47 protein-coding genes and 1 pseudogene (1 of these 48 running past the window's edge) are annotated in these 57671 nt (G+C 36.7%); 20 read left to right on the top strand and 28 right to left on the bottom strand.

The genetic code is table 11. The annotated features are described in order from the left end of the window. Positions 1-504, bottom strand: the 5' portion of a protein-coding gene (locus H1X92_RS09325; RefSeq protein ID WP_180560074.1) for an NAD(P)H-dependent oxidoreductase. It extends 87 nt beyond the left edge of the window; 504 of the gene's 591 nt are visible here — the first part of the coding sequence; it begins with the start codon at positions 502-504; its stop codon lies beyond the left edge, outside the window. Between the two features lie 229 nt (positions 505-733). Here H1X92_RS09325 and yafC point away from each other — a divergent pair, with 229 nt between their 5' ends. Then, positions 734-1645, top strand: coding sequence for a DNA-binding transcriptional regulator YafC (gene yafC, locus H1X92_RS09320; protein WP_180559881.1), 912 nt, complete (start codon positions 734-736; stop codon positions 1643-1645). A gap of 12 nt (positions 1646-1657) precedes the next feature. Here yafC and dkgB read toward each other — a convergent pair whose 3' ends face one another. Beyond that, the gene (gene dkgB, locus H1X92_RS09315; RefSeq protein ID WP_180559880.1) at positions 1658-2464 is read right to left on the bottom strand and encodes a 2,5-didehydrogluconate reductase DkgB; all 807 of its coding nucleotides are present in this window, start codon (positions 2462-2464) and stop codon (positions 1658-1660) included. Between the two features lie 286 nt (positions 2465-2750). Here dkgB and H1X92_RS09310 point away from each other — a divergent pair, with 286 nt between their 5' ends. Then, positions 2751-3080, top strand: coding sequence for a helix-turn-helix transcriptional regulator (locus tag H1X92_RS09310; RefSeq protein WP_202881807.1), 330 nt, complete (start codon positions 2751-2753; stop codon positions 3078-3080). After that, the gene (locus H1X92_RS09305; RefSeq protein ID WP_180559879.1) at positions 3074-4390 is read left to right on the top strand and encodes a type II toxin-antitoxin system HipA family toxin; all 1317 of its coding nucleotides are present in this window, start codon (positions 3074-3076) and stop codon (positions 4388-4390) included. Before H1X92_RS09310 ends, H1X92_RS09305 begins: the two co-directional genes overlap by 7 nt. A gap of 188 nt (positions 4391-4578) precedes the next feature. On the opposite strand, the gene H1X92_RS09300 is transcribed toward H1X92_RS09305, so the two are convergent. Continuing rightward, positions 4579-5256: an ankyrin repeat domain-containing protein gene (locus H1X92_RS09300; RefSeq protein WP_180559878.1), complete on the bottom strand. Its 678-nt coding sequence runs from the start codon at positions 5254-5256 to the stop codon at positions 4579-4581. 615 nt (positions 5257-5871) lie between these two features. Here H1X92_RS09300 and H1X92_RS09295 point away from each other — a divergent pair. The 3 genes from H1X92_RS09295 (at position 5872) to H1X92_RS09285 (ending at position 12436) form a co-directional block, all read left to right on the top strand. Then, complete coding sequence (locus H1X92_RS09295) at positions 5872-6042, top strand: hypothetical protein (RefSeq protein ID WP_180559877.1); 171 nt, start codon at positions 5872-5874, stop codon at positions 6040-6042. A gap of 257 nt (positions 6043-6299) precedes the next feature. Beyond that, complete coding sequence (locus tag H1X92_RS09290) at positions 6300-8978, top strand: hypothetical protein (protein WP_180559876.1); 2679 nt, start codon at positions 6300-6302, stop codon at positions 8976-8978. Next, complete coding sequence (locus H1X92_RS09285) at positions 8954-12436, top strand: pentapeptide repeat-containing protein (protein ID WP_180559875.1); 3483 nt, start codon at positions 8954-8956, stop codon at positions 12434-12436. Before H1X92_RS09290 ends, H1X92_RS09285 begins: the two co-directional genes overlap by 25 nt. 102 nt (positions 12437-12538) lie before the next feature. On the opposite strand, the gene ahpF is transcribed toward H1X92_RS09285, so the two are convergent. From ahpF to H1X92_RS09260, 5 genes are all read right to left on the bottom strand, one after another. Then, positions 12539-14101 (bottom strand): alkyl hydroperoxide reductase subunit F, encoded by a 1563-nt coding sequence (gene ahpF, locus H1X92_RS09280; RefSeq protein WP_180559874.1) that lies wholly within the window; start codon positions 14099-14101, stop codon positions 12539-12541. Positions 14102-14170: 69 nt separating this feature from the next. Continuing rightward, a complete protein-coding gene (gene ahpC, locus H1X92_RS09275) occupies positions 14171-14758 on the bottom strand; it encodes an alkyl hydroperoxide reductase subunit C (protein ID WP_180559873.1) in 588 nt (195 codons plus the stop codon). A 217-nt stretch (positions 14759-14975) separates the two neighbouring features. Next, positions 14976-15620: a hypothetical protein gene (locus H1X92_RS09270; RefSeq protein ID WP_180559872.1), complete on the bottom strand. Its 645-nt coding sequence runs from the start codon at positions 15618-15620 to the stop codon at positions 14976-14978. 42 nt (positions 15621-15662) lie between these two features. Beyond that, on the bottom strand, positions 15663-16679 hold the full coding sequence (locus tag H1X92_RS09265) for an NAD(P)H-quinone oxidoreductase (protein WP_180559871.1): 1017 nt from the start codon (positions 16677-16679) through the stop codon (positions 15663-15665). Between the two features lie 524 nt (positions 16680-17203). Continuing rightward, positions 17204-17428 carry a hypothetical protein gene (locus tag H1X92_RS09260; protein WP_180559870.1) on the bottom strand — a complete coding sequence of 75 codons (225 nt, stop codon included), beginning with the start codon at positions 17426-17428 and terminating at the stop codon, positions 17204-17206. Positions 17429-17900: 472 nt separating this feature from the next. Between H1X92_RS09260 and H1X92_RS09255 the strand changes: the two genes are divergently transcribed. Further along, positions 17901-18647 (top strand): FNR family transcription factor, encoded by a 747-nt coding sequence (locus H1X92_RS09255; RefSeq protein ID WP_180559869.1) that lies wholly within the window; start codon positions 17901-17903, stop codon positions 18645-18647. A gap of 138 nt (positions 18648-18785) precedes the next feature. Beyond that, a complete protein-coding gene (gene uspE, locus H1X92_RS09250) occupies positions 18786-19739 on the top strand; it encodes a universal stress protein UspE (protein WP_180559868.1) in 954 nt (317 codons plus the stop codon). Between the two features lie 22 nt (positions 19740-19761). On the opposite strand, the pseudogene pntB reads toward uspE, so the two are convergent. Next, positions 19762-21149: pseudogene (gene pntB / locus H1X92_RS09245) on the bottom strand (Re/Si-specific NAD(P)(+) transhydrogenase subunit beta). A gap of 12 nt (positions 21150-21161) precedes the next feature. Next, positions 21162-22694 (bottom strand): Re/Si-specific NAD(P)(+) transhydrogenase subunit alpha, encoded by a 1533-nt coding sequence (gene pntA, locus H1X92_RS09240; protein WP_180559867.1) that lies wholly within the window; start codon positions 22692-22694, stop codon positions 21162-21164. A 379-nt stretch (positions 22695-23073) separates the two neighbouring features. Here pntA and ydgH point away from each other — a divergent pair, with 379 nt between their 5' ends. The 7 genes from ydgH (at position 23074) to H1X92_RS09205 (ending at position 32323) form a co-directional block, all read left to right on the top strand. Next, a complete protein-coding gene (gene ydgH / locus H1X92_RS09235; RefSeq protein ID WP_180559866.1) occupies positions 23074-24024 on the top strand; it encodes a DUF1471 family protein YdgH in 951 nt (316 codons plus the stop codon). Positions 24025-24377: 353 nt separating this feature from the next. After that, the gene (locus H1X92_RS09230; protein WP_233458154.1) at positions 24378-25718 is read left to right on the top strand and encodes a basic amino acid/polyamine antiporter; all 1341 of its coding nucleotides are present in this window, start codon (positions 24378-24380) and stop codon (positions 25716-25718) included. A 929-nt stretch (positions 25719-26647) separates the two neighbouring features. After that, positions 26648-27169: a fimbrial protein gene (locus tag H1X92_RS09225; RefSeq protein WP_180559864.1), complete on the top strand. Its 522-nt coding sequence runs from the start codon at positions 26648-26650 to the stop codon at positions 27167-27169. 437 nt (positions 27170-27606) lie between these two features. After that, positions 27607-28119, top strand: a complete 513-nt coding sequence (locus tag H1X92_RS09220; RefSeq protein WP_180559863.1) for a fimbrial protein — start codon at positions 27607-27609, stop codon at positions 28117-28119. Positions 28120-28151: 32 nt separating this feature from the next. After that, a complete protein-coding gene (locus H1X92_RS09215) occupies positions 28152-28868 on the top strand; it encodes a fimbrial biogenesis chaperone (protein WP_180559862.1) in 717 nt (238 codons plus the stop codon). A gap of 123 nt (positions 28869-28991) precedes the next feature. Continuing rightward, positions 28992-31352, top strand: a complete 2361-nt coding sequence (locus H1X92_RS09210) for a fimbria/pilus outer membrane usher protein (RefSeq protein WP_255498991.1) — start codon at positions 28992-28994, stop codon at positions 31350-31352. Between the two features lie 2 nt (positions 31353-31354). Next, complete coding sequence (locus tag H1X92_RS09205) at positions 31355-32323, top strand: fimbrial protein (protein ID WP_180559860.1); 969 nt, start codon at positions 31355-31357, stop codon at positions 32321-32323. Between the two features lie 31 nt (positions 32324-32354). On the opposite strand, the gene hrpA is transcribed toward H1X92_RS09205, so the two are convergent. The 4 genes from hrpA to H1X92_RS09185 form a co-directional block, all read right to left on the bottom strand. Continuing rightward, entirely contained in the window at positions 32355-36254 is a 3900-nt protein-coding gene (gene hrpA, locus H1X92_RS09200; protein ID WP_180559859.1) for an ATP-dependent RNA helicase HrpA, read from the bottom strand. Between the two features lie 107 nt (positions 36255-36361). Continuing rightward, positions 36362-36697 (bottom strand): YdbL family protein, encoded by a 336-nt coding sequence (locus tag H1X92_RS09195; protein WP_310740091.1) that lies wholly within the window; start codon positions 36695-36697, stop codon positions 36362-36364. An 8-nt stretch (positions 36698-36705) separates the two neighbouring features. Beyond that, a complete protein-coding gene (locus H1X92_RS09190) occupies positions 36706-36900 on the bottom strand; it encodes a YnbE family lipoprotein (RefSeq protein WP_180559858.1) in 195 nt (64 codons plus the stop codon). After that, a complete protein-coding gene (locus H1X92_RS09185; RefSeq protein WP_180559857.1) occupies positions 36900-39521 on the bottom strand; it encodes a YdbH family protein in 2622 nt (873 codons plus the stop codon). The genes H1X92_RS09190 and H1X92_RS09185 overlap by 1 nt, the downstream gene beginning before the upstream one ends. Before the next feature lie 219 nt (positions 39522-39740). Here H1X92_RS09185 and H1X92_RS09180 point away from each other — a divergent pair, with 219 nt between their 5' ends. Beyond that, positions 39741-40739: a 2-hydroxyacid dehydrogenase gene (locus H1X92_RS09180; protein ID WP_180559856.1), complete on the top strand. Its 999-nt coding sequence runs from the start codon at positions 39741-39743 to the stop codon at positions 40737-40739. Between the two features lie 299 nt (positions 40740-41038). Here the strand turns inward: H1X92_RS09180 and H1X92_RS09175 are convergent, their stop codons facing one another. The 5 genes from H1X92_RS09175 to H1X92_RS09155 are packed head-to-tail and all read right to left on the bottom strand — an operon-like array spanning position 41039 to position 44077. Then, on the bottom strand, positions 41039-41491 hold the full coding sequence (locus H1X92_RS09175; protein WP_180559855.1) for a GNAT family N-acetyltransferase: 453 nt from the start codon (positions 41489-41491) through the stop codon (positions 41039-41041). A gap of 13 nt (positions 41492-41504) precedes the next feature. Beyond that, positions 41505-41936 (bottom strand): YcgN family cysteine cluster protein, encoded by a 432-nt coding sequence (locus H1X92_RS09170; RefSeq protein WP_180559854.1) that lies wholly within the window; start codon positions 41934-41936, stop codon positions 41505-41507. A gap of 20 nt (positions 41937-41956) precedes the next feature. Continuing rightward, positions 41957-42616, bottom strand: a complete 660-nt coding sequence (locus H1X92_RS09165; RefSeq protein WP_180559853.1) for a fumarylacetoacetate hydrolase family protein — start codon at positions 42614-42616, stop codon at positions 41957-41959. Between the two features lie 38 nt (positions 42617-42654). Then, entirely contained in the window at positions 42655-43737 is a 1083-nt protein-coding gene (locus H1X92_RS09160) for a lytic murein transglycosylase (RefSeq protein WP_180559852.1), read from the bottom strand. 37 nt (positions 43738-43774) lie between these two features. Further along, a complete protein-coding gene (locus tag H1X92_RS09155) occupies positions 43775-44077 on the bottom strand; it encodes a YcgL domain-containing protein (RefSeq protein WP_180559851.1) in 303 nt (100 codons plus the stop codon). A gap of 134 nt (positions 44078-44211) precedes the next feature. On the opposite strand from H1X92_RS09155, the gene minC reads away from it, so the two are divergent. The 3 genes from minC to minE are packed head-to-tail and all read left to right on the top strand — an operon-like array spanning position 44212 to position 46006. Beyond that, positions 44212-44898 (top strand): septum site-determining protein MinC, encoded by a 687-nt coding sequence (gene minC / locus H1X92_RS09150; RefSeq protein ID WP_180560071.1) that lies wholly within the window; start codon positions 44212-44214, stop codon positions 44896-44898. 22 nt (positions 44899-44920) lie between these two features. Beyond that, positions 44921-45733: a septum site-determining protein MinD gene (gene minD, locus H1X92_RS09145; RefSeq protein ID WP_180559850.1), complete on the top strand. Its 813-nt coding sequence runs from the start codon at positions 44921-44923 to the stop codon at positions 45731-45733. A 3-nt stretch (positions 45734-45736) separates the two neighbouring features. Then, positions 45737-46006, top strand: a complete 270-nt coding sequence (minE, locus tag H1X92_RS09140) for a cell division topological specificity factor MinE (RefSeq protein ID WP_180559849.1) — start codon at positions 45737-45739, stop codon at positions 46004-46006. Between the two features lie 278 nt (positions 46007-46284). On the opposite strand, the gene H1X92_RS09135 is transcribed toward minE, so the two are convergent. The 7 genes from H1X92_RS09135 to H1X92_RS09105 all read right to left on the bottom strand — a co-directional run bounded on the left by H1X92_RS09135 (position 46285) and on the right by H1X92_RS09105 (position 54197). After that, on the bottom strand, positions 46285-46641 hold the full coding sequence (locus H1X92_RS09135; RefSeq protein WP_180559848.1) for a hypothetical protein: 357 nt from the start codon (positions 46639-46641) through the stop codon (positions 46285-46287). Positions 46642-46651: 10 nt separating this feature from the next. Continuing rightward, entirely contained in the window at positions 46652-47356 is a 705-nt protein-coding gene (locus H1X92_RS09130; RefSeq protein ID WP_180559847.1) for a two-partner secretion domain-containing protein, read from the bottom strand. Between the two features lie 160 nt (positions 47357-47516). Continuing rightward, positions 47517-48641: a ribonuclease D gene (rnd, locus tag H1X92_RS09125; protein WP_180559846.1), complete on the bottom strand. Its 1125-nt coding sequence runs from the start codon at positions 48639-48641 to the stop codon at positions 47517-47519. Positions 48642-48721: 80 nt separating this feature from the next. Beyond that, positions 48722-50443 carry a long-chain-fatty-acid--CoA ligase FadD gene (fadD, locus tag H1X92_RS09120; RefSeq protein ID WP_180559845.1) on the bottom strand — a complete coding sequence of 574 codons (1722 nt, stop codon included), beginning with the start codon at positions 50441-50443 and terminating at the stop codon, positions 48722-48724. A gap of 391 nt (positions 50444-50834) precedes the next feature. Then, a complete protein-coding gene (locus tag H1X92_RS09115; RefSeq protein ID WP_180559844.1) occupies positions 50835-51437 on the bottom strand; it encodes a Slp family lipoprotein in 603 nt (200 codons plus the stop codon). 40 nt (positions 51438-51477) lie between these two features. Then, complete coding sequence (gene tsaB, locus H1X92_RS09110; RefSeq protein ID WP_180559843.1) at positions 51478-52173, bottom strand: tRNA (adenosine(37)-N6)-threonylcarbamoyltransferase complex dimerization subunit type 1 TsaB; 696 nt, start codon at positions 52171-52173, stop codon at positions 51478-51480. Positions 52174-52283: 110 nt separating this feature from the next. Then, positions 52284-54197, bottom strand: coding sequence for an ATP-dependent DNA helicase (locus tag H1X92_RS09105; protein ID WP_180559842.1), 1914 nt, complete (start codon positions 54195-54197; stop codon positions 52284-52286). A 173-nt stretch (positions 54198-54370) separates the two neighbouring features. Between H1X92_RS09105 and H1X92_RS09100 the strand changes: the two genes are divergently transcribed. Continuing rightward, a complete protein-coding gene (locus tag H1X92_RS09100) occupies positions 54371-54721 on the top strand; it encodes a RidA family protein (RefSeq protein ID WP_180560070.1) in 351 nt (116 codons plus the stop codon). 168 nt (positions 54722-54889) lie between these two features. Here H1X92_RS09100 and H1X92_RS09095 read toward each other — a convergent pair whose 3' ends face one another. Next, a complete protein-coding gene (locus H1X92_RS09095) occupies positions 54890-56173 on the bottom strand; it encodes a M10 family metallopeptidase C-terminal domain-containing protein (protein ID WP_180559841.1) in 1284 nt (427 codons plus the stop codon). 459 nt (positions 56174-56632) lie between these two features. Beyond that, positions 56633-56782, bottom strand: coding sequence for a hypothetical protein (locus H1X92_RS09090; RefSeq protein WP_180559840.1), 150 nt, complete (start codon positions 56780-56782; stop codon positions 56633-56635). Positions 56783-57671 lie beyond the last annotated feature (889 nt).

The raw sequence follows: 57671 nt of genomic DNA, 5'->3' as shown, positions 1-57671 counted from the left end.
AACAATAAATGTTGATAAAGGTTCCATACCCAGAAATTGATTAGCCTTATGAAAAGCTAAATAAACACCATCTACACCGGCCGCATTAAAAAATTGGCTTTCATCGGTAAAAGCTTCTAAAGGTGCATTCCAGGTTAGTGATAACATATATTTCTTGCCCTGAATTAACCCNCCCGAGCCATATTTCTTACTAGCATCTGAGCGGGTGCGTCCATCGCTGGCATACAATAAGCCGTGACCTTGGGTAAAAACTTCATCCATATATCTTTTCACCGTCCATGGCGCGCCCATCCACCATCCCGGCATCTGCCAAATAATCACATCAGCCTGTAAAATTTTTTGTACTTCAGCGTTAACATCATATTGGCTGTCAGCATGTACCACTTCAACAGCATGACCTATTTCAGCTAAATAATTTTCTGCTACTCTAGTTAGCGTATCATTTAATTGACCCCCAGAATGGCCAAATTTTTTGCCGCCATTAATAATTAAGATACTACTCATCATAACCTCTAATTAACTTCGTTATAATTATAATAGGCGGTAAAAAACCACGCTTAAATGACGAGAATGTATAAAATTATTTGCTTATATAACAATAATCTGATCAATGACTAAAATCACTACTAAACAAATGGTATTATTTTTATTGGTGGTCAAAAAATTAATTTTAAAGTTATCTAATTTGTTTAGCTTGCCTAAGCATTAGTAACTGGCTGTAGGAATAATATTAATGAAAGCAAATTCTGAAGAGTTGATGATTTTTGTATCAGTAGTAGAAAATGGCAGCTTTAGCCAAGCAGCAGAACAACTGCAATTAGCCAATTCTTCTGTTAGTCGAGCAGTAAAAAAACTGGAAAAAAAACTTGGTGTCAGCTTGCTTAATCGTACTACTAGGCAACTTAGTTTAACTGATGAAGGCAAACACTATTTCAACCGTATTCAACATGCATTGCAAGAAATGACGGCGGCTGAAAATGAGTTGATGGAATCTAAAGATAGGCCAAGTGGTTTATTACGTATTGATGCAGCAACTCCTGTGGTGTTGCACTTACTGATGCCAATGATCAAAACGTTCCGTATGCGTTATCCTGAAATAACAATATCGCTGATCTCTTCCGAAAGTTATATCAATCTTATTGAACGCAAAGTTGATATCGCTATTCGTGCAGGTAAGCTAGCTGACTCTAGTTTACGAGCTAGATTACTTTTTTCCAGCAGACGAAAAATCGTTGCTTCACCAGAATATTTACAACAATTTGGTGTTCCCCAAACGATTGATGAGTTACAAAATCACCTTTGTTTAGGTTTTACTGAACCCGGTTCTCTGAATAGTTGGCCAATATCCGAGCACTCCGGCCAACAACATACAATAGCTGTTGGCCTTTCTTCCAATAGTGGCGAAACCCTTAAGCAGCTCTGTTTAACCGGTAACGGTATTGCATGCCTGTCCGATTTTATGATCGATAAAGAGATCGCCGCTGGTCAACTTGTTGAGTTGTTTGTTGAGCAACGTTTACCACTGACAATCCCCTTCCATGCAGTATATTACAGTGATCAGCCAGTCAGTGTAAGGATCCGAATATTTATTGATTATCTAATTGAATTTCTAAATAGCTCCCGCAGGAGCCTAATTCATGATTAAAAACAACAAAATTTAATTATCCCATTTAGGAGCCAATCCTTCAGGGCTAACCAGACGTTCATCACGATCAAGCGTTGCTATTACAGCCATATCTTCGCTATCTAGTTTCAATTCAACCGCTTTTAAATTACTGGCTAAATTTTCCCGTTTTGTTGAAGATGGGATCACACTATAACCTAGCGCCATCGCCCAGGATAATATTACCTGTGCCGGCGTAGCCTGATGTTTTTTAGCTATCTGATGGATAACTTCATCTTGCAACGCTTTACCATAAGCCAATGTCATATAAGAAGTAATATGTATTCCGTGCTCTTTTGCCCAGGCGGTAACACGGCGATTTTGCAAATATGGCGACAGTTCAATCTGATTGGTCGCAATGTGTTCTATGCCAACGGCGGCTACAGCTTGTTGCATTAAATCAATAGTAAAGTTCGACACACCAATTTCACGTGTTAGTCCCATTTCTTTGGCTGTTAATAAAGCCTCCATATTTTCCTTAACACTAACCACGTTATTGGGAGACGGCCAATGAATTAAGGTTAAGTCGACATAATCTGTGCCTAGTTTGTGCAAACTCTGTTGAAGACTAGCGATTAATTTTTCTTTACTCAGATTTTCTGTCCATATTTTTGTCGTAATATAGATATCTTGACGTGGTACTGCACTCTCTTTTATTGCTTGCCCTACATCAGCTTCATTATCATAAATTTGCGCCGTATCAATAGCACGATAGCCCAATTCAAGCGCATTTTTTATCGATGAGATCACAACATCACTTTTAAGACGAAAAGTTCCTAATCCAAAAGCAGGAACTGACATAAAAACCTCTTAGCATTAAATGTATGAATGATTATTGTTAGAAAATTAAGCTTAATAATAAAGTATCAGATTGGCACAAATTTTTTGCTGATTGAGCAATAATTGTTTTTTAACTGCTTTTTTATAACCTATATAATGTCCTTATATATGAACTTTAAGCGCTATTATTGTAAATAAAGTCCCCGCTTAAGCACATTATACAATAACATGATAAAGCCATCATAATGTGCTAATATATACTCATAAATGCCACTTTAGTGCTTTAATGTGCTTAAATGAGGATACTATGAGCATAGTTGAAAAATCAGCTTCAGCGATTGCAGCAGAATTAGGCGGACGTTTAAAACAAGCTCGATTAAATCATGATTTAACTCAAGCTGAAGTAGCTGAAATGGCCGGTATCAGCCGAAAAACAGTTCTCAATGCGGAAAAAGGTAATGTCCAATTAGAAATCTTAATCGCTATTATGGCAGCATTAAATTTGCTTGAACAATTGGATCTGTTTTTGCCTAAACAAGATATCTCGCCTATTCAACTTGCTAAGTTACAGGGTAAAAAAAGACAACGCGCATCTGGACATAGAAAAAATAATACAGAGGATTTAACAGAATGGTAATGGAAGTTATTAATGTCACCTATAAAGAATATGAGGTGGGAGCAGTAAGTTTTGATACCAGCCAAGGTTTAGGTTTTTTTGAATACAATGCCAGCTTTATTAAACAAGGGATCGAGTTATCGCCATTAAAAATGCCATTAGCAACGCGTATTTACAGTTTTCCCGAATTGAATTTTAATACCTTTAAAGGATTACCTGGTTTAATCGCTGATTCGTTACCCGATGACTTTGGGAATGCGGTACTTAATGCCTGGGTTGCAACGATGGGTAAATCACCTGATACCATTACACCATTACAGCGACTACAATATACCGGTAAAAGAGGAATGGGCGCGTTGGAATATGTGCCTGCAACCAGGATCAAAAGTCTCAATGCTTCACAACACGTTGAGATCAGTTCTCTGGTTGCTATCACTCAAGAAATTCTTGATTCAAGGCAAAAATTTACCGTTGAGCTGCATAAAAATGGTCAGGAAAATCGCGAAGCGATGATGGCACTACTTTCCGTTGGTATGAGTGCTGGTGGCGCGCGACCAAAAGCCGTTCTTGCTTTTAATCAAGATTTTACCCAGGTTCGTTCTGGACAAACCCATATTCCAGACGGTTTTACCCATTATTTAATAAAGTTCGATGGTGTTAGTGAACATAATAAAAATCAACAAACCTTTGGTGATCCAGTCGGGTTTGGTGCAATGGAATATGTTTATTATTTGTTGGCAACCCGCTGTGGCATAGAGATGATGCCTTGTCAGCTACTCCCTGAAGGTAATAGACGCCATTTTATTACTGAGCGCTTTGATCGTTTTGGTAATAAAAAACGCCATGTACAAACCTTAAATGGCCTTGCTCATGTTGATTACAAAAAACCAGGCTCTTTCTCCTACGCCGAATTATTCGCTGTTGCGAGACAATTAAAACTTTCAGCCAAAGAAGCAGAACAACTACTAAAAAGAATGACGTTTAATATTGTAGCTCGTAACCATGATGATCACGCTAAAAATTTTTCTTTTATGTTAAAAGGCGATAAGTGGATGTTAGCCCCTGCCTACGATTTAGCTTATAGCTACAAGCCCGGCAGTAAATGGGTAAACAGCCATTGGATGAGCTTAAACGGGAAACTTGACAATTTTTCTCGCCAGGATTTTTACTCATTAGAAAAACTAAGCCCCCTGTTTACTCGAGATATGATCAACGGAATTATTGATGAAACGATAGAGAAAGTTTCACAGTGGCAAAAACTGGCGGTAGAGTATGAAGTACCTACTTTGTTAGCTCAGGAAATTAACGCAAATTTATGTTTAAATATCTAGTATAGTGTCTATTTACTAATCAACGGTAACTTAGCTGTCCGGCAATCATCCGGACAGTTTTAGCTAACATTTTAATGCGTAATTGGCTGTTGCTATTACCATAACTGATAAAGTTCAACTTGCGGCGTTAATTTTAACTGAAAAAACGCAAAATCTTGCTGTTGCTTTTTCCAGAAACTGTTGATCACTCATTCTTTGGCTCCTGCATTTTGTAAAATATGCACAAGTTGTTGATAACCTTTTTGTTTAGCTAACTTTAATGGTGTATTACCTAAATTATCAGTTAAGTTAACATCAGCACCACCATTAATTAATTGTTGCACTATCTGAACGTATTTATTACTACCATCACCAAGAATAATCGCTTCAATTAATGCCGTCCAACCCAGACGATTGACATGATTAACATCTACACCAGCGTCAATCAATATTTGTACTACTTGTACATGGCCCCGTTCTGCTGCCGGGATCAAAGCCGTTCCACCATAACGATTAATACTTTTTAAATCAGCGCCATGAGTCAATGTCATGATTAAAATTTCTTTCAATCCCTTAGCTCCAGCATAGAGATAAGGTGAATCCAAGCTGGCATCTTTCGCATTAACATCTGCCCCATGTTCAATCAAAAATCGTGCAACTTGAATTTGATTAGTATGAGTAGCCGCCATTAAAGGTGTACGTAAACGCCAATCGCGTTGTTCTAGATCAGCGCCATTTTTAAATGCATGTTCAATTGCCAATAAATCGCCAGTTTCTGCATATTTAATTAAATTTATCTTGGCTGATTGTGCCATCGCACAGGCTATCAATAATAGTGACAATACGATTCCTCCTAAGATCCATATTGGAACATGATATTTTTTCATATACGGCTCCAGCAAACCTTACTAATTTGTTAAAATCATTATTAATGAATAACGCTAATTTTAGTTTAAATAGCTAAATTCAAATGACTATTTAATTAAAAAAATCAAGAAAATATTTGCAGTATAAGTATAAAAAATAAGCCAAAATTTTTAATACAATTAATTGCAAAAAAATTTATTTTTTGCTATTAAATTTACATTAATAAATAAAATTGAAATTAATTTTCAGTTTAGCCAATAAATGGTGTAAAAGCTTTTTATTTTTAATATGTTATTTTATGTAAAAGGTTAATTTTAACTTAATAAAAAACCAACATTCTGAATTCTTAATAAATTTTTATATCACATTAATATATCAGGCATAAAGTCCTAACCCGTCTACCATTTACTTCATTGCCATATCCATTTATAAAAAATTTGATGCTATGCAATCTAATAAAAATAATTTTATTTTAAAAAACTAACAATATTCGTTATAGAATAAAAAAAGAAATAATTAAAATATTTTATTATTTAGCTATTGCTATTTCTTTATCATCATAACCACATTGGTTTAATAAATAGAGCTTAGATACTGAATCGGCAAAAGCCATCCTTTACCGAGTTGAAGAGTTTATGAAAGCCGCTGAGCTAACCAAAAAATTATCTGCCCCAATACCTGCAACAGCAATGACAACGCCGATCCCAGCAATAAGTTGTCCTCATGTTTCTTTAGAAGAACTACGCAATCAATTATTACGCACTAGAAACTTAAATCATAATTTAGATTTTATCGATTATTTCTAATTATAAAAAAAGCCATCCATTGCCGGATGGCTTCTGCTCTTAACGTAAACACCCTATTAGTTCAATATAATTGTGTTTAAAACCATTTATACCAGCCTCTTAATGATCCTAAACTGCAACATGATTAAAATAAGTAATGTATTGGTCAATATTCAATCATTAATACTTTTGTTACAATAATAAATTGTTAATAAATATTTACTATTGTTAATATTTGGTTTATTAATTGTTTTTTTATTAAAAATAAAGGACTGTTAATGCCAACTATAGATTCAACCCAACCATCTCCATGGTTACCCTCTGCATCAGAACCTTTACCTCATAATAAAAGCAACACTGAGCGCACAACGATTGATAACGTCGATTTGGATAAGCCAATCCAGCAAGGTAAAAAAATATCATCAAATACACCGCAGACTGAAGAACCAGGCGCTGCAACTGAAAGTAGCTCCAATATAAGTTCTGACCAAGCAGATAACAGTGTTGATACTTTGTTAATGAGACCAACCCAGCCGGTTAATATCACTTTACCCGCTTCAGAAACCGCCTTTTTTTATCATTTAGCCTATCGTGAACAGAATAGACTTTTACAACTCTTTCTGGCTAAAGAAAGTGATAACGTCAATCAATATAATAAAGCCCTGCCACCCCCTAATCTGGTTAATGAAGTCATTGATTATCTGGCAAAACATAAAAACGACGCAACAAAAATAGCAATCCTTGTTAAGCAATTATTAATTCCATTAAATGAATATGGGGCTGGTGAGAGAGAGAAAATTCCGCCAGAACATCAACAAAAAACTCTAGCAGATTGGCTACAATTGGCGGTATTCGGGATGCCTTGCGATCACTGGCTATCGAAGCAACTCGCTGACAATAAAGCAAACCCTATTTCATTACTGAATTACGCAAATCTAAAAAAATACTATTTGGAGCAGTTAAATAGTAAAACAGAATTTGGCTACCTCTCTGCCGAAGCCAAAAATTATTATCAACAACATGTTCTAAAGCGAGTAATGCCAACATTAATGTTGCAATTTAACACCCCACTTGAACATGAAAGACTACAAAAAATGACAGTAGATCAAGCGCAATGGGGCTATTTGCATGCCGGGGCGATGCTGCTGGTAGAAAATGGCGCTGAAATTGATAAAATGTCGCTGGATGACATTATTACAACTGGCATGTTACTAGACACGCTTTTACTGGCAGGAAAAACGACAGCTGAATATTCTCGTTATTTTAATTTACCCGCTACAATTCATAACCAATTAGATCCTGAAAACAAACATGATATTGCACAACTAACTGAACAAAATAGACAAACTATTTATCAGCAATATGTTAATTACTTACACCACTTCAGTCAGAATAATCCCTTTATCCAACTCAGTCAGTTATTACAAGATTGGCAAAGCCGGCCCGCGCTTGCCCGTCAACAACTAAAACTACATGCTATTGCTGAAGATTGGTTAAATACTTACTTATATAAAAATAACGAGGTTGAGTATCACAATAATCAAGGCGAAATAGCGTTATTACCCAATATCGATGAGATTTTTAAACAACAAAATCAACATATCGCTGATGTTTTTAAACAAACAGACTATGTTCTTTTACCTCAAATATTTAATGCACTTAGTGAAGAAGAACAACAATTTCTGCAACAGGCAGAAATAAATCAAGTTAAAGTTGAATATAACGCCCGAGATAGTAGCATTCATCCTCTGCCACCTGACGTAGCGGGACGAGTCGCTAACGATGGACTCATTATTCCTGTGCCTGAGGCAATTGATATGCTCAGCTGTTCGTTTAACGGAGAAGAGCGTATATATGCCTTGCAGAAAGATCAAAAAATGGCTAACTATAAATTATCACGCGTTGACCGCAAGCGAGATTTAATCTTTGATTTAATAAAAGATCATAAAAATACCCGCCATAACAAAAATTTCACCTTGAAAATCCACTCCCCTACCTTACTAAAAAAAGCGGTTGAACAGCCGAAAATAGCATTAGAAAAACTGGCCGTATTGCATGCTAACCAGCTGTTTAAAAAACTCCATGATGCAGGCGAGCAGAAAGACATCCCCCCAAAAATCGATGCTTTTTTCTTAAGTCATATTCCTTTTTATGCCTGTATTACTGAGGCGCAAAAAAGCAATGATAAAAAAACTATCGATACTGGTATATTTGATATATTAAGTTTTTTACCCTTTTTGCAAAAAGGGCTGCAAATCGGCGGACAATTTAGTAGTGCAATGGGTGAAACTACCACTGAAAAGCTTTTAATCGCAGCAAAACAAGCAACACTTGCTCAGGCGGTAAAGCAAGATGGTAAGCACTACGTTAATACCGGCATTTCCCATAAGGAAAAAATTGTACCATCATCCGCTTACCTTGAATTGGGAGCTCCCTCTATTCACAGCGCAAATCCGGGATTTGAATTGCTGGCATCAGGAGGCCTAAAGGGGATTAATAATTTAAAAGATGCAGCCAACAAATTAAACCAAAACAATCATGGCTTAACTCCTCTCGTCGAAGCGCTGGAAAAACAAGTAAAAAATTTACCGCTCACATCGCTTAAACCCGATAAAATTGAAACCGCCTACCGGCCTGAGTTAAAAAAAACCGTTCTAGTCATTAATATCGGGAAACAACAGGGTGAAGATATCTTTGTGCAGCTAAATCCAACAACCGGCACACCCTATGGCCGAAAATATCACCGTGATGTTGCAGGTAATCTAGTATTAGCGCCTGTCCGGCTACAAGAACGTCTTTATCATCTAAAAACCCAAGGCTTAGGCGGCAAAGGCTCAAAAATGGCGGCGCAAAAGTGGCGAGAGGAAGAAAATATTTCAGCTGACCAAATACAAATGGAAAAGCGCAAAGGAATTTTGGCATTAAAAAAATATTGGCAAATCCCAACTCCATTATAGATTTAGAGGGAAAAAATTTAACTAATATAGATATGGTGGCTACTTTAAAAGGTCGCAGAAATTTCTACCGTGCCAAACTAAATAATGCTAATTTTAGCAAAGCTAATTTTACTGCTCTTAACCTGATTGAAGCTCAGATGATCGGGACTAACTTGTCTCATGCTAAGTTAACCTCAACCAGAATGAAGGCCGTTGAGTTAACCAACGCTAAGATGATAGGCGCTAACTTGTCTCATGCTAGCCTATTTTTAGCACAAATGAATGGCGTTGAGCTGACAGAAGCGATCATGAGAGGGACTTATCTGTTTCATGCTAATTTAACTTCAGCCAAAATGAACGCTGTTATCCTTACTGAAGCTGATCTGACTGACGCCAATATAACCGAGGCTAACTTAACGCAGGCTAACTTATCTTTAGCCAAAATGGTAAAGGCCAACTTAACACGCGCTAATCTAACCGATGCTAAGATGGTAGGGGCTAATTTATCTAATGCTAATTTATTTTCAGCTACAATGCATGCCGTTGATTTGACTGAAGCTAAGATGATAGGAACTAATTTGTCTTATGCTAACCTATCTTCAGCCAAAATGGGTGCGCTTGAACTAACTACAGCTAAGATGACAGGCGTTAACTTGTCTAACGCTAACCTGTTTTCAGCCAATATGAATGGCGTTATTCTCACTCAAGCTAGGATGATAGGAACTGACTTATCTAACGCTAACCTAGCTTCAGCTATCATGGATAAGGTTGATCTGATTGAAGCTAAGATGATCGGCGCTAACTTGTCTAACGCTAGCCTAATTTTAGCCAAAATGCAGGGCGCTAATCTGACGGAAGCTAATCTAACTCATGCTTGGATGACAGAGGCTAACTTAACTCACGCTAACTTATTTTTAGCCAAAATAACATATGCAAACTTAACACGCGCTAATCTTGTCTACGCTAAAATGGTAGGAGCTGACTTATCTAACGCTATCCTAACTTCAGCCATCATGAATGGCGTTGATCTCACTCAAGCTAATCTGGCTGATACCGAGATGACAAAGGGTAACTTAATTAGCGCTAATTTTTCTTTCGCTAACATGGAGCAAACAAATTTAACTGAAGCTAACTTATCCAAGGCTAAGATGACCGGAGTTGACTTATCTCACGCTAACCTATCTTCCACTAGAATGATTACTGTTGATCTTACTGAAGCCAAGATGGTAGCGGTTAACTTGTCTAGAGCTAAGCTATCTGGTGCCCAAATGCATGCAACTGATCTCACTAACGCTCATCTAACGGACGCTAGTATGTCAGATGTTGACTTAACTGACGCTAACTTATATTTAGCCAAAATGACACATGCAATCTTAACGCGCGCTAATCTTAGCAACGCTAAAATGACAGGAGCTAACATGTCTAACGTTAACCTAACTTCAGCTCAAATGAATGGCGTTGATCTGACTGAAGCTAACCTGATTCATGCTTGGATAACGAATGCAAACATGGCTGACGCTAATCTTTCTTTTGCCAATCTGGAGGGCTCATTTTTAATTAACTCTGAACTAACCAACACTAACATGATAGAAGTTAATTTGTATAAAGCCACCTTATCTTCAGCCAACATGAATGGCGTTGATCTTACTGGAGCTAATATGATAGAGGCCAACATGTCGAAGGTAAGACTGGCTAATACTAATCTTAGCAAAGCGAATTTAACTGGAGCAAATTTAACTAAAGCTAACATGGCTGACGTTAATTTTTCTTTTGCCGATATGGAGGGCTCATCTTTAGTTAACTCTGAACTAACCAACACTAACATGATAAAAGTTAATTTGTATAAAGCCACCTTATCTTCAGCCAGCATGAATGGCGTTGATCTTACTGAAGCTAATATGATAGAGGCTAACATGTCGAAGGTAAACCTGGCTAATACTAATCTTAGCAAAGCTAATTTGGCTGGAGCGGATTTGACTGAAGCTGATTTAGTTGGCGTTAACCTAACTGGCGCTAACTTAACCGGCACTAAACTAAATAAGGTTAACTTGTGCAATATTGATCTGCATAATGTTATTTTACGCGAACTCGATATTAATCAGACTAACTTTGCCGGAGCGACGCTAAACGATAGCTTAACCCTAGCGCTTCCTAACCATTGGAATGCAACTAACCTTGATATTAAGCTTAATCATTTCAATAACCAAGGTAGTCTGTTAACCAGTATTGAAAGTATCGATGATCGTTATAGTGAATTAAAAACTAAACTGGCTCTGCAATTAATTCATTCTGTTGACCAGCCAAACGTTAATCTTTCCCCTGTCAGATTGCCGCTATTAGATACCCTCAGTAAGGCTCCTTTTAATAAAAATCAACAGATTAATCAGTTTGTCAATATATTGATAGCCAGTTATCTAGAAGATCACGCTTTGCAATTACTCAGTAAGTTGGATGCCAATCCGACTATTATCACTAGCTTTCTTCACTATTTCGACCAACACCCCCATCTGATGGCTTTAAACGAATTGAATAGTGCTTTTATTCAAACCATACTGGCTGCCAGAACACAGGATATTAATACCACCAGTGCCGTTATTGCCTATCCTTTATATGAAAAATACCTAGCGTTACCTAAAATACAGCAACAATTACAGCATGAAGAAATTAAAGCTATTTTTGGTGATTATGCCGGTAATGCCGATTGGTCAGATAATGATGCACAAAATTATCTGCTATTATCACCGAAAATAGAGAAAAGAGTTTTAATCGTGGCGGAAAATGTTCTCTCGCAAATGTTGCATCCTAGCCCTAACACGAAATGGAATAACATTTTTCTTTTCCAGGATGGACGCTGTTTAAGTCCAACTGAATACAATCTGAGCCAATGTTATCATCAAGAATTCCCTTTATTTTCCGACCCATTTGCTAATAGTTTACATCAAAAAACTAAACAGTTAATTGAGACGCTAAATTTAGATAACCAACTAAAACCGCTATTTCTTGAGGCCCTATGTACTAAAAGATATGCCACAAAGCTAACAAGTAATGCCCATCAACAGAAATTAAGTGAAATTTTTTCTCAGCTGCTTGATTTTCAACAAGGTTATAGCTTGAGACAACAAAATTACCTGCAAATTATCAATTTATATGATTTGGCATTGAGTACCAATAGAACTAAAGCAGAACATTTATTCGCTTTATCAGCGGTTTTTACCCACTATTCATCCAGTAACACTTTTGGTACTGAGGGGAATTCTCCATTAATGCTGCGATATTATGCTTATGCCTTAATGGAGAAAGCTCACCAACTTGATGCAACACTACTTGGTCCGCATATATTCACTGATTGGAAAAATCGATTACTTGGAACAGGCGATGCCTTTACTTGTACATCTATGTTATACGATCAAATGGTTGATTATGCAAAAGAGCATTGTAGCGACACGTTAAAAAAAATTATCCCTGCAGCCTGGCGATAAGCTCATTGCCAGTAATATATTTAATAAGAAACAACCCCTTGGCCGTGGGGTTGTTGATGCTTAAAAATAGCCGCTATAGGGCGATTGATAGCAAGAAATTTTTTATTGCATGCTGTTCATCAGATACTGACTGGCACTCAGTGATGCTTTCGCCCCTTCTCCCGCCGCAATAATGATCTGTTTATAAGGAACAGTTGTACAATCGCCGGCAGCAAAGATACCTTTTATATTGGTTTCACCTCTGTCATCAATCTGAATTTCACCCATTGTATTAAGCGTTATTACGCTATCTAACCAATCAGTATTAGGCAATAAACCAATTTGGACAAAAGTTCCAGCAACCGCTAAATCGTGTATTGAACCATCCAGCCGATTTTTATACTGTAAGCCAGTCATTTTTACACCATCCCCTTTCACTGCTAGGGTTTCAGCCTGCAAAATGATATCTACATTGTTTAAACTTGCTAGTTTCTGCTGCAAGACTGCGTCTGCTCTCATTTCTGCGGCAAATTCTAATAAAGTTACATGTTCAACAACACCGGCAAGATCAATTGCCGCTTCAACGCCGGAATTACCACCACCAATCACAGCAACTCGTTTGCCCTTAAATAATGGCCCATCACAATGGGGGCAATAAGTTACTCCTTTGGTACGATATTCTTTTTCGCCTGGCACATTCATATCACGCCACTTAGCCCCGGTCGCAATAATAATACTGCGAGAAATTAAAGTAGCACCCGATACTGTTTCAATCTTATGCAACTGACCCGCGCTGTCGGCAGGAATGAGTTTTGCCACCATTTGTGAATCGATAATATCAATATCATAATCATTGACATGGCTACGTAGTGCAGCGGCTAATTTAGGTCCTTCGGTTTTCGATACAGAAATATAATTTTCAATATCAATAGTATCTAAAACTTGCCCACCAAAGCGCTCGCCAATAATACCAGTACGAATGCCTTTGCGAGCTGCATAAATAGCGGCTGAAGCACCGGCCGGGCCGCTACCCACAATCAAGACATCATAAGGTGGCTGCTGATTCAGTTTTTGAACGGCATTTTTTTCAGCATTAACATCAATTTTAGTGACAATGTCACTTAAAGTCATGCGCCCTTGCCCAAACTCTTGGCCATTTAGAAAAACGGCTGGCACCGCCATAATATTTCGTTGCTGAACTTCAGACTGAAAAATAGCACCATCAATGGCAGTATGCGTAATATTAGGATTTAAAACCGCCATTAAATTTAAAGCTTGAATCACATCCGGGCAATTATGACATGACAATGAATAATAGGTTTCGAAGTGAAACTGCCCTGCTAATTGACGGATCTGATCTAATAATTCTACCGCTTCTTTTGCTGGATGACCGCCAACTTGCAACAATGCTAAAACGAGGGAGGTAAATTCATGGCCTAGCGGCAAACCGGCAAACCTTAATCCGCTATCTTTACCCGGATTAGTAATTAAAAACGAAGGTTTACGTACCGCTAATTTATTGTCTTTAATAAAAGTTATTTTATCAGACAGTGTGCTAATATCCTGTAATAATGCGTTTATCTCGGCAGACTTTTCACTTTCATCTAATGTTGCAATCAACTCAACTGGCTGGATTAATTTTTCTAAATAGATTTTAAGTTGAGATTTCATATTACTATCAAGCATTGCTCTATCCCCGAAAAAAACGGGTGCTAATGCACCCGAATACAGTAAAATTACTCACAAAATTTTTAATTAGATTTTTCCTACCAAATCAAGTGAAGGCGACAATGTTGCTTCTCCTTCTTTCCATTTGGCTGGACAGACTTCCCCTGGATGGCTTGCGACATATTGCGCAGCTTTGATTTTACGTAATAGATCAGATGCATCACGTCCAATACCTTCAGCAGTAATTTCTACAGCTTGAATAATACCTTTCGGATCAACAATAAACGTACCACGATCCGCTAAACCTAATTCTTTCTGTTCATCATTTTCTTGATACTTACGCATCACTTCAAAATTACGCGTTAATGTCCAACTTGGATCACCAATCATGGTATATTTAATTTTACCAATCGTATCTGAGTGACTATGCCACTCTTTATGAGTAAAATGGGTATCCGTTGAAACAGAATAAATTTCGACGCCTAATTTCTGAAATTCTTCATAGTGATCAGCTAAGTCACCTAATTCAGTTGGGCAAACAAAGGTAAAATCAGCAGGATAAAAGAAAAAAATGCTCCATTTACCTTTGATATCCTTATCAGATATCTCGATAAATTTTCCATCTTTAAACGCGGTATTTTGAAAAGGTTTAATTTCTGTATTAACCAAAGACATTTTACTGCTCCCTTCTATTTGATATGTACATAATGTATAAACATAAAGAAATTACGTCTAATTCCTTTATACTATTAATTCAATAGGTATTACCTATCGTGAGTAAATATAAGATATAAAAAACCGATAAATGAGTCGATTTTGATTTGAAAAATAGTGTGCCTGATTAATTTTATGACTATCAATTAGAAAATAATCAGTATCACCGGCCAAATTACTAATTACTGGCAAGATCTTTAGGCGTTTTTTGTGCAGTTACAACAATATTGTAAGTACATAAAAATGACTGTTTTGGCACTCGATAAAAATTTTGAGGCTGGCTAACCGGTTGAATAACAATATCACCTGCCCGTAATAATTGTTTTTTTCCCCAGCTATTGATAAAGGTAAACGCTGATTCAGTTTCAGGTACAATAAAATAATTCATCATTTTACCTGTAGGAATAAAACGTAAATAGTTGGGTTTGCCTAATACTGTAACTGGATCATGATAATATTGGTGAAATTTTGCTTCTTCAACTAAATATTGCTCATTACCTGTAGCAGGACAAATATTTTCTACCACCCAATCCCCCTCCTGTGCAGGAGGTGATATTAACTCAGTGCCAACGCCTTTAATGATGGTCTTAATAATTTCACCCGGCGTTGCTAGCCGCGCATAGACTGACTTACTTTTTTGCGCAATGCCTGTCAACCCTTCTTGTTGTGCTTGCTTGAAATAAGCCACAATATCTTTTGTTGGATACTGTTCTAACGAAGCTTGTCCATCATGGGCTAAAACTTGTAAAGGTAATAATATAACAAGTAACTTTAGGTAATTAGATCGTTTATTCATGTAATTTAATAATAAATATTTAACCATAGAATAGCTCTCAGTGAGATGAAAAAGATACTAAAAACAATATCAAAAGTGCTCGTTAACTAATACTAGTTTACCAATTAAATCACCTGACTCCATAAAACGATGCGCTTTTTCTGCTTGTTTTAATGGGTATGTTTTAGCAATAATGGGTTTAATTTTACCTGAAATAATCAGCGGCCAAACCTTATTTTCTAACTCAGTCGCAATGGCTATTTTTTCCGCTAATGTCCTTGCTCGCATTGTTGAACCAGTATGAATTAATTGTTTAACCATTAATGGCATTAAATTTACCTGCTGAGGTACCCCACGCATCATGCCAACCTGAATAATGCGGCCATATTTAGCGGCTATTTGATAATTTTTATTCACATAATCGCCACCAATCAGATCAACCACCATATTGACCCCTTTATTTTGGGTATAGTGAGCTATTTTTTCAGCAAAATCTTCTGTCAAATAGTTAATAACTATATCAGCGCCTAAAGAAGATGCCACCTTCATTTTTTCCACTGAACCTACGGTAGTAAATACTTTAGCCCCAAAAATTTTTGCTAACATAATAACGACACTACCGATACCAGAAGTACCACCATGGATGAGAATCGTTTCATTTTTTTTAAGTTGACCAATTTGGAAAACATTAGCCCAAACAGTAAAAAAGTTTTCTGGCAATGCCGCCGCTTCAATATAACTCAGATCACCAATAGGTAAAGCGATAGCTTCATGCACCAGACAATATTCAGCATATCCTCCACCGGCAACTAAAGCACAAACTTTATCGCCTTTTTTCCAACGCTGACAACCTTCCCCGACACTAACAACCTGACCGGCAATTTCTAATCCTGGTATTGGAGAGGCATCTGTTGGGGGTGGATAAACCCCCATTCGCTGAAAAACATCAGGCCGATTGACACCCGCAGCTGCAACCTTAACCAGTAAGTGTGATTTTTGGGGTTTTATCAATGGTAATTGGGTGGGTTTGAGTTTTTCCGGACCGCCCGGCTCCACAATTTCGATAGCAAGCATCGTTTTTGGTAAAACGTCTATATGGTGAGGCATTCAATAATCACTCCGTTGCTGAGTAAAACAACTGATTATTGTACTTGAGAACCGTAAATTTTCCTCTAATTATTTAACCAATATTTAATATTATATTTTGACTAAATATAAAAAATAAATAAGTTGATCAGAAGTGCCACTGGGCAATGAAATTAAATTTAGTTAATTTATAATTAATACCATCTATTTCGTTAAGAAATCTCGTTTTAAAACTAACTTTATGATTTATTTTATAATTTATATTAAATTCAATTTCCATAGCATCAAAATTTCTCATTCTATTTAATTCTCTACTATTAGAAAACTGACTTAAATTATTAAAATAAAATTTCTTGTTGCTATCAGTTGTGATAAAATTGATCTTTAATTTATCATTTATATTATTTTTTTGTTGTTTTAAACAGGACTTAGTGACAGCGTCACTTATCGAATTACATATATTACTTACTGTAATATTGGATGGTAGCTTATATCTATTTTAATATCAATAAGATAATTTATATAACACTTCATTGACATAGAATTTATTGGCATTTTTTGTTAGCCAATAAAGTCGGTTTAAGCCTTGTTCTTTGACTAAAAAAGTCATTTTCATTACTAAGTGATGGATAAAAATTACTAGCCCAGCGTTGCTGCACTATGGATGGACATGATATTACTTGTGGATAAGAAAAAAATAGCGCTACAGCATAACCGTTGTTAATCTGCAATATGATAATAATGGCAATGCCTAGCTGCCAACCTTTCACAATTTACCACCTTCTTAGCTATTTTCCATAAAAAAATAATAAGACAGCAATAAAACTATTTCTATAAGTTATTAGTTGGTAAAATTTCAAAAATCGTCGTTTTTAGTCATATATCGTTTAATAAAACAATCGCTATGAATATGTTTTATAATAAAAAAACTTTATTAACTAATATTATTAGGAAATAAATTTCACTAAAAACAAATAAATAATGTATAAAGTTAAAAATAATCACATTTTCAAAACTAATTAAAAATTAATATATTATTAGGCAAAATTTGATTTTATTTTTACTTTTCTATAAGTTATATCAATTAGCTTAAGTAAAATAAATGACTGTCAAGTGAACTGCTTATATTGATAATATTAGTTAAATAAAAATACAACTAATTATTAATTCTTTTACTCAAGCATAGAATATGTGTTAAAATTGACAAAAATCAATATTTCTTATCATAATGAGTCAAGTAATATGATCCCAGAAAAACGCGTTGTTCGCCGAATCCAGTCTGGTGGCTGCGCTATACATTGCCAGGACTGCAGTATTAGCCAGCTTTGTATTTCATTCACATTGAATGAACATGAACTGGATCAACTCGATGCTATTATTGAACGTAAAAAACCAATCCAAAAAGGGCAAACCTTATTTAAAGCGGGTGATGAATTAAAATCACTTTATGCCATACGATCAGGAACAATAAAAAGTTATACTATTACCGAGGAAGGTGATGAACAAATTACCGGTTTTCATTTAGCCGGTGATCTAGTTGGTTTTGATGCTATTATCCATAATCAACATCCAAGTTTTGCTCAAGCTTTTGAAACTTCGATGGTTTGTGAAATTCCTTTTGAAACACTCGACGATCTTTCAGGTAAAATGCCTAATTTGCGACAACAAATAATGAGATTGATGAGTGGTGAAATTAAGGATGATCAAGAAATGATATTACTGCTTTCGAAAAAAAATGCAGAAGAAAGATTAGCTGCTTTTATTTATAATCTGTCGCGCCGTTTTGCTCAACGTGGTTTCTCAGCAAAAGAATTTCGCCTAACAATGACTCGAGGTGATATTGGTAACTATCTCGGTTTAACCGTTGAAACAATTAGTCGTTTATTGGGTCGCTTCCAAAAAAATTATACTCTCAGTGTCAAAGGTAAATATATCACAATTAATGATATGTATAAGCTGACCGAAATTGCGGGTAAAACCTCAGTCTAAACAATGTCATAAATGTAAGCCAGATCACATTAACTTATTATTTTTTTGTGATTTGGCTATAATACTATCTATTATCCCAACCCATATTGGTTTATCTTTAGTGATATAAATGTTGTCCAGCCTCTAAGAGGAACCATTATGGTTAATTACCGGAATCTGTTAGTTGCTATCGACCCAAATCAGGATGACCAGCCTGCACTCAGACGTGCTTTATATATAGTAAAACGCAATGGTGGGCGCATTAAGGCTTTCTTACCCATCTATGATCTCTCTTATGACATGACAACCTTATTATCTCCTGAAGAACGCAATGCAATGCGCAAAGGTGTGATTAGTCAGCGAAAAGTATGGATAAAACAACAAGCACACTACTATTTAGAGTCTGGCATTGATATTGAAATCAAAGTGATATGGCATAACAGACCTTATGAAGCGATTATTCAAGAAGTTATTGCCGATAAACATGATTTATTATTAAAAATGACCCATCAAAATGTTCGTTTTGATGCCATGATATTTACTCCCCTTGATTGGCATTTACTACGTAAATGTCCCTGTGCAGTTTGGATGGTAAAAGACAAAGTATGGCCTAACGATGGTGCTATTGTTGTTGCTGTTAATTTATCTAATGAAGAATCCTATCATGATAAACTTAATATTAAACTAATTCAGGAAACGAAAAATATCAGTAATAGGATTGTTAAAAATCCACATATACATCTCGTAAGTGCCTACCCTATTGCCCCAATAAATATTGCTATTGAATTACCGGATTTTGATCCCAATATCTACAATCAGGTCTTGCGGGGTCAGCATCTTATTGCGATGAAAAAATTAAGACAAAAATTTACCATTGACGAAAAATATACTCATGTTGTTGAAGGGCCGGTTGAGAACATAATCCCTGAAATCTGTGACGAATTACATGCTGGCATTGTTGTATTGGGTATTTTAGGCAGAACAGGTATTTCAGCGGCGTTTTTAGGCAATACCGCTGAACAAATCATTGATAAGTTAAGATGTGATTTATTAGCCATTAAACCGGATGGTTTTATCTGTCCAATAAATCCAGCAAATGGCCCTATTAAATAGAGCCATACGATTATTAAAAATCTTATAAAGCGCGCAAAATAGCTTCTACACTTACTTTTGCATCACCGAATAACATTTGAGTATTTTCTTTAAAAAATAACGGATTTTGAACGCCGGCGTAACCCGTGTTCATTGAGCGTTTAAATACAATAACATTTTGCGCTTTCCAAACCTCCAGCACAGGCATACCCGCTATTGGGCTATGAGGATCATCTTGCGCTGCTGGATTAACGGTATCATTTGCGCCAATTACTAATACCGTATCGGTACTAGCAAAATCATCATTTATTTCATCGAGCTCTAAGACGATATCGTAAGGAACTTTTGCTTCAGCTAATAATACATTCATATGTCCAGGTAGACGTCCCGCAACAGGATGGATCGCAAAACGAACATTAATCCCTTTTTCACGTAATTTTATCGTAATATCGTGGATGGGATATTGCGCCTGCGCCACCGCCATTCCATAGCCAGGAGTAATAATTACCGAATGGGAATTTTTTAATAATTCAGCCACTTCCTCTGCTGTGGTTTCACGATAATTTCCTTGGCTATGCTCATCGTCCACTAATATTCCATCAGTGCCAAACCGCCGGCAATAACACTAATAAACGAGCGATTCATGGCTTTACACATAATGTAAGATAAAATTGCACCAGAAGAACCTACTAGCGCTCCAGTAACAATTAACAAATCGTTACTCAACATAAAACCTGCAGCAGCAGCGGCCCAACCTGAATAAGAGTTCAACATTGATACCACAACCGGCATATCTGCACCACCAATTGAGGAAACTAAATGCCAGCCAAATGCTAAGGCAATGATAGTCATCATTAACAAAACAAATACTTGTAAGCCAGTAGCCGTCGTTTTTACGAAAATAACTAACAAAATAAATGAAATTAATAACGCCAACAAATTAAGTTTATGGCGATTAGGAAGCATTAAGGGTTTAGATGCTATTTTGCCGCATAATTTACCATAAGCAACAATTGAACCAGTAAATGTTACTGCCCCAATAAAAATACCCAGGAAAATTTCAGTCAGATGAATATTCTCCATTATCTTATCTGAAAATACATCGTGTGCAATAAAGCTATTGAAACCTACTAAAACAGCAGCCAGACCGACGAAACTATGCAAAATAGCAACCAGTTCTGGCATCTCGGTCATGGCGACTTTATTTGCTAAACGCACCCCAATAAGTCCACCAAGAACCATTGCAATAATAATCCAGCCAATATTATGCGCATCGGGACCTAAGATAGTGGCAATTAAAGCAATTGCCATCCCGGTAATACCCAATACATTACCGCGTTTAGAACTTTCGTGACGAGATAAACCGGCTAAGCTGAAAATAAATAAGATGGCCGCTACAATATATGCCGCTGTTACCATTCCACTTGACATAATATAAACTCCTTATCCTTTACGGAACATTTTCAGCATACGTTGCGTGACTGTAAATCCACCAAAAATATTGATACTGGCAATAAGTACCGCAATAAATGAGAAGAAAGTAACCCAACCGCCATTACCAATTTGCAGCAATGCACCTACCACTATAATACCTGAAATCGCATTGGTTACCGACATAAGTGGTGTATGTAGTGAATGGCTGACATTCCATACTACGTAGTAGCCAACAATACATGCCAGCGCAAATACGGTAAAATGAGAAAGAAAATCTTTAGGCGCTACACTTGCAAAACCACTAAAAAGTATAATCGCCAACATTAGAGAAATATATTTTAACCAGGGTGAGACTTTTTTCGCTGCCAGTTTTTCTTCATATTTTATCAGTTGATTTTTTGTTTGCGGTTGTTGGGATACTTGAATCGGCGGGGACGGCCAGGTAATTTCTCCTTCTTTAATAACAGTAATGGCCCGCACAACAATATCATCAAAATCAATGACTAGTTGACCATTTTTTTCTTTACAAAGCAGCTTGATTAAATTAACGATATTAGTCGCATAAAGTTGTGAAGATTGGGTTGGTAAACGACTAGGTAAATCGGTATAACCAATAATTCTAACCTCATGCTCAGTAACAATCAGTTTATCTGGCTGGGTTAACTCGCAATTTCCGCCCGACTGTGCTGCTAAATCAACGATGACACTACCCGGCTTCATCGAGTCAACCATCTCTTTGGTGATCAATTTTGGCGCAGGTTTTCCAGGTACTAATGCGGTGGTGATAATAATATCCACCTCTTTTGCTTGCTTAGCGAATAAAGCCATTTCAGCTTGAATAAAAGCCTCGGACATCTCTTTAGCATAACCATCACTACGTGCCGAGTCCTGTTTGAAATCTAATTCAAGATACTCAGCTCCCATGCTTTGTACTTGTTCTTTTACTTCTGGTCTGGTATCAAATGCACGCACAATAGCCCCTAGACTACCTGCTGCTCCTATCGCTGCTAAACCGGCAACACCTGCGCCAATAACCAGTATTTTAGCTGGCGGCACTTTGCCAGCTGCAGTAATTTGCCCCGTAAAAAAACGCCCAAATTGATAGGCTGCTTCCACCACTGCCCGATAACCGGCAACATTAGCCATAGAACTTAGTGCATCAAGTGATTGCGCTCTGGAAATACGTGGCACTGAATCCATTGCTAAAACGGTGATTTTACGCTCTGCTAATTTTTGCATTAAATCTGGCTGTTGTGCCGGCCAAATAAAGCTAACTAATATTGCACCCTCTTTAATAAGCGCAATTTCGGTTTCTAGCGGTGCATTAACTTTAAAAATAATATCTGCATCCCATACAGATTGTTGCTCGACAATTTCAGCGCCAGCTTCCTCAAAAGCAGCATCTTGGAAACTAGCAAGATGACCCGCTTCTCGTTCAACGACGACATAAAAACCTAATTTAATGAGCTTCTTTACTGTTGATGGTGTTGCTGCAATACGTGCTTCATTGGTAATTCTTTCTTTCGGTACACCAATACGCATAATGATCCCTTCTAGTTCAAAGTTGCTTGATGTTTCTTCCCTGCTAACATAACTAATTATATTCTATAGATCTGTTATATTGAGTGAAAAAACATTGTTGAAACCTACTGAAAATAGTAATCATGAGCCATAATTTATCGGATTTCCACGACATTAAATTAAATTTTTTGGCAAAAAATGATATTAGTCAAATAGCTCACGACTTGATATTAATTTATAGAAATAATTGGCAAAAACAGTGAGTATTCAACTAAATTAATAGTTTCACAAGAAAACAATGGGACAATTGCTGTTATTACATGTAATAATTATTATCTGTATGATACGACTATTAATTCAGCATTTTGATAATAAATTGTGTAATGCGGAAGGATTTTGTATGAAGCTGAAAATAACGGCCATCACAACTGCGGTACTTTCACTAAGCAGTATAATAACTGTGCAAGCCGCTGTAGAATTAACACCGGAACAAGCTCAAGAATTAAAGCCTTACCAAAGGATCGCTGTCACAGGCCGCTTTAATGCCATTTATGAAGCATCCGATGCAGTTTCTCGTCGAGCAGATAAAGAAGGCGCCTATTCCTACTATATTCAAAGCCTAGATGATGTAGGCGATAGTGGTAATTTACGGGTAGTTGCTGATTTATATCGTAAAGATGCGGCAAAAGTAACCCAACCCCCTTATCGAATCTTTGCTGGTATCAAAGAATTGCCTAAAACAGAAGCAGTAAGATTATTGCCATTTGATACGGTAACAGTCAGCGGTTTGTATAGCTCTGAAGCTGCACTAAATGAGGCTCTGGCTAAAAAGGCCAAGAAAAAAGGGGCGGCTTATTTTTATGTTGTCCGTAATGTTGCTTTAAATGATGGTGGTAACACCCTTGCTACTGCTTATATTTATGCCACAGATGCCCCACAACGGATAGTACAAAATGATAATGCCGTAGTACCCGCCGATACAGAGACGGGTAAAGCTTTATTAGCTAAAGGAGGCGAAGAAGCTAAAAAAGTTATAATACCTGGAGTAGCCTCATCTTCGGCACCAAAGGAAAGCGTAGGCCGCTTTTTTGAAACCTCAATGTCAGGTTCGGGGAAAACCAACGTAACACTACCTAGCGGATATCAAATTGAAGAAGTAAATAAAGCAGCAGCTGCACAAATGGTACCTTTCGATTCAATTACTTTCTCCGGTTTCTATACTTCCACGCCAGAAATCAGATATCAAATTGCTAAACGTGCAGAGAAAAAAGGTGCAAAATATTTTCATATTACGCGTGAATGGCAAGCTAATGGTGGTAGCGTTACAATTAGTGCAGATCTCTATAAGTAAAAAAATATTACAATGTTATCATATGGTTAAATTAATAAGTATTTTAACGGACTAAATTGTCCGTTTTTCTTTTGAGTGATAGATAAAATAAAAAATAACGATTCTTTAATAAAAGCAAAACGAATATTTTTTCTTTTTTATGCATATTTAACGATTGCATATCATGTTCCATAACCGTAAAATTCAGCTAAATTTTCTCTTTCTATCTAATTCAAGTCAATTTGGTTTTTTACTATCTGAACAAATTGTTATTAATGGCATAAACCTAATTATGGCAAATAGATTTTAGGATATTTTCTTTGAACAATAAAAAATTAAATCTGACGGCTTTAACCGCTTTAGTCTTGAGTTCAATGGTTGGCGCTGGTGTTTTTAGTCTGCCGCAAAATATGGCTGAAGTCGCTAGCCCCTTAGCACTTATAATAGGTTGGAGTATTACCGGTATTGGCATTTTATTTCTTGCCATATCTTTGCTGTTACTTTCACGCATTAGACCTGATCTAGATGGAGGAATTTACACTTACGCTAAAGAAGGCTTTGGCGAACTAGTTGGTTTCTGTTCAGCCTGGGGTTATTGGCTATGTGCTGCTATCGCTAATGTTTCCTATTTGGTTATCGTATTTGCTGCCTTGAGTTTTTTTACTGATAGCTCAGATAATATCATTTTTGGTGATGGAAATACTTGGCAATCTTTGATTGGTGAATCTATCTTACTATGGATCATTCATTGGTTGGTATTAAGGGGTACCCAAACTGCGGCCGGTATCAATAAATTAGCCACGTTCGCTAAATTGATTCCACTTAGCCTATTTATCATTCTAGCTATTTTTGCATTTAAAATAGATATCTTTCAATTTGATTTTAGTGGCGTTGAAATGGGCATACCAATTTGGCAACAAGTCAAAAATACTATGCTAATCACGCTATGGGTATTTATTGGTATTGAAGGAGCTGTAGTTGTTTCAGCTCGAGCTCAAAGACGTAAAGATGTTGGTTTGGCAACGTTACTTGCGGTAATATCGGCCTTAAGTATTTATATATTAGTTACCTTACTCTCCCTAGGCATCGTACCGAGGGCTGAACTTTCTGAAATGAAAAATCCCTCGATGGCATCACTTATGATCAATATGATGGGAAATTATGGTGAAATTATCATTGCAGCCGGTTTAATTCTTTCTGTTTGCGGCGCTTATTTAAGCTGGACTATTATGGCGACAGAAATTCCTTATATTGCATCGCTCCATGGTTCATTTCCTAAAATATTTAAATATCAAAATAAAAATAACGCCCCCTCTTCATCTCTTTGGCTTACAAACGGCGCAGTACAATTATCGTTAATATTAATTTGGTTGAGTGGTAGCAACTATAATATGTTATTAACGATAGCGTCAGAAATGATTTTAGTGCCTTATTTTCTAGTAGGCGCTTTCCTAATCAAAATCTCTTTTGTTCGCACTAACAAGGCATTACTTATTATTGGTACAGTAACCAGTTTATATGGTTTATGGCTACTTTATGCTTCAGGAACCATCAACCTACTTTTATCTGTTATTCTTTATATGCCTGGTTTATTTATCTTTCTATATGCTCAAAAGCAAAATAATAATAAATCACTTAGCCGCTTAGAAAAAAGTGCAATAGTAATGATTATTTTCTCTTCTATTCCTGCATTTTGGTATTTACTTCATATTTAATCAAAAAGATTAAATCATAATCAACATAATCAATTAGTTGCAATTATGTTGATTATTTCTATTTTAATAATAAATTTTCAACTTAAAGCATTTGTCTCGCTGGTTAACGGCATGGTTTTATTTTTTCACCAATAAAAGCATGTTGTAACTAAAACGCAGTTTACCTTATAATTTGGTATGCTTAAGCTTATTATTAGTTGCTAATAAAATCAGCAATTTATTATAAATATCACAAACAGAATAATTTTTGGTAATAGTAAAATAAATGGGGTTCATTTGGGAAACGGAAGAACTGTTTTCATACAGAGTCAGATCAGAATCGTTATTTTTTATTTTATCTTTTGGACGCCATACGCTAGACATAAGAAAAACGGTTCAGCCTACTTGCAACTTTATATTCAGAAATTCGCGTGTAATTTCTGGCTATCATAGTACCCAAAGTAGCTTTCCGACTAAGGCTTGAACCTGATTTATGGTATGAATATGCATTCAGTGAACAAACTTGCTGGGAACATATCAATCTGATTAAAATTTATATCTGACGTAATAACTTAACTGGGCTAAGTAAAATACTGCCCATTACGCGCGGTCGACATCGTTCTGTACAAAAAATAGTCTTCGTGTGAGATATTTTCCGATTTCCAACTGAACCTCAGATTAATAACTATCTTTCATATTTTATAAAATAACTATTATTCAATAACTGCAGAAAAATGATTTTATAGTTAGGAAATGAGTTTTTTTAATTTTATGCATTTAATATTATTTTAAATACTCTATCATTTCTTTATTTCATTTATATTAAAGAAAAAACAATTATTATATTTTGTTAGAATACCTCTTGCCTAAAATAAAAATAGCAGTATTCTTAAAATTTAAATAGTAATGATATTCGTTGTTCAATTTAAAAAAAATAAAAGGTAAAACTCATGCATAGCTTATTAATGGCAAGCTTATTGTCCATATTTTCTTTATTTCAATTTTCTGTTCATGCCTGGGATGGAAATATTAAATTTACGGGTGAAATTATTCAGTCGTCTTGTACATTTAAAGCACTTAATAAAGATCAAACAGTATCATTAGGCACTGTAGCAACTAATAGTTTTAAAAAAGCACATGACACAGCCTCACCAACCGTTTTTAATATTGAGGTCAACAACTGCCCAAATAATAGTAAAGAGGTTTTTATCATATTCGACGGTGTTAAAGATAAAATAAATAATGAGTTGTTAGCTATCAAAGAAGGTAATGGCTATGCGACAGGCGTTGCAATTGGTATTTACAATAGTGATAGTGAACATCATATCCCATTAAATAACAAAACCAATGTTTATTCAATTACTGATAAGCTAGCTAGCCTAAAATTTATTGCAAAATATGTTGCGACAGAACATATTGTTTTACCTGGAAAAGTCGAAGCTAACGCTCATTTTACATTAGTCTATAATTAAATAGGTGAAATAAAAAAGTTTCGACTTTTCTACGCTATTTATTTTTAATAAAAGAAAATTATTACATAGAAATAAGATTATTTTATCATTTAAATATTTTCATTATTTTATAGAGTATAATATAAATAAATTCATTTAATTCAATAAACAAATAATATTTATAATAAAATTAATATATAAAAAATTATTTATAATAAAAATTTAATTCTTTCTTGATTGTTATTTTATTTGCGCTAATTATATTTTTTTATAAAAAATAATTTCAATCATTAAATAAAATTTATTATCTATTAAAAAATACCTATTGTTTTTTTAAAAAAAACATTAATATTCTCCTGGCTGAAATTATGTGTTAATTTTTTGTAAAATTAATTAGTTTTATAATATAAATCATTTAATTAAATTATGTTTTTATTAAATTAAGGATTAGTAATAATATGCTTAAGTTATTAATGGCATTATCATTGTCAGTAACCTCTTTATCTCAATTTTCTGCTTATAGCAGTGATGGCTCTATCATTTTTAATGGACAACTTATTGGTTCCACCTGTCAAGTCACCGCAAATACTAAAAATCAAACCGTTACCTTAGACACATTATCAATAAATAATTTTCAAAAGAAAAATGATACATCGATTGGCAAACCTTTCAATATTGCCTTATCCAATTGCCAACCAACAGATAATATCAGTGTTGTTTTTCATGACGCTAAAAATGGTCTCACAGATGAGGGATTGATAGTTAATCAAACTGGTGATGATTATGCACAAGGTATCGCCATTGGTATTTATGATAATGATAATAACCTTATCAAAATGAATGAAAAGATAGCTACAGATAATAACAATGATACCCGCAATATCGCACTTATCGCAAAATACGTCGCTATAGCAGATAAAGTTCAAGCGGGACAAGTCGTTTCAACGGTCAACTTTACCATAACTTATTAGCTAACTAATAGCAGGAACAATAGGAAATTTTATTGTTCCTATCTTACCGAGATAAGAAAATGCGATATTTTTTATTATTATTAATCATAGCGATATTTTCCTCGTCATCGCTTGCTAATGTGATTATCGGGGGCACCCGCGTTATTTATCCTTCAGATAAACGTGAGGTTTCTATTGCGATAAACAATTTAGACAAAGAGAATTTATTTTTAATCCAATCATGGATTGAAGATGAAGATGGTAATAAAGTCGATGATTTTATTATAACCCCTCCTTTATTTAAATTATTGCCAGAAAAAGAGAATAAAATAAGAATTATCAATTCAACAAATCAATTACCAAATGATAGAGAGACTGTCTATTGGTTAAATATAAAATCAATTCCGGCATTGAGAAAAAGTGACGAAAACCGCTTAAATATTATATTAAAATCACGGCTTAAACTTTTTTATCGGCCTAAAGAAATAATTACCGAATCCACTGAAATATATAAGAAAATAGAATTAAAACAACTAAACAAACAACTTGTTGTGCATAATCCAACCGCTTTTTATATTAATTTTAATTCGATAAAAATAGGAAACTTTAAAATAGAAACTCCTGGAGTGTTACCACCATATAGCCAGAAGATATGGCAAATTAAGCCAAATAAAAATAACAAAATAGACTGGTCATTTATTAATGATTACGGTGCCATTATAGAAACAATTAGCCTATTAAATGATAATAACAATGAACAAAAAAAATAAAATTAGATATTACATCTCTCCCATTTATTTTAGTTTATTATTTAATATTTCCTCTAATTTATACGCTAAGAATGATGATTACTATTTTGATGAAGAAGCAATAGAATATGATAAAAAACGCCTATTAACCTTACTCATTTTCTAAAAGATAACAATCAGTTAGCTGGCGTATATAGAGTAGATATTTTTATTAACAATAAAAATGTGGCCACCCAAGATATTACTTTTCTTAATGATAAACAAGGCAAGCTTTACCCTATCGTCAATAGTAGTCTATTAAATAGCTGGGGAATTGATGCTAATTTTATTAAGCAAAAAATTATCGATCAATTAAACGCTGATACGATAATTGATTTCTGGCAACAGAATAAATTAGCTATTAGCGCTGAATTTGATTTTAATCAGCAAAGTTTATACCTTACTTTTCCTCAAATAGCGTTAATAAAAAACCAACAAATATCATCATGGCAATCGGGTGTGCCGGCATTTTTTGTTAATTATCGTTATCAAGGTGCCAATACTTGGACAAAAAATGGTACTGATAAGCAAAATCACTTTATTGGTTTACTGATAGGCGCTAACTGGCAAGCCTGGCGATTACGCCATTATGGTAGCTACTCTTCTCACTATCACTGGCAAAATTATCGCACCACACTTTCCCGTGATATTCATGCATTCCATAGCCAATTAAGTTTAGGTGAAAATTATACCTCTTCAATACTGTTTGAGCGCTTTCAATTTAAAGGTTTACAATTACAAAGTGACGATAGCATGCTACCCGACAATGCCAAAGGTTACGCTCCAGTGATCCAGGCTATTGCTGAAACCTACGCAACTGTCACTGTATTACAAAATAATATTGCTATTTATCAAACCTATGTGCCGCCGGGTCCTTTTATTATTAATGATCTGCTTCCTTCTTATTCTAATGATAAACTTAAGATCATCATTGTTGAAAGTAATGGTAGACAACAAATAATTTATCAACCATACACGACTTTACCCAATATGCTACGGGTTGGTCGTTTCCGTTATGCGCTTAATCTTGGCCAATATTCCCCCTCAACTATCAGTGCTTATAAAGCTAAATTCATCCAGTTTGATTATCAATATGGTCTATCAAATTATCTGACTCATTATGGTGGAATAATTATCGCCAACAATTATTATTCAAATGCATTAGGATTTGGGGTTAATGTAGGTCAATTGGGTGCGGTTACTTTCGATGCTAGCTATGCAAAAGCAAAAAAAGTAAAAGGATCATATGACGGTGGTTACGTCTATCGTTTTCAATATGGCAAGTATTTTTCTACCACCAATACCCAATTAACGTTAGCAGGCCAACGATATAGCGAGAAAAATTTCTTCACATTTAGTCACGCTAATAAACTTAAAAATAGCCCTTCTCCGCTATTTTACTACGCCAAGAAAAGCCAGTTACAACTTAACATCAGACAAAATTTAGCTAGCTTGGGTACTCTCTACTTATCTGCATATCAGAAAAATTATTGGAATTATGATGATAAAGAAGAAAGCTACGCAATTAATTACAGTTCAAGGATCTGTGATTTAGATTATACGATTAACTATAGCTATACAAAAACCAGACGAGAACAATCCGCGGATCAGATCCTGTCTATCAACTTGCAAATTCCCTTTAAGCGATGGTTAAAACGAACCTGGGGAAGCTATGGTATACAAAATAGCTTTGATCAGCGCTCTATTCAGCAAATTAATATCCACCACTCTCCATTTGCTGACGAAAGTTTATTTTTAACGCTGCAGCAAAACTATGAACGACACTATAGAAATCATACTAACGCTATTAGTGGGGCGCTTTATAGCCAATATCGAAATCAATTTGCAATCTTCAATTTAGGTTATAATCACGATCCCTATCAAAAGCAATTAAATTATGGTCTACAAGGCAGCCTGGTTGCTCATCCTTATGGTTTAACCTTAGCACAACCTATTGGTGAAACAGCGGCATTAGTGATCGCAAAAGATGCTGTTGGCGTAAAACTGGAAGATCATTCAGGTATAAAAACTAACTATCAGGGTATCGCTATTATTCCCAATATCAATAGTTATCGGACAAACCAAATTGCACTCGCAACTGAAACGCTTCCTGATGGCGTTGATATTGAATCTAATATACAAACAGTAACTCCCACTCGTGGCGCAATCGCCCTCGCCAATTTTGCTACCCAAGTTGGTTATAGAGTAATATTTAAACTTCAACATCATAGCAAGCCGATTCCATTCGGTGCAATGGCAACTTTAACCGATAAAACCACAATTACTACAACTGGCATCGTAGATGATCAACAGCAGCTTTATTTAACTGGGGTGCCTGCTCAAGGTGAATTCCTTATCACAGCTGGAAACAATAATAACAATTATCGCTGCACATATGCCCTACCTGATGACGCCATACTAGCTAAAGTTCACAAAATTACTGCCGTCTGTCAATCAAAGGAGTGAAAATGACAAGCCTTTCAACTAAAACGATAATTCTGTTTTTTTTACTGCTAGGGGTATTTTCTTTAACTGCTCATGCATCCAACTGTAACTACATGCTAGGCTCCCAACCAGTAGAGGTTTTTATTCCCTTGCCAAATGAAATTGAGGTCTCACCTACCTTACCCGTAGGTAGTGTTATTAAAAAAGCTTATGGATCCCATGCAAGAGGCAATCATAAAGGTTTTATCATTTGCCAATCAGAACAAATCAAACATCAATGGAGAAATGGTCAACAATACGTAATATTGCCGTCATCTGATGCTATTTACCCAACAAATTTAGCCGGAATTGGATTAAAAATTATTTATCATGCTGGCAACTTACAGCCTTATATTGCACCTTGTAATGACCAGCCCGCGGGTAAAATATTTTGCGGAGAAACATTCTATAAAATCGAACTGCAATTAATAAAAACAGCTGAGCAGATAGAGACTGGTAATATTTCACAACAACAATTAATTGCAGCAACCATTGGGGATTTACCCATAGTAAATTTCAACTTAGCAAATACTCAAATTACCGTTCCTAAATTAAGCTGTTTTATCAATAACAACGCATTAGAGATCAATTTAGGTCGTCTAAAAACCACTGTTTTTAACGGCATATATAGTACAGCGGGCAAAAAAGCATTTTATCTCGAATTAAATTGTAATCATGCCTCAATGGTTGAAATCAGAATGGATGGAGATACATTACCATCAAGCGATGATAAAATTTTAACCTTAAATAAATATAATGCTGCACAAGGTATCGGTTTACAGATTTTGTATGAAAATAATCCCATCAAATTCAACCACTGGTTTATATTAAAAAGAGTACCTGACACTAAAAGTATTCCGCTATTTTTTCATGCGCAATATATTCAAGTGGCAGAACAAGTAAAACCCGGGCAAGCAAATGCCCTTGTCACTTATCATATTAAATATCACTAAAAAAGCGATGGTAACATCGTTTTTTTACTTTTTACTCTGGCAGTAATGAAATTTGTGCCATAGCTTGTAGAATACGCTTATCTGAAATAGGATAAGGTGTTCCAAGCTGTTGAGCAAATAGGCTTACTCGCAACTCTTCAATCATCCAGTATATTGCTTGTACCTCAGGCAGTTGTCTTTGTACGATAGGCAACTTAGCTAGCCAACTCTGCCATTGCTGTTTAATATGCTCAATGCGTACCATATGCGCCCGATCACGGTTGGGATCAATAGCTAACTTCTCCAAACGACGCTCTATTGCATTGAGATAACGAATAATATCAGGTAGTTTTTGCCAGCCATGAGAGGTAACAAAACCTTTAAATATTAATCCACTGAGTTGAGATTTAATATCAGAAAACGGCAGAGCCAAATGAATATCGACCCGCCCTTTTAAACGCTTATTAACTGCAAATACGCGAGTTAAAATTATTTCAACCTGTTTGGCAATCTCAACCACGACATCATTAAGCTCAGCACGAACATAAATTTGCAATCGCTGATAATCATCTGCTGTCCATACCAGCCCACCAAATTGAGCAATTAATTTATCGACTCCGCAGCCGATACAATCATCAATTAGCTCAAGAACTTTGCCAAAAGGATTGAAATAAAGTCCCAGTTTAGATTTATTTGGCAATTTTTCATGCAGATATTTTATCGGCGAAGGAATATTAAGCAACAACAGTCGCCTTAATCCTTTATTCATCGCCTGCTTTTGCTCTAGTTGGGTTTCAAACATGCGGATTGCCACACTATTTTTTTCATCCACTAGCGCTGGAAAAGCTTTAACTACATAACTACCACGTTTCTGTTCATAAAGCTGAGGTAAATCACCGAAACTCCATATATGTAAGCCACTTTGCTCAATACTAGTGTTAATAACCGCAGATAATGTTTGTTGAATTTGTTGTTTTAACTGTATTTTTAACGCTGTTAGATCACGGCCTTCTGCTATAGTTTGATTATTTTCATCAACAATGCGAAAGGTCATTTTTAGATGAAAAGGCAATTTTTCCGCCGACCAGGCTGCAGAATCAATGCTAACTCCCGTCATAAGTCGCAACTCTCGCGTTAAGCAATCTAACAACTTGCCCTGCGGAACAGGTACCCGTTGTAAAAATGCTTGGGCATAATTTGGCGCCGGCACAAAGTTACGGCGTAACGATTTAGGTAATAATTTAATCAATGTGATGACTAGCTCTTCACGCAATCCCGGTATTTGCCAGTCAAAACCTTCATCTTTAACTTGATTAAGCAGCGATAGTGGAATATGAACAGTTACACCATCAGCCGCATTACCAGGTTCAAACTGATAGGTTAACGGCAACTTAAGTGCTTCTTGATGCCAAAAATTGGGATATTCTGCTAGAGTAACGTTATTCGCCGTTTCCCTCATTAGCATTTTTTTATTAAATGTCAGTAAATCAGGCTGTGCTTTGCTAATCTCTTTCCACCAGCGATCAAAATGACGAGATGAAACAACCTGACTGCCAACTCGCTGTTCATAAAAATCAAATAGGGCATCATCATCAACCACAATATCACGACGACGAGATTTGTGCTCTAGCTCTTCTACCTCAGCTAATAATGTTAAGTTTTGTTGGTAAAAAGTGTGGCTGGTTCGCCAGTCCCCCTCAACTAGTGCATGGCGAATAAATAGCTCACGACATAATAATGGGTCAACCCTACTGTAATTAACTTGACGACCAGCCACGATAGGTAAACCCAATAGGGTGACACTTTCCGATGCCATAACAGCACCTTGTTTTTTTGACCAGTGTGGCTCGCTATAATGATACTTCACTAAATGCCCGGCCAGTGGTTCTATCCAGTCAGGTTCGATTATGGCCGCGATACGCCCCCAAAGTTTATTGGTTTCAACTAATTCTGCCACCATAACCCATTTAGGTGGTTTTTTAAATAAACCAGAAGCGGGAAAAATCATAAATCGTGTATTTCTGACGCCCAAAAAATCAGCTTTATCCGCCCTTTTTTGACCGATATGTGAAAGCAAGCCGGCAAGTAGCGAAATATGAATAGCTTCATAATCAGCAGGTTCGCTGTTGATAGCAATACCTAATTCTTTGATCACCTGGCGTAGTTGGCTATAAATGTCCTGCCACTCCCTTAAGCGCATGAAATTAAGCAGATCCTGCTTACATTGCTTACGAAATTGCACATTGGATAAAATAGCTTGTTGCTGTTTAACAAAATCCCATAGATTTAAATAAGCCAGAAAGTCCGAGCGTTTATCGATAAAACGATGATGCTTTTCATCTGCAATTTGCTGTTTATCTAATGGCCTTTCACGAGGATCCTGGATAGAAAGTGCAGAGCTGATCACCATAATTTCACTTACACAGCCATGTCTTCTCGCCTCTAAAACCATCCGGCCTAAACGTGGATCGAGCGGCAATTGTGCCAGTTGATGACCGATTTGCGTCAGTTGATAATTGCTGTCAGCCGTTTTCTTGCCAATGGCGTTTAGTTCCTCGAGTAATCGAATACCATCTTGAATATTGCGCTTATCTGGCATTTCAATAAAAGGAAATTGATTAATATCACCTAATCCGACCGCCATCATCTGTAAAATAACCGAAGCAAGATTGGTACGTAAAATTTCAGGATCGGTATACATTGGTCGTGCTAAAAAATCTTCTTCCGAGTACAAACGGATACAGATCCCCGCAGAGACACGGCCACATCGCCCTTTACGTTGCTCAGCAGAAGCTTGCGAAATTGGTTCGATTGGCAAACGCTGTACTTTTGTGCGATAACTATAACGACTAATGCGCACATAGCCGGTATCAATCACATATTTAATACCAGGGACGGTCAATGAGGTTTCAGCCACGTTGGTCGCTAATACGATCCTTCTGCCTGAATGAGATTGAAAAATTCGGTTTTGCTCACTGTTAGATAAACGAGCAAAAAGCGGTAAAATTTCTGTATGTTTTAAATTCAGTTTATTAAGTGCTTCGGCGGTATCTCTGATCTCACGTTCACCACTCATAAAAATTAAAATATCACCGTTAGCTTGTTGACTTAATTCATTAACCGCATCAATTATGCCATCAAGCTGATCACGATTACTGTCGTTGCTGTCGCCAATAATTGGTCGGTATCTAACTTCTACTGGATAAGTTCTTCCCGATACCTCAACAATCGGTGCGTGATCAAAATGTTGGGAAAAACGCTCGGGATCGATGGTCGCAGATGTAATAATAACTTTTAAATCAGGTCGTTTAGGTAACAATTGACGCAAATAGCCCAGAATGAAATCAATATTTAAGCTACGTTCATGTGCCTCATCGATAATTATCGTGTCATATTGTAGTAATAATTTATCATTATGTAATTCTGCTAATAGAATTCCATCTGTCATTAATTTAATGAACGTATTATCGCCTATCTGATCATTAAAACGAACTTTATAACCAACAGCACTACCTAATGGAACATTAAGCTCTTCAGCAATCCTGTTAGCCACCGAGCGAGCAGCCAATCTTCGAGGTTGGGTATGGCCAATTAAGCCTTTTACTCCTCGGCCAAGTTCTAAACAAATTTTCGGGATCTGAGTTGTTTTACCCGATCCGGTTTCACCAGCAATAATGACGACCTGATGATCACGAATTGCCTGATAAATTGCCTGTTTTTTCTCAATGACAGGTAGATTTTCTGGATAAATAATCGCCGGACGAGCCCTTTGCCGGTCGGCGATTTTTTTTTGTCCGGTGACGATATCCGTTTTAACTAATTCAATAACCGATTGACGGGATTTCTCATTTTGTATCTTTTTTATCCCGGCTAAGCGCTTTCTTAATAACAATTGATCACGCAATAATAGCTGATCAATATCAGCATATAATGCTGTTAAATCAGATTTCACTTTTAATAAGACCTTACTGAAGGGGCTTGTTTGCTGAGTTGCCCATCAAAGCACGACATAACTGACACTTACACTTCTTCGCCTAAATATTAAAGTACTATAATAACTTATTTTTGTGTCCAGCGGCAATTTATACCTAACACATACTCACCCTCTTTTGCCCCGTCTATTAATTTTTCGCCAGCGATTTTTGCTATTTGCTCAGTCTTGAGTTGATTACTTTGCGCAATTTCAGCATATTTTTGTTCACGAGCCTGATTAATACTAGTAACCAATGAGTTAACTTCAGCATTATCTTTTACCACTGCTGCCAAATAACCGGTTAGTGTTTCACCGACCAGCCCACGCTGCTTAGCCTCGCTAATTGACAAACTCAACGCGGAAAAACTGACAACAATACTCATTAATATCAATAAAAAATGTAAAATATATTTTTTCATCATCTCATCTATTATCCAAAAAGATCGCTATTATTTTTTAATAACCCCTCAACCTGGCGATCAACTTTAATTTTAATTTCATGTTCAATTTTGACATTCATATTAATATTTATTGGCTTATCCGGTGTGGCTACCTCTAACCGAACACAACTTATTAATAAAAATGTCGCAGAGAACATCAGCATATACCAAATTTGCGTTTTCATTACTGGTTTTCACCTTTTTTTAGCGAAATATTTTTTTCTAACCAATCACCCAAATTATTACCAAACTGTAAACTACGCCACAATTGAAAGATATTTTCTTGATGGTAATAATTTAAGTGAACTTGCCGATTTTTGCTTTCTAAAGGATTAAAGCCATAAATTTGAGCGTTGATGTTAATATCACCCAGATTACTTAGGCTAATTTTGGCATGACTACGATTTATTTCCAAATAACGTAACCAGGCCATAGCAACTCTAGCAGATAAATTATTTTCACCGATAGAATCGACTAACTCTTTTCCTAATCTTAAAGTAATATTGCCTGAATTTGCTAACCACCCTTCTTTGACGATCCAATCAGGATTATCCAGAAAGAAAGGTAACTGGCCACTTATTTTGCCTGACATCGCAACCTGAGAAGTGGTTCTAAGGCGAGTTAATAGTTGACTTAAATCTATTCGATCAATCGTCAGTGTAGCCGGGGTTGTTTGTGGCCATCGTAATTTAGCCAATCGGACAGAACCGCCTAACAAATCAATGTTAACTGCCCGTAACACTAATGGAAATTGTGCCGTTGCCGGATAATAACCATTCAGATCAGCCGCGACATTACGCATATTAAACAGACTATTAATCTGTTTGATCCTAATTTTCACTGGCGATTTAGTGCCCAACTGCCAGCGACTATTTTGTAAACGCCACGGTAAAATAAAATCAATCTCATCAATACTGCCATCTTTTAACCATAATCCAGCATTATCAACCGACCAATGCCCACCAGCAATCACCCCCTGGCCTTGTGCCACCGAAAACGCAGCCTGAGCATAAAAATTACCCTCTCGCAATGTAATACCTAAATCTGGTGGGATCAGAGATTGAAAAGCTAATACACTCTGCTTTTGCCAACGGGCATTTCCTCGTAATCGTATGCCATCCCAACGGATAAAATATGGGATCGGACCGATTTGTTGGGCTGAAAGTGCACCGGTTAATTGGAAATCAGCTGGATTGCGGCCAACTAATTTAGATGTGATCGCTGAGGCAGGTAAAAAACTATCATTACCAAACCTTATTCTATTAGTATGTAAAATAAGTTCACCGGCAAAGTTAGCTTGCTCAGCATCGCGCTGCCATTTTAATGGTTTTAAAAGTGTTAAACGGGGTTGAATCATATTCACCATGCCATACTGAATTTTATCAAATCCGGTATTTAATCTGTTTACGACCAATAAAGAGTTAATCCAGTAACCATCTCCACTAAGATCCCAATTAGCCTTAAGGGGGTGCAAATGGGCATTTCCCCAATAATGCCATCGCCATTCACCTTGATCTGGTTTAAAATTATTGGCTTGACCATCAAAATGTAATTTTACTTTACCCCAATAGCTATCTGTTGTAGCTGCAATTGCCTGCAAACGCCCAGTTACACCTTGTGACGTCAAATAAGTGCCGGCTAGCGGCAAACGTAGTTCATCAAGGGTTAATGTTTTATTTATCTTGCCATACATTCTAATTAATGATGATGGTAAAAAAGTAATACGCGGCGAGAGCAATGGACCAGAAAGCAGGGTTGGTGTTCGCATATCAATAATCAGATCATTAATCTTAACCTGTCCCATTAATTGAAATGGAATATGGCTATTGAGCCAATCTAATTTACCCTGCTCAACTGTCAGCACTAAATTAGCTTTACCTTTCTCCCCTGTCGTCAACATATTAGCGCGACCACTAATACGCATATTCGCTAAACTGTCGCGCCAATTAGCTAAACGCAAATCAATTTTTCCTGATAATAATTGCTCACCATTTTGCCAACGCCATTTTCCCTGCTTAATTGTTAAATACTGATCATCTAATTGCCAGGGCAGATCGAGTAATGGAAATTGAGACTGTTGCGTTGTTAATTGTAAAGTCCCTGAGCGACTCGACCAATTTAATTGCGCAACCAACGGTTTAGCATAGCGATTAGTGATTAAAGTCGCGTCAATTTTTCCATGTTCTGGTATTAATGTTGCGCTCAACGGTAGCGCAACATTGCCAGTTAAATTAACCGTATCGTCATTTAGACGAAGAAAAAAATGCTCAATATTTAAATAGTCTGCCGCTGTTGTTCGTGCAACAAATTGTATATTTTGCCCTTGATAATTGATATCCAAGAGATGACTTTGGCTGACTTGTAACTGAAGTTTTCCAGCTAAAAATGGCCAAGGCTGTAAAACCAGTTGCTCAATAGTGAATTCTAATGCCGGAATTGCTGTTAGGATCTGTTTTATATCTATTTCAGCTGGTGCGGTTTGATTATCTTTTAACCGGGATAAGCAATTATTATCACTCACTAAAGATTGAGTATGAATTATCCATTTTGTTGGCCATTTAGCCCTAGTAGAAGCGGTTAATTGATTTACCTTGATCCATTCACAGTTGCCTAATGTGACTTTAATATCGGCCACCACAATTCCTTTACCTGTGATTTTTGGTACAGACAATGATAGTATGGCACCTTTGGGTAGCCATAGTTGACTGACTCTAGGTAGCCAATGAGGTATTGAAAGCCAGCTGGTAATAGTAATAAAAAGTAAGATAATGAATAGCAAAATAATATATTTTATTAATTTAGGCATTCTACTATTCCTTTGTTTTAATCAATCGCACTAAAACCATAATAATGGAATTTTGATATTCATCCATCATATTGATACTTGATCACTTGCACTAGCGATAATATCAACAATTTTTTATCCATCAATTCATATTATCCACTATTTGTGCCATTCTATTAACAGCCAGCACATTATCGCTACAGGTACAAAAGTTATACTCATTTTATATTGGAGCCTGCAATGAAAGTCGTTTCTTATAGTACAAAACAATACGACCGCATCCATTTCGATCAAATCAACAAACAGGGTAATTTTAATTTTGATATTGAATACTTTGATTTTCCACTCACACCACAAACCGCTAAAAATGCCGCTGGCGCTGATGCTGTTTGTATATTTGTTAATGATGATGCCAGTCTCGCAGTACTGAAAGAGCTGGCAAAGCTGGAAATCAAAATTTTAGCTTTACGTTGTGCCGGATTTAATAATGTCGATTTAGCGGCAGCAAAAAAACTGGGGATTCAAGTTGTGCGCGTACCCGCTTATTCTCCCGAGGCAGTTGCTGAACATACAGTGGGTTTAATGCTTTGTTTGAATAGACGTATTCATCGTGCATACCAACGTACTCGGGATGCCAATTTTTCACTGGAAGGATTAACCGGTTTTAACATGCATAATCGTACCGCTGGTATTATCGGTACAGGTAAAATAGGTTTAGCAACATTACGTATTCTTAAGGGTTTTGGTATGAAATTACTGGCTTATGATCCCTATCCAAGTGAGGCAGCATTAGAGCTTGGTGCTAAGTATGTTGATTTAGATACTTTATTAAAGCATTCAGATATCATTAGCCTCCACTGTCCATTAACCAAGGAAAATCATCATTTACTTAACGAGCAGTCTTTCAATAAAATGAAAGACGGGGTTATGGTGATCAATACCAGCCGTGGGGGCTTAATTGATTCTAATGCTGCCATTGAAGCACTAAAAAAACAAAAAGTTGGCGCCTTAGGTATGGATGTATACGAAAACGAACGTGAACTATTTTTCGAAGATAAATCGAATGATGTGATCCAGGATGATGTTTTTCGCCGTTTATCTGCCTGCCATAACGTTCTATTCACTGGTCATCAAGCTTTTTTAACCGAAGAAGCGCTCAATAATATTAGCGAAACAACCCTACAAAATATTAAACAGATCGCTCAAGGAAAGCCGTGTGCTAATGAAATTGAAGGTTAATTCTTAACATTACATCAATATTTATTAATACGATTTCTATTAGGTTATTGCCATGAGTGTTTTATAGCACTCATAGCAAAACTATGGCTGGTCAACCTATGGATAGTCCAAGGTGCCAAATACCATCAGCAATCGCTGATAACCTAATTCTTGCCTTTATACACTAGTAATCGTAACTACCATAATTGATAATTAATTTTTATTTAATTGAGCGAATTAGCAGCATTAACTGCTGTCACAGCAATCCTGTTGGCGCTGTAAATTTGAGGGTTATTAACTAGATAAAGAGATTGAAAATATTAATCAATCAACTTTTCAAATCGTATTTCTCCATTTTGTAAATTCTCAACCGGCAACCAACCCAGTTTTTGATAAAAACCGCAGGCACGGCTTGCCGCATCAGTCGTTAACCAAATTTTTTTATGTTGTTGAAAAAGAAATGTTTCAGCTTTGGTCAATAAAGTTTTACCAAAACCTTGCCCGGCAAACTCCGGACGAACAAATAAAGCAAAAATACTGCCTTGCTGCCTATTGGCCATAGAAAAGCCGATAGGATTGCCAGCCATTTCAGCAATCCAAGCACAAGGAGCCGCCAGCAAAATATCGCGTAATGTATCAGGCGTAATTCCTTTATCAATAAGTTGTTTTCTGGAAAGGTGATTTTCTTTTACGCTGGTTCGAATAGCAAAAAGTGACGCAATATCATTAACATTAGCTAATCTTACAAATTGCTCTAAATTATGGTTTGTCATTTTTTCTCTAACATCAAATGGTATTAATAATATGATCTTCCCAATCCATTACTTCAATTTCTCTAACCGCAATATGCCGAACAGAAATTTTAGCCTGATGCATAGCTAATTTTGAACCGGTTTTTAATGGATGCCAGGCTGGCAGCGATTTTCCTTCCGCAATTAAACGATAGGCACAAGTGAGCGGTAACCAACGAAAAGTTGCCAAATTATCCCGTGTTAGTTTGATACAATCCGGTTCATAACGAAATCTTTCTGCATAGTGTTTACACTGACAGGTTTTAAGATCTAATTGATCACATGCCACGTTGGTGAAGTAAATTTCATCGCTATCTGCATCAAGCAATTTATGCATACAACATTGCCCACAACCGTCACATAATGATTCCCACTCTTCATCGGTCATCTGTTCTAAGGTTTTGCGCTGCCAAAAAGGTTGAGACATATAAAATAAAAATCCTCTTATTAGATAACACGTGTTTTTAATACACGATCGTTTAAATGAAGGGTAAGTTCGTCATTAACTTTTAGCGGGCCGACCCCTTTAGGTGTGCCAGTCAAAATAACATCACCTGGGCGTAAAGTAAAAAAACGCGATATATAACTGATCAACGGTAATATGGTTGTCAGCATATCGGCAGTATTGCCTTCCTGTCGTATTTCGTTATTAACCAATAAACTTAAACACGCTTTTTGAGGGTCACCGAACTCATGAGCAGCAATAAATCCAGATATTGGGCAAGCACCATCAAAAGCTTTAGATTTTTCCCATGGCTGACCCGATGCTTTTAATGTTTGCTGTAAATCACGTAAGGTCAAGTCAAGTGCTACCGCAAACCCTTTAATTGCTGTTTTAATTCTCTCTTGATCATTTTCTTGTTTTAATGTTGTACCAATTAAAACAGCTAACTCGATTTCATGATGCACTGTCCCTAGTCCTTTTGGCAGTAAAATAGGCTGAGTAATATCACAAAGCGCGGTTTCCGGCTTAATGAAAATGACCGGCTTTTTATGCTGCTTTCCGCTCATTTCTTGTACATGTTCGGCATAATTACTACCAACACAAACCACTTTATTAGCGGATACATCAAGTAAAGCTCCCTGCCAATCATGATGCTGATACATAGACTTACTCCTATTTATAGTTCGCTATACTCAATTTATTAGATTTGTTGAGCAATACCGTCAGCCATTAAACAGACTGACAATGAAAAATAGTAAGAACGATTCCAGTGCATGATAGTGCGAAAATTATCCGTCACCAAATAGCTCCTGCCTTGCGGATCTTTTGGCATAATTAACCAAGTCTGGGTCGTTAACGCCAAATTAGCCATCACAGGAACTTCTACGCCAAGTTTTTTCCATTGTTCAACGGATTTTCCTTTTTTATTCACCCCCGCCAAGCCAACATTAAAACCTATTGGTAACTTAACCTGTGTCCCCCAAGGTAAAGAGGTTTGCCAGCCTTCATACCTGAGGTAATTAGCAATTGAAGCAAAAACATCTGCTTTATTGTGCCAGATATCAATCTGGCCGTTACCACTACCATCTATAGCATATTGTAGATAAGAAGTTGGCATAAACTGAGTTTGTCCCATTGCTCCAGCCCAAGAGCCTTTTAAACGACGGTTTTTTGGCACAGAGCCATTATCCATAATTTTGAGTGCAGCCATCAGTTGTTTACTAAAAAAACGTTCTCGGCGGCCATCAAAAGACAAAGTGACTAACGCGAAAATCACATCTTCTTGACCTTGAATTTCACCAAATTTACTCTCTAATCCCCAAAGCGCAACAATATATTGTACAGGAATGCCAAACCGCTTACTGGTTATATCCAATTGATGTCTATTAATATGGTATTGCTGTATTGCCATGCTAACACGTGATGGTGGTAAAACTTTTTGTAAGTAATTTTCTAAATTGACGTTAGCACGTCTTTCCGGTTGTCCGCGATCGGCAGCCACGATTCGCTGAACAAAATAAATATTGGCGAAAGCTCGTGTAATCGTTGCTTCGCTTATTCCGCGTTGCCTTGCCATGTGCTTTAAATAGGCAACATAAGCTGGAAATTGAGCCAGGCTACGTTTTTTATGCGGGAATGCCTTACTTAAAGAAATTTCACTGGATAGCGCAGCTATTGCTTGCGGTACTGATATTAATAAAACCACGTTAGGCAGCATTGCTATAAGCAAATTACCTATCAATAAGAAACTACCAATAACTGCATAAATAAGTTTGAGTCTCATACAGATAATCCTCAAAAATTTTTAAGTCAGTATTATCTTATTTTTGCTCTGCCAGTAGTTGAGTTTCCAATTTATCAATCAGGTAGCAATAATTTTCCATTATACTTTCAACCGGAGGAGGAAACTGGAGATAATAACCAACCTCAATGAGCTCCCTTTTAACTTTATCAATATCAGCATTGGCTAATTTTTTTCGTTTCGTCAAACAGAGGGCCATGACAAATCGCGGAGTACCAAATTGCTGTAATAATGGTTTAGGAACTCGTGAAAAATTATCTTTTTTTTCTACATAAAGATAAGTTTGTTCTCTTTTTGCACTACAATAAACTACACAAAACATTCAATTTAGCTCTTTTTTATTAACATGTTTGACTTGCCTGACTAACTAAGTAACTATAACATAATATTGTGTTTCCTAATATCATCATCCAAAATTCCACTATGGGTCAGTTCAATATGCTGAGTCGAATGCAGATGGCACAATCATCAATCGAACTAAAAGGCAGTAGCTTCACTCTAACCGTTCTTCATATTCATAATGAAGATCCGCAAGCTATTAAAAAAGCAATTCAGGAAAAAATTGACCAAGCGCCTGAGTTTTTGAAAAATGCCCCTGTTGTTTTCAATGTCACTGGTCTATTAGATGCAAATACAATTTTATCTTGCTATAAAATTATTAGTGAGGCAGGTTTAAAGATAGTCGGTGTCAGTGGATGTACCAATACCAAATTGCGCCAAGCTATTACTGATATTGGTCTACCTTTACTTAGTGAAGGTCAAAATCAAAAAACACAAAATAAAAAAACTGCCAATATAGCTGCCACTGAACATGGCAAGACCCGTATTATTACCACCCACGTTCGTTCAGGGCAACGCATATATGCGGCTAATTGTGATTTGATTGTTAACGCTAATGTTAGTGCTGGTGCTGAATTGATCGCTGATGGCAATATACATATTTATGGAATGATGCGCGGTAGAGTACTTGCCGGCGCATCTGGCGATAATAATTGTCAAATTTACTGTACCCACTTACAAGCTGAACTAGTATCTATTGCTGGCCAATTTTGGTTAAGTGAACAAATTCCTGCTGATTTTATCGGGAAAGCAGCTAGACTTTGTTTGGTAAATAATGAATTGACGATTGATAATATCATTTAGACCTTATTACAGGAATGACTCCATGGCACGCATTATTGTTGTAACCTCGGGTAAAGGTGGCGTAGGTAAAACCACATCCAGCGCAGCCATTGCTACCGGTCTGGCCCAAAGAGGAAAAAAAACCGTTGTGATCGATTTTGATATTGGTCTACGTAACCTCGATTTAATTATGGGATGCGAACGCCGGGTAGTGTATGATTTTGTAAATGTGATCCAAGGTGATGCCACGCTCAATCAAGCACTTATTAAAGATAAAAGGACTGAAAATCTTCATATACTTCCAGCTTCACAAACGCGTGATAAAGATGCATTAACACGCGAAGGCGTCGAAAAAGTGCTAAATGGACTGAAAAAATTAGATTTCGAATTCATTATCTGCGATTCGCCCGCAGGCATCGAAAGTGGTGCATTGATGGCACTTTACTTCGCCGATGAAGCAATTATTACCACCAACCCTGAAGTCTCTTCTGTACGTGATTCAGATCGCATTCTTGGTATTATCGCTTCTAAATCACGCCGTGCAGAACGTGGCGAAGAACCCATCAAGGAGCAACTTTTGCTTACCCGTTATAATCCCGGTCGTGTCACCCATGGTGATATGCTGAGTATGGAAGACGTACTGGAAATTCTATGTATCCCACTTATTGGTGTGATCCCTGAAGATCAATCCGTTCTACGTTCTTCTAACCAAGGAGAACCTGTTATTCTTGATCCTAAATCCGATGCAGGCAAAGCATACAGTGACTGTGTTGACCGAATTTTAGGTAAAAACCGCCCTATTCGTTTTATTGAAGAAGAAAAAAAAGGCTTCTTAAAGCGCTTGTTTGGAGGATAGAACATGGCCTTATTAGATTTTTTCCTGTCGAAAAAAAAATCAACGGCCAATATTGCCAAGGAAAGGCTACAAATTATTGTTGCCGAACGCCGACGTAATGACAGTGGACCGGCTTACCTACCTGCAATGAAACGTGATATTTTAAAGGTTATCTGCAAATATGTCCAAATTGATCCGGAAATGCTCACGGTACAATTTGAGCAAAAAGATGATGATATCTCGGTTTTAGAGTTAAATGTAACTTTACCGGAAATGGACGAAAAAACAAAATAGCCAGTTTTTAACACCAAAGTGCCCATCAATAGTGATGGGCTAATGCGATAAGAATTAATATTAATATGCAGTTTTGTTATTAAATATGATCCAATATCTAAAGTAATTTTGCCAACTTGGCTTGATTCGGGGGAGATAAATATATCATTGGTCATTAGAAGCATTATTCCCATTATAAGATGATAGGGAATAAATTTTAGAGCCATTTAAATGAATTATTTTAATACCGTAAATGTTTTATAATAATTGATTAAATTCTATCTAATTAATTAAAATAACTATCGACATTTTTTATATTCAATGTAAAATCGCCCATTTTGTTTGTTTTCTATTAGATTATGATCCATATAATATAGATCATCAAAGGTATTAGTAAAAATATTTCCTGTATTAATATAACTAGAATCTTTTGAGCCATAAACATCAAAATAGAATAATCCCTTATTATTGATTGTACCATGATTATTAAATGAACCCATAGATATGTACATACTTATGTTTTTTGCATTAATAACACTGTTTTCTTGATTATTAAATTCAGCACCTTTGAAAGAATATATAAATGGGACATAGTGACCAAAGTTGACATGCGCCATTTTATCATCAATATTGTTATAATCAATTGCAAGTGGCATATTACTAATTCTATAAACTATTTTTATCAGCCATTAAGCTAGTTTTACTGACAGTAGTATACTTACTTGCCACAATATTAACCGTATCAACATTAGTAAGAGGTATATTACCTGAAAAAGTCACCGCTTTATTTTTCGCTGGACTGATGATCGCATTATTTTCATTATTATAAGCAATATTACCGGCCAGTAAGGTTAAATTATTTGTGCGAGTAAATCCACAGGCCGAACATTCAATGCCATTAGGATTAGCAACAATAAGCACTGCTTTTTTGCCTAATATGCCCAATTTACCCGCAAGCTTGCTAGCCTTAGTATCATTCACCTCGGTAATAATCACTGAGGCAGGATTAGCTAAGTTGAGATTATTCAAATAAACGCCTAATTCACCAATATCCATTTGTTTAAATACCGTATGTGATATCCTTTTATCATTAGCCTTATTAATATTAATAACGGGTTTATAGCCATTACGTTTATTCGGTGCCAGGTTATTTATTTCACTATAGACTTCATAACTAATAATACTTGCTGTCAAATTTTTCTTATTATCTTTATCAATAATAATATTAGTTCCCAACTTATTATGATATTCATTAGTCCCCTTTAATCGTCGATCTTCAGTATTTACTTGCTGTGGTGGAAAAGATATATCATTAGCATAACCAGAAAAAGATGAGGTTATAAGCGATAAAAATATTAATTTCCTTTTCATTTTATTCTCCTTAATAAAATAATATTGTTTTTAACAATAACAATTAGATCACTTTAATTAAAAAGAAAGAAGATACATATAAAATATATCTTAAAATAAATGACTTTAAATAGATAAGGCATAACCATGCTATAATTTATTCTAAGCCAGAATAAATTAACTAAGGATATAGTTCTAATAACTTTTTTAAAGGATTATTCAGCAGCTGTCCACGCCATCCAGCAAGCAGATCTGGTGTATTATGGCTCTTTTTTAATCCCCAATGAACGGCCAATAACTGATTAATTTGACGCCGTGAGGCTAACAACTCACTATTCAATTTTTGTTGCTCACCAACTTGTTTGGTTAATTCTTTAATGGCCTTAAACGCTTCTCGATATTTAGGGTGATCGATAAGATGATAAAGTGGCGCTGGACACGCTTTTTCTTCCAGGTCATAACACTTGCTAACGATTCGCAATAGTTCCTGCCCATGACAACGGATCTCCTGTCCAGTTAACCCTATTGTCTGTAGTTCCGCTGAAGAATTAGGTAAGTAACGCGCTATTTTCCACAGATGCTCTTCTCTAACAACAAAATTAACCGCCAAATCACGTCGACGAGCCTGGTTAAGCCGCCAGGCAGCTAATTGTTTAAGACAGGCCAGCTGTTGAGCGCGCAGTTGCCAACTATTTTTGATACTTTTATATGCATCTTCCGGGGTTAATATCTCTTGCCGACGTAGTAAAATACGCTGGCATTCATCAGTTGCAGCCGGTAGATAACCTAATGTGTCAATAAGCTGTTGTAGTTTTTCAGCTAAAGGTAATAAAAAAAACACATCAGCGGCCGCATATTGACACTGTTTATCACTCAATGGCCGAACAAGCCAGTCTGTCCGTGACTCACTCTTATCTAATGCAATAGTCAAATATTCATTTACTAAGCTAGCAAACCCGGTTGAAATTGGATGGCCAACAAATGCCGCCATAATCTGTGTATCTAACATCGGCTGGGGAACACAAGCCAAATGATGAAAAAATACTTCTATGTCCTCACTACCCGCATGTAAGATTTTAGTAACTTTGCCATCGGTTAATAAATTTTTAAATGGATCCAAATTAGTAATGGCAATAGGATCAATTAATGAAACTTGCTCACCATCATATAACTGAATAAGACCAAGCTGTGGATAGTAAGTTTTTACCCGAACAAATTCTGTATCAAGTGCTATTTTGTTAGCTTTCGATGCTGCTTGACAAACTTCTTTAAGTTGAGCATCTGTCGTAATCAACTGATAATTCAAAACATCTTCTCTTTATGATTATTTTTTACAACACCGGTTTAGCTCACCAGCAACCGATGTTGTTTATTTGATTAGTTAAATTAACGTTCTAATGGCTGTGTTACTTGATGATTTTCTGAGGAATTTTTATATTTTTTCTGCTCTTCTTCTCTTAATTGTCGCCTTAGTATTTTACCTACATTCGATTTGGGTAATTCAGTACTACGAAATTCAAAAAATTTAGGTACCTTATAGGCAGTCAAATATTGACGACAATAAATTTTTAAATCATCGGCAGTCAAATTCGGATCACTTGATACCACAAAGACCTTTACTGCTTCACCTGTATGTTCATCTACCACGCCAATGGCTGCATTTTCAATGACCTTTGGATGATTAGAGATAACTTCTTCAATTTCACTCGGATAAACATTAAAACCAGAAACCAAGATCATATCTTTTTTGCGATCAACAATTTTAATAAAACCTTTTTCATCAATTGTCGCAATATCACCGGTCGCTAACCAACCATCCTGCAGCACTTCGTTAGTCATAATGGGGGTGCGCCAGTAACCCTTCATGACTTGAGGACCTCGTACCAATATCTCGCCTGGCTGGCCTATTGCAACTTCATTACCCTTGTCATCAACAAACTTAACATCAGTTGAAGGCATAGGAAAGCCAATACTACCATTATATCGCTTTAAATTGTATGGATTGACCGTTACTAATGGTGAGCACTCAGTTAAACCATAACCCTCCAGTAAACACTTACCCGTTATTTGTTGCCACTCTTCTGCTACTGCCTTATGTACCGGCATTCCACCACCAATAGAAACATGCAAATGAGAAAAATCAAGCTTTCTAAATTCTTCATTACTTAACCAGGCATTAAATAATGTATTAACGCCTGTAATACCTGTAAAAGGATAGCGAGCAAGTTCTTTAACGGTTGCTGGAATATCTCGTGGATTAGTGATCAATAAATTTGTACCGCCAATCTTTACAAACAATAAACAATTTACGGTTAAGGCAAAAATATGATATAGCGGCAACGCCGTCACAATAATTTCTTTACCTAACTGCATAGCCGGCAGGTAAGTTGCTTTGCCCTGCTCAACATTTGCCAACATATTATAATGGGTAAGCATTGCCCCTTTCGCTGCACCCGTGGTTCCGCCGGTATACTGGAGAAAAGCTAAATCTTCACCAGAAATTTCGGGCTTCACATATTGCATACGATAGCCCAATTGCATAACACGGCGAAAAGAGATCGCTTGTGGCAAATAATATTTAGGTACCAAACGTTTTATATATTTAACAACAAAATCAACAATTGTTGCTTTTGACCGAGAAAGTTGATCGCCTAAACGGGTTAGAATAACATGTTTAATTTGCGTATTAAAAACTACTTTCTCTAACGTATGGGCAAAATTTGATACAATAACAATTGCAATGGCTTCACTATCATTGAGCTGATGTTCTAATTCTCTTGGGGTATAAAGCGGATTAACATTAACAACAACCATTCCTGCACGTAAAATACCAAAAAGTGCAACCGGATACTGTAATAAATTGGGTAGCATAAGCGCTACCCGATCGCCTTTTTGCAGACCGAGACCATTTTGTAAATAGGCCGCAAACGCTCGACTACGTTCTTCCAATTTACGATAGGTCATTATTTCACCCATATTAATAAAAGCTGGGCGATCAGCATATTGCGTAACCATATTCTCTAATAAGTCTGCTAATGATGTTTCCGATACCGGTTCTATTTCTGCCGGAACATCAGATGGATAATTTTTTAGCCAGATTTTTTCCACTGTAATACTCCTGATTTGAAACTAAGTGAAGTACCGACAAAAATTAATTTGTTAACAAAATACTAACTCAGCATACTAGTTTGAGAACCGTTCTATGTTAATGCTGAGATATGTATCACTATTTAATTTCAAATCTCGAATAAGTTTAAACTAAGCTAACTTATCAACTGCTATGTTTTGATTAGTTTTCAAATAATTATAAAGGTTAGCAAAATAATTATATATAATATTAATTATAAACTGCTCTGCTTTTGCTCGAAAAAGCTAGCTGCCTTTTATCATTTTAATGCACAACCACTCTTTATAGCACGGCATAATTTTGCTCAGCATAAAAATTAATCAGGGTAAATATTTTGCCATATTTACCCTGCCTAATTGATAAAAATAACAATTATTCGGTTAGATAAGTGCGTATTTCAGCCTCACCAACAGGATAACCCCAAGGACCCCAATTCCAATAATAAGGCGAATTAGGATAATTTGGATACCATGGCGATCCATATCCCCAACCTGAAGGTGGTAATACAACTGATTGCATTTGATTCCAGCGTTGATAACCTGATACTGCAATTTTGACATACTGATAGGAAACTAAATCAATTTTTCCAGCTTCAATGCCAGTAATAGTTCCAACGACCGTAATATAGCGCCCGTTAAAATCGGATGGCTCTAAAAAACGACCGATATATGCATATATACGTCCAACCGATGGTGTATTTAATCTTGGTGCCGCGTCATATTTACTCAATGGCATTACTGCAATCTCAAGCCGAGTTTGGTTGTTACTATTTAAAACTGAGATCACCTTACCGCCAAAGCGCCCTTCTTGACCAATATAAAGCTCAGGAGCCTCGCGCACTGCTGATAAATTTTCAACTGGTGTTTGCGTGCTTCCTTTAATTGAAGCAGGAATTGATACACACCCAGTTAATAAAACAACACCAGCCAACAGAGCAACCTTTGTGGCAACCTGGTAGTTTAACTTTATTTTCATCAACCACCTCTTAAAACGGCATAATAATTTAAAACAACTATCAACGACCGGGTAACTTTTTCCAACTAACTTCATTACGTAAATAAACCGGCTGGGCTTCTTCAACCTGAACTGTTTTACCTTTTTGCCACGCTTGTAAGGCTAAAAGCAACATATCTTGCGCATCAGGTAAACAAATACCACTTTCCAATATATTTAAATTTGTCATTCTTAATATAGGATAGGCTGACCAACCTGTCCCGGCAATAGCCCACTGCCCACTTAAGCTATTTATTTTGGCTAAAAACTGTTCTGGTTTTAGTACCGCTTCCGTCTCTTCGCCTTGCCAATCACCATCTGGTTTAAGTTCATAGCAAGCAGAATAAATTTCTCCCATTCTTGCATCTATCGCTACCAATACTTTTTTTGCCCCTGATTGACGATAAGCGCCTTGCGCCATAGTTAATAAAGAAGAAATACCTACCATAGGCAAATCAGCCCCAAAGGCCAAACCCTGAGCAATACCTACCGCAATCCGGACACCGGTAAAACTACCTGGCCCACGGCCAAAAGCTAAAACATCGATATCTCGTAAATCCAGATGTGCATCAATGAGACACTGTTCTACCATTGGCAATATTTTTCTGGTGTGTTCCCGCGGTGAAACGGCAAATTGAGTAAAAATTTCACCATCGTTCCACAGTGCGACAGAACACGCTTCAGTGGCCGTATCAATCGCTAATATATGGGTTGCCATACTTTATATCCTGGCTATTTTCATGACTAAATAATTGCTAATACTAACATATTTTGTTGAATAAAATGGTGTTAGCAAGAAAAAAGCTATATGTTAATGGCACTATTTATTTAATTAGTTGATGGCGCTTTTGCTAAAAAGTTAATTGCCGCTTGCAAACTACGCGTTCTAGGCGAGGGTGGTAAACTATTCAAAAAAATTTCACCATAAGGTCGCGATACTAATCGGTTATCACAAATAATAATCACTCCAGAATCATTAACATCACGTACTAGCCGGCCAATCCCTTGCTTTAAATTAAGCACCGCATCAGGTAATTGAACATCATAAAACGCATTGCCACCATGTAGTTGACAATCTTGCATACGCGCTCGCAATAATGGTTCATCTGGCGATGTGAAGGGTAATCTATCGATAATGACACAAGAGAGAGCGTCACCTTTAACATCAACCCCTTGCCAAAAACTGTTGGTGGCTATCAACAATGCATTACCTGCTGCGGTAAATTGGGTCAACAATCGGGCTTTACTGGTCTCTCCCTGCATCAAAACAGGTAAGCTCAAACATTCACGAAACATGGCTGTTAATTCACGCATCATGTTAAGTGAAGTACATAAAAAGAAACAACGCCCTTGATTATGCTCAATAACTGGCTTTAGCATAACAACTAATTGCTCAGCAAAGTCAGCCTGATTAATATCTGGCAAATAACGCGGCACACAAAGTAATGTTTGGCTCTGATAGTCAAATGGACTCGGTAAGATTAAACTATTGGCTTTTTCCAATCCTAAACGTTGGCTAAAATAGCTTAATTTATCACTGACTGCTAGTGTAGCAGAAGTAAAGATCCAGCTCCCTTTTTCCGTCGTTATCATGTCATGAAATTTATCCGCCACCGTTAAGGGGGTCAATGCTAATAAAAAATGACGGCCAAAACTTTCAAACCAATAACTAAAGCCGGGGATAGTTGTCTCTTTTAACCGATTTAAACGATTACGATAAGTTGTGGTTCGATCAAAAATAGCATCTAAAGCGGCAGAACGACCCAGCGACAGTTTTATCACTTCGTAGCTAAATTCCAACGCATCCTCAAGACGCTGCAACGCACTACTAACTGACTGTTGATTAAGTAATTGTTGTAAATCACCCCTAAATCCATTTTCACCTAATGTTAATCGAAAATCTAAAGTAGCCTGGCTAATACTATCAGCGCACTTTTGTAATTGTATCTGATCACGAATTTCCGTTCGATAAACTAGGATAATATCACGAGCAAGTTCAAATAATTGGCGGCTGCTAAGCTGTTGGCCAAAATATTGACTGGCAATATCAGGGATCTGATGCGCCTCATCAAAAATAATTACCTCTGATGTCGGAATTAACTCACCAAATCCAGTATCTTTTACGACCTTGTCCGCCATAAATAGATGATGATTAATAACCACCACATCGGCTTCTAACGCTTTTTTGCGTGACTTAAGTACAAAACAACGCTGATAATAGGGGCAATGGCTACCGATACAGTTATCATTAGTGCTGGTTACCAATGGCCAAACAGCGCTGTCCTCTGCTACCTGATGACAATTACTTATATCACCATCCTCAGTTTCTATTGCCCAACGACGTAGGCGTACAATCTCTGCAATCATTTCAGCAGCAAGTTGTTCTCCTGCTAATGTTTGCTGTTCAAGCCGCTCTAAACACAAATAATTAGCACGCCCTTTTAATAAAGCAACATGACCTGAGTAGGCTAAAGCAGCTTTAATAATCGGTAAATCACGATAATAAAGTTGATCCTGGAGAGTTTTTGAACCGGTTGAGATCACAACTTTTTTATTAGAACGTAAGGCCGGTACTAAATAAGCATAAGTTTTACCCGTTCCTGTACCTGCTTCAACCACAAGCGCCTGTTGAGATTGAATTGCCGTCGTAATAGCACGAGCCATTTCAATTTGCGCATCACGTGGTCGAAAGCCAGGTATGACATCAAACAGTGGGCCTTTAATAGAAAAATCGTCTAACACTTTAATCTCATTATTTAAATTAGCTAAAATATTTTACTGATGGCTAGGTTAGTGGTAATAAAAGCCCACTTAGCACTCTTCATTATTAAATAAATAAACGCATACCATGACAAAAAATAGATTTTAGTAGACAATATAGCAATGACTTTATGTTTAAAAAATCAGGAACAATGATGTCTATTCAATATATTGATCCAGAAAATCGCTGGTCAGAAGCTACTCTATTTAACAATATCCTCTATTACACTAGTGTTCCTGAAAATCTTGAGGGTGATATTCTTCAGCAAACAACCAGTGCTTTGCAGGCTATCGATAACATTTTAACCCGCGTCGGTTCAAATAAAAGCAATATCCTTGATGCAACTATCTTTCTCGCTGATAAAGCTGATTTGGCTGGCATGAACCAAGTCTGGGATAGCTGGGTTGTACCGGGTAAAGCGCCTGTTCGCTGTACAGTGCAAGCTATTTTAATGAATCCTAAATATAAAATTGAAATCAAAATTGTTGCCGCAATCGCGGACTAATAATTTTAAAAGCATTTAATAGAGCCGGCAAGCCGGCTCTGTTTGCTTGATAAAGATAAACCATCATGTTGTTAAATAGAGAAATAATTTTATCTTAGTTATGTTGATAAACAATAGAGTGAACAAGTTGCTAATAACCGACTTTTGCGCCTATAACAAATAAGCGCTCTATTGATGTAAGATAAAGTCAGTGAGAGGATTAATATAACCATAAACATCAATAGCGAAATCAGCTATATCATCATTATTTACAGTGAGTAGCACCCTACTCCATTGACTGCTAGGTTCGTAAGTGATTTTTATTTGTCCTGGTTGGCCGTTAAATTCATTAACAAAAGTAAGGGAACTTTGACCATTAGAGTTATCATACAACTTTTTATTCAGATAAGACAGGTCAATTTTATCTTCTCCTGTTTGAAAATCCATGATCCTATCAGATCCACTCAAGGTTGAATCTTCAAACGACAGATAAACAAAAGTATTTCTTTCTGCTGGGCCAGTTCTCAATGGTGAGGAATGCGTTTGCTGGTCACTATTTTCTACCTTATCAGTATAATAACTGTAAAACGAAGACGGATTGGCAGAACGATTATTCGTTGCTATCATCTGCCTTACTGTTTCATCTCTACCCCAAAGTATGTCTTGCCCTAAACCGCCATAAATAATATCTTCGCCAGCACCACCTTTAATTATATTATCGACACTATTACCAATTATAGTGTCTTGCCCATAACCACCGAGCGCGTTTTCAATAACCGTATTTTTAGCGATTGAGACATTCTTTATCCATCCACCCACATTTGAAAATGTACCCGAATTTAAATTAATAAGTTGCTGATGAGAGTAACCAGAAAAATCTAATGTATCATTACCACCTGCGTCCCATACCGAGAAAATACAACCGATACGTGGGTCGCTAATTGTGTACCAATCTTTATTGGTAGTTGAATTGAAGCCATAGACATCATCGCCAGTTCGTGTACGCATATTCGCGCCATACAGCGCTTGAGCCGCAGCAATATCATCGATAAGCGGCGCCGAAGCATAAGAACCATAAAAATAACCTCCAGTATTGTTTTCTGGCCAGTAACTCATGACACTAAATTGACGACTATCTTCTTCATATGGCGCGTTGTTTGCATAACCAAACTCTTCTTGGGCATTGGCATTCCAGCCAAGTGTCTGGGTTTGCTGATTAATTGATGCTGCATTGTAGTCACCCGGGTGGGAAAGCCCTATTGCATGACCTATTTCATGTACAAGTACTAATCTACCGTAATTTCCCGGATAAGGAGCTAAATTTTCATGATTTTGCGCATTAAACCAGCATTGCCCTGCAAGTGGCCCACTATCAGGTAAATAAGCAAATGCCTGACCTTTAATGCTGTGAAAATTACCAAAATTAATATTTGTTGTTTGCGTGGCATCTTCAGTAAAAGTGATATTAGCCACATCAGCCCAGCTATCCAGTGCAATTTTGCCTGCAACTGCTGGTATTCTGTTAGTTGGTAGTAAGCATTATAATACTCATGCCATCGGCTAAAAGAATAAGTAACCGCTGCGGCTTGCCCAATCTGATGCTCACTATTCCAGGTAGCATGTTGACGTATTATTTGTTGAGCGGCTTGATCGATATCATAAGAATCTTTCCACTTTTTGATTTTATCTTTGCCACGTATATTTTCACGCAAAGCATTATTTACCCATTGCGATAGATCTGAGACTTGAAAAGGTGGTAGGGATTGAGATGATGATGATGATGATGATGATGATATTAATACAGTCCCATTCTGTTTAAAATAGGTATGTGCCCCTTGGATTACCGTCATAATCATCCCCCCTTCAATAAATATTGAAAAAATAAATTATTTATTAAATTTATGCTTATTTTTTTATTTTTTCCAATTTTAGTTATATTTTCTCGATTTGTTGTAGGGTTGACGGCAAATTAATTCCTAACAACACATTGTTTTGCCGTTGACAATTACGACACTCAGGGAACAATTTAATATCAAATAACATAGTGACGGTACTAAGTAAATCAGCGACCTTTATTGTCAATGAACACCATATAAAGGTAGCTATTTTGATATATCATTACTCATTATTGCTCTGTATCAAGTCATCATCCCACCTCCTCACATAGAGTAATGAGGCAGGATATCTATTTCATTATCATCTAAAGTAAGAACAGAATTATTAGCCGTAGCCGGTGCAACAGTTGGTGTTGTATTCGCTAAGGTATTCAACGACGTATTCGAACCCGAATTCAGTGTGGTGTTCGAACCGGTATTCAGTGTGGTATTAGAACCGGTATTCAGTGTGGTATTCGAACCGGTACTCAGTGTGGTATTCGAACCAGTACTCAATGTGGTATTCGAACTAATTGTTAGTGTAGTATTTGAACTAGTTGTTAGTGGGATAACTGTTTCAGTTGGTTGACTAGCTGTCGTTACTGTCGGCTGTGTAACTACCGATCCGGTTGACGGTTTGGTGCCAGTTACTGCCGTATCCGTGATAACCGGCTCATCCGGTTGATTGGCTGTCGTTACGGTTGGTTGCNTGATNACNGATTNGGTTGNCGNCTTGGTGCCAGTTACTGTCGTATCCGCCACAACCGGTTCACCCGGTTGATTGGCTGTCGTTACGGTTGGTTGCGTGACCACCAATCCGGTTGCCGGCTTGGTGCCAGTTACTGCCGTATCCGTGATAACCGGCTCATCCGGTTGATTGGCTGTCGTTACGGTTGGTTGCNTGATNACNGATTNGGTTGNCGNCTTGGTGCCAGTTACTGTCGTATCCGCCACAACCGGTTCACCCGGTTGATTGGCTGTCGTTACGGTTGGTTGCGTGACCACCAATCCGGTTGCCGGCTTGGTGCCAGTTACTGCCGTATCCGTGATAACCGGCTCATCCGGTTGATTGGCTGTCGTTACGGTTGGTTGCGTGA

This window comes from Arsenophonus endosymbiont of Apis mellifera (genome assembly GCF_903968575.1).
GTDB classification, from domain to species: Bacteria; Pseudomonadota; Gammaproteobacteria; order Enterobacterales; family Enterobacteriaceae; genus Arsenophonus; species Arsenophonus apicola.
Note: the sequence above shows the minus strand (reverse complement) of the source record. Positions and strands in the feature narration are given on the sequence as shown.

Coding starts and splice junctions, on each gene's coding strand:
- yafC (WP_180559881.1), top strand. CDS start 734: ATGAAAGCAAATTCTGAAGAGTTGATGATTTTTGTATCAGTAGTAGAA.
- dkgB (WP_180559880.1), bottom strand. CDS start 2,464: ATGTCAGTTCCTGCTTTTGGATTAGGAACTTTTCGTCTTAAAAGTGAT.
- H1X92_RS09310 (WP_202881807.1), top strand. CDS start 2,751: ATGAGCATAGTTGAAAAATCAGCTTCAGCGATTGCAGCAGAATTAGGC.
- H1X92_RS09305 (WP_180559879.1), top strand. CDS start 3,074: ATGGTAATGGAAGTTATTAATGTCACCTATAAAGAATATGAGGTGGGA.
- H1X92_RS09300 (WP_180559878.1), bottom strand. CDS start 5,256: ATGAAAAAATATCATGTTCCAATATGGATCTTAGGAGGAATCGTATTG.
- H1X92_RS09295 (WP_180559877.1), top strand. CDS start 5,872: ATGAAAGCCGCTGAGCTAACCAAAAAATTATCTGCCCCAATACCTGCA.
- H1X92_RS09290 (WP_180559876.1), top strand. CDS start 6,300: ATGCCAACTATAGATTCAACCCAACCATCTCCATGGTTACCCTCTGCA.
- ahpF (WP_180559874.1), bottom strand. CDS start 14,101: ATGCTTGATAGTAATATGAAATCTCAACTTAAAATCTATTTAGAAAAA.
- ahpC (WP_180559873.1), bottom strand. CDS start 14,758: ATGTCTTTGGTTAATACAGAAATTAAACCTTTTCAAAATACCGCGTTT.
- H1X92_RS09270 (WP_180559872.1), bottom strand. CDS start 15,620: ATGGTTAAATATTTATTATTAAATTACATGAATAAACGATCTAATTAC.
- H1X92_RS09265 (WP_180559871.1), bottom strand. CDS start 16,679: ATGCCTCACCATATAGACGTTTTACCAAAAACGATGCTTGCTATCGAA.
- H1X92_RS09255 (WP_180559869.1), top strand. CDS start 17,901: ATGATCCCAGAAAAACGCGTTGTTCGCCGAATCCAGTCTGGTGGCTGC.
- uspE (WP_180559868.1), top strand. CDS start 18,786: ATGGTTAATTACCGGAATCTGTTAGTTGCTATCGACCCAAATCAGGAT.
- pntA (WP_180559867.1), bottom strand. CDS start 22,694: ATGCGTATTGGTGTACCGAAAGAAAGAATTACCAATGAAGCACGTATT.
- ydgH (WP_180559866.1), top strand. CDS start 23,074: ATGAAGCTGAAAATAACGGCCATCACAACTGCGGTACTTTCACTAAGC.
- H1X92_RS09230 (WP_233458154.1), top strand. CDS start 24,378: ATGGTTGGCGCTGGTGTTTTTAGTCTGCCGCAAAATATGGCTGAAGTC.
- H1X92_RS09225 (WP_180559864.1), top strand. CDS start 26,648: ATGCATAGCTTATTAATGGCAAGCTTATTGTCCATATTTTCTTTATTT.
- H1X92_RS09220 (WP_180559863.1), top strand. CDS start 27,607: ATGCTTAAGTTATTAATGGCATTATCATTGTCAGTAACCTCTTTATCT.
- H1X92_RS09205 (WP_180559860.1), top strand. CDS start 31,355: ATGACAAGCCTTTCAACTAAAACGATAATTCTGTTTTTTTTACTGCTA.
- H1X92_RS09195 (WP_310740091.1), bottom strand. CDS start 36,697: ATGATGAAAAAATATATTTTACATTTTTTATTGATATTAATGAGTATT.
- H1X92_RS09190 (WP_180559858.1), bottom strand. CDS start 36,900: ATGAAAACGCAAATTTGGTATATGCTGATGTTCTCTGCGACATTTTTA.
- H1X92_RS09185 (WP_180559857.1), bottom strand. CDS start 39,521: ATGCCTAAATTAATAAAATATATTATTTTGCTATTCATTATCTTACTT.
- H1X92_RS09180 (WP_180559856.1), top strand. CDS start 39,741: ATGAAAGTCGTTTCTTATAGTACAAAACAATACGACCGCATCCATTTC.
- H1X92_RS09175 (WP_180559855.1), bottom strand. CDS start 41,491: ATGACAAACCATAATTTAGAGCAATTTGTAAGATTAGCTAATGTTAAT.
- H1X92_RS09170 (WP_180559854.1), bottom strand. CDS start 41,936: ATGTCTCAACCTTTTTGGCAGCGCAAAACCTTAGAACAGATGACCGAT.
- H1X92_RS09165 (WP_180559853.1), bottom strand. CDS start 42,616: ATGTATCAGCATCATGATTGGCAGGGAGCTTTACTTGATGTATCCGCT.
- H1X92_RS09160 (WP_180559852.1), bottom strand. CDS start 43,737: ATGAGACTCAAACTTATTTATGCAGTTATTGGTAGTTTCTTATTGATA.
- H1X92_RS09155 (WP_180559851.1), bottom strand. CDS start 44,077: ATGTTTTGTGTAGTTTATTGTAGTGCAAAAAGAGAACAAACTTATCTT.
- minC (WP_180560071.1), top strand. CDS start 44,212: ATGGCACAATCATCAATCGAACTAAAAGGCAGTAGCTTCACTCTAACC.
- minD (WP_180559850.1), top strand. CDS start 44,921: ATGGCACGCATTATTGTTGTAACCTCGGGTAAAGGTGGCGTAGGTAAA.
- minE (WP_180559849.1), top strand. CDS start 45,737: ATGGCCTTATTAGATTTTTTCCTGTCGAAAAAAAAATCAACGGCCAAT.
- H1X92_RS09135 (WP_180559848.1), bottom strand. CDS start 46,641: ATGCCACTTGCAATTGATTATAACAATATTGATGATAAAATGGCGCAT.
- H1X92_RS09130 (WP_180559847.1), bottom strand. CDS start 47,356: ATGAAAAGGAAATTAATATTTTTATCGCTTATAACCTCATCTTTTTCT.
- H1X92_RS09115 (WP_180559844.1), bottom strand. CDS start 51,437: ATGAAAATAAAGTTAAACTACCAGGTTGCCACAAAGGTTGCTCTGTTG.
- tsaB (WP_180559843.1), bottom strand. CDS start 52,173: ATGGCAACCCATATATTAGCGATTGATACGGCCACTGAAGCGTGTTCT.
- H1X92_RS09100 (WP_180560070.1), top strand. CDS start 54,371: ATGTCTATTCAATATATTGATCCAGAAAATCGCTGGTCAGAAGCTACT.